Annotated in this window: 51 protein-coding genes (2 of these 51 only partly in view); 13 read left to right on the forward strand and 38 right to left on the reverse strand. The window is 54.5% G+C overall.

The window, feature by feature from the left end; genetic code table 11:
- Both mutS and fdxA read left to right on the forward strand, forming a co-directional pair.
- On the forward strand, positions 1–1,697 hold the 3' portion of the coding sequence (gene mutS, locus ACT3TF_RS09150) for a DNA mismatch repair protein MutS (RefSeq protein WP_444672078.1). 865 nt of this gene lie to the left of the window's left edge; the window shows 1,697 of its 2,562 coding nt (coding positions 866–2,562); its start codon lies off the left edge, out of view; its stop codon occupies positions 1,695–1,697.
- 153 nt (positions 1,698–1,850) lie between these two features.
- Positions 1,851–2,174 carry a ferredoxin FdxA gene (gene fdxA / locus ACT3TF_RS09155; protein ID WP_096281989.1) on the forward strand — a complete coding sequence of 108 codons (324 nt, stop codon included), beginning with the start codon at positions 1,851–1,853 and terminating at the stop codon, positions 2,172–2,174.
- Between the two features lie 523 nt (positions 2,175–2,697).
- On the opposite strand, the gene eno is transcribed toward fdxA, so the two are convergent.
- The 13 genes from eno to pilM all read right to left on the reverse strand — a co-directional run bounded on the left by eno (position 2,698) and on the right by pilM (position 19,730).
- A complete protein-coding gene (eno, locus tag ACT3TF_RS09160; RefSeq protein WP_096281990.1) occupies positions 2,698–3,987 on the reverse strand; it encodes a phosphopyruvate hydratase in 1,290 nt (429 codons plus the stop codon).
- A gap of 66 nt (positions 3,988–4,053) precedes the next feature.
- The gene (gene kdsA, locus ACT3TF_RS09165; RefSeq protein ID WP_096281991.1) at positions 4,054–4,929 is read right to left on the reverse strand and encodes a 3-deoxy-8-phosphooctulonate synthase; all 876 of its coding nucleotides are present in this window, start codon (positions 4,927–4,929) and stop codon (positions 4,054–4,056) included.
- Positions 4,930–4,940: 11 nt separating this feature from the next.
- Positions 4,941–6,596: a CTP synthase gene (locus ACT3TF_RS09170; RefSeq protein ID WP_096281992.1), complete on the reverse strand. Its 1,656-nt coding sequence runs from the start codon at positions 6,594–6,596 to the stop codon at positions 4,941–4,943.
- Between the two features lie 187 nt (positions 6,597–6,783).
- Positions 6,784–8,202, reverse strand: coding sequence for an FAD-dependent oxidoreductase (locus ACT3TF_RS09175; protein WP_441684396.1), 1,419 nt, complete (start codon positions 8,200–8,202; stop codon positions 6,784–6,786).
- 36 nt (positions 8,203–8,238) lie between these two features.
- Entirely contained in the window at positions 8,239–12,681 is a 4,443-nt protein-coding gene (gltB, locus tag ACT3TF_RS09180; protein ID WP_441684395.1) for a glutamate synthase large subunit, read from the reverse strand.
- 10 nt (positions 12,682–12,691) lie between these two features.
- The gene (locus ACT3TF_RS09185) at positions 12,692–12,943 is read right to left on the reverse strand and encodes a hypothetical protein (protein ID WP_441684394.1); all 252 of its coding nucleotides are present in this window, start codon (positions 12,941–12,943) and stop codon (positions 12,692–12,694) included.
- A gap of 245 nt (positions 12,944–13,188) precedes the next feature.
- A complete protein-coding gene (aroB, locus tag ACT3TF_RS09190; protein WP_444672079.1) occupies positions 13,189–14,295 on the reverse strand; it encodes a 3-dehydroquinate synthase in 1,107 nt (368 codons plus the stop codon).
- The gene (gene aroK, locus ACT3TF_RS09195; protein ID WP_096281997.1) at positions 14,292–14,876 is read right to left on the reverse strand and encodes a shikimate kinase AroK; all 585 of its coding nucleotides are present in this window, start codon (positions 14,874–14,876) and stop codon (positions 14,292–14,294) included. Before aroK ends, aroB begins: the two co-directional genes overlap by 4 nt.
- The gene (gene pilQ / locus ACT3TF_RS09200; protein WP_444672080.1) at positions 14,876–16,870 is read right to left on the reverse strand and encodes a type IV pilus secretin PilQ; all 1,995 of its coding nucleotides are present in this window, start codon (positions 16,868–16,870) and stop codon (positions 14,876–14,878) included. The genes aroK and pilQ overlap by 1 nt, the downstream gene beginning before the upstream one ends.
- 116 nt (positions 16,871–16,986) lie before the next feature.
- Positions 16,987–17,550: a pilus assembly protein PilP gene (locus ACT3TF_RS09205; protein WP_193062783.1), complete on the reverse strand. Its 564-nt coding sequence runs from the start codon at positions 17,548–17,550 to the stop codon at positions 16,987–16,989.
- A complete protein-coding gene (locus ACT3TF_RS09210; protein ID WP_444672081.1) occupies positions 17,547–18,206 on the reverse strand; it encodes a type 4a pilus biogenesis protein PilO in 660 nt (219 codons plus the stop codon). Before ACT3TF_RS09210 ends, ACT3TF_RS09205 begins: the two co-directional genes overlap by 4 nt.
- Positions 18,203–18,736 (reverse strand): PilN domain-containing protein, encoded by a 534-nt coding sequence (locus tag ACT3TF_RS09215; RefSeq protein WP_225734354.1) that lies wholly within the window; start codon positions 18,734–18,736, stop codon positions 18,203–18,205. Before ACT3TF_RS09215 ends, ACT3TF_RS09210 begins: the two co-directional genes overlap by 4 nt.
- 16 nt (positions 18,737–18,752) lie before the next feature.
- Positions 18,753–19,730, reverse strand: a complete 978-nt coding sequence (gene pilM / locus ACT3TF_RS09220) for a type IV pilus biogenesis protein PilM (RefSeq protein ID WP_444672082.1) — start codon at positions 19,728–19,730, stop codon at positions 18,753–18,755.
- Between the two features lie 190 nt (positions 19,731–19,920).
- Between pilM and ACT3TF_RS09225 the strand changes: the two genes are divergently transcribed.
- Entirely contained in the window at positions 19,921–22,449 is a 2,529-nt protein-coding gene (locus ACT3TF_RS09225; protein ID WP_193062789.1) for a penicillin-binding protein 1A, read from the forward strand.
- 113 nt (positions 22,450–22,562) lie between these two features.
- Here the strand turns inward: ACT3TF_RS09225 and ACT3TF_RS09230 are convergent, their stop codons facing one another.
- The 3 genes from ACT3TF_RS09230 to ACT3TF_RS09240 are packed head-to-tail and all read right to left on the reverse strand — an operon-like array spanning position 22,563 to position 26,116.
- Positions 22,563–24,581 carry a TRAP transporter permease gene (locus ACT3TF_RS09230; RefSeq protein WP_096282004.1) on the reverse strand — a complete coding sequence of 673 codons (2,019 nt, stop codon included), beginning with the start codon at positions 24,579–24,581 and terminating at the stop codon, positions 22,563–22,565.
- Between the two features lie 32 nt (positions 24,582–24,613).
- On the reverse strand, positions 24,614–25,126 hold the full coding sequence (locus ACT3TF_RS09235) for a DUF1850 domain-containing protein (RefSeq protein WP_193062793.1): 513 nt from the start codon (positions 25,124–25,126) through the stop codon (positions 24,614–24,616).
- 18 nt (positions 25,127–25,144) lie between these two features.
- Complete coding sequence (locus ACT3TF_RS09240) at positions 25,145–26,116, reverse strand: TAXI family TRAP transporter solute-binding subunit (RefSeq protein WP_096282006.1); 972 nt, start codon at positions 26,114–26,116, stop codon at positions 25,145–25,147.
- 342 nt (positions 26,117–26,458) lie between these two features.
- Between ACT3TF_RS09240 and csiR the strand changes: the two genes are divergently transcribed.
- The 5 genes from csiR to gabT all read left to right on the forward strand — a co-directional run bounded on the left by csiR (position 26,459) and on the right by gabT (position 34,160).
- A complete protein-coding gene (gene csiR / locus ACT3TF_RS09245) occupies positions 26,459–27,193 on the forward strand; it encodes a DNA-binding transcriptional regulator CsiR (RefSeq protein ID WP_193062795.1) in 735 nt (244 codons plus the stop codon).
- A gap of 163 nt (positions 27,194–27,356) precedes the next feature.
- On the forward strand, positions 27,357–28,535 hold the full coding sequence (locus tag ACT3TF_RS09250) for an acyl-CoA dehydrogenase (RefSeq protein WP_096282008.1): 1,179 nt from the start codon (positions 27,357–27,359) through the stop codon (positions 28,533–28,535).
- A 67-nt stretch (positions 28,536–28,602) separates the two neighbouring features.
- The gene (locus ACT3TF_RS09255) at positions 28,603–29,832 is read left to right on the forward strand and encodes a CaiB/BaiF CoA transferase family protein (RefSeq protein WP_444672083.1); all 1,230 of its coding nucleotides are present in this window, start codon (positions 28,603–28,605) and stop codon (positions 29,830–29,832) included.
- A gap of 287 nt (positions 29,833–30,119) precedes the next feature.
- The gene (locus ACT3TF_RS09260; RefSeq protein WP_441684388.1) at positions 30,120–32,669 is read left to right on the forward strand and encodes a membrane-bound PQQ-dependent dehydrogenase, glucose/quinate/shikimate family; all 2,550 of its coding nucleotides are present in this window, start codon (positions 30,120–30,122) and stop codon (positions 32,667–32,669) included.
- A 213-nt stretch (positions 32,670–32,882) separates the two neighbouring features.
- Positions 32,883–34,160: a 4-aminobutyrate--2-oxoglutarate transaminase gene (gabT, locus tag ACT3TF_RS09265; RefSeq protein WP_096282011.1), complete on the forward strand. Its 1,278-nt coding sequence runs from the start codon at positions 32,883–32,885 to the stop codon at positions 34,158–34,160.
- Positions 34,161–34,211: 51 nt separating this feature from the next.
- Here the strand turns inward: gabT and ACT3TF_RS09270 are convergent, their stop codons facing one another.
- From ACT3TF_RS09270 to ACT3TF_RS09285, 4 genes are all read right to left on the reverse strand, one after another.
- Positions 34,212–34,460: a YkoF family thiamine/hydroxymethylpyrimidine-binding protein gene (locus ACT3TF_RS09270; protein WP_096282012.1), complete on the reverse strand. Its 249-nt coding sequence runs from the start codon at positions 34,458–34,460 to the stop codon at positions 34,212–34,214.
- A 21-nt stretch (positions 34,461–34,481) separates the two neighbouring features.
- Positions 34,482–35,309, reverse strand: a complete 828-nt coding sequence (locus ACT3TF_RS09275) for an alpha/beta fold hydrolase (RefSeq protein ID WP_444672194.1) — start codon at positions 35,307–35,309, stop codon at positions 34,482–34,484.
- 110 nt (positions 35,310–35,419) lie between these two features.
- The gene (dinB, locus tag ACT3TF_RS09280; protein WP_441684387.1) at positions 35,420–36,466 is read right to left on the reverse strand and encodes a DNA polymerase IV; all 1,047 of its coding nucleotides are present in this window, start codon (positions 36,464–36,466) and stop codon (positions 35,420–35,422) included.
- Positions 36,467–36,518: 52 nt separating this feature from the next.
- Complete coding sequence (locus tag ACT3TF_RS09285; RefSeq protein ID WP_444672084.1) at positions 36,519–37,982, reverse strand: protein adenylyltransferase SelO; 1,464 nt, start codon at positions 37,980–37,982, stop codon at positions 36,519–36,521.
- Between the two features lie 83 nt (positions 37,983–38,065).
- Between ACT3TF_RS09285 and ACT3TF_RS09290 the strand changes: the two genes are divergently transcribed.
- The gene (locus ACT3TF_RS09290; protein WP_444672085.1) at positions 38,066–38,677 is read left to right on the forward strand and encodes a DNA-3-methyladenine glycosylase; all 612 of its coding nucleotides are present in this window, start codon (positions 38,066–38,068) and stop codon (positions 38,675–38,677) included.
- On the opposite strand, the gene ACT3TF_RS09295 is transcribed toward ACT3TF_RS09290, so the two are convergent.
- The gene (locus ACT3TF_RS09295) at positions 38,674–39,549 is read right to left on the reverse strand and encodes an NAD-dependent protein deacetylase (protein WP_444672086.1); all 876 of its coding nucleotides are present in this window, start codon (positions 39,547–39,549) and stop codon (positions 38,674–38,676) included. The two genes, ACT3TF_RS09290 and ACT3TF_RS09295, sit on opposite strands and share 4 nt — an antisense overlap.
- 106 nt (positions 39,550–39,655) lie before the next feature.
- Here ACT3TF_RS09295 and ACT3TF_RS09300 point away from each other — a divergent pair, with 106 nt between their 5' ends.
- Entirely contained in the window at positions 39,656–40,828 is a 1,173-nt protein-coding gene (locus ACT3TF_RS09300) for a UbiH/UbiF/VisC/COQ6 family ubiquinone biosynthesis hydroxylase (protein ID WP_444672087.1), read from the forward strand.
- Between the two features lie 42 nt (positions 40,829–40,870).
- On the opposite strand, the gene ACT3TF_RS09305 is transcribed toward ACT3TF_RS09300, so the two are convergent.
- Together ACT3TF_RS09305 and ACT3TF_RS09310 are read right to left on the reverse strand one after the other, a co-directional pair.
- Complete coding sequence (locus ACT3TF_RS09305) at positions 40,871–41,422, reverse strand: hypothetical protein (RefSeq protein WP_441684383.1); 552 nt, start codon at positions 41,420–41,422, stop codon at positions 40,871–40,873.
- A 194-nt stretch (positions 41,423–41,616) separates the two neighbouring features.
- A complete protein-coding gene (locus ACT3TF_RS09310; RefSeq protein WP_444672088.1) occupies positions 41,617–42,546 on the reverse strand; it encodes an alpha/beta fold hydrolase in 930 nt (309 codons plus the stop codon).
- Positions 42,547–42,638: 92 nt separating this feature from the next.
- Here ACT3TF_RS09310 and ACT3TF_RS09315 point away from each other — a divergent pair, with 92 nt between their 5' ends.
- Positions 42,639–43,223, forward strand: a complete 585-nt coding sequence (locus ACT3TF_RS09315) for a CGNR zinc finger domain-containing protein (RefSeq protein ID WP_441684381.1) — start codon at positions 42,639–42,641, stop codon at positions 43,221–43,223.
- 15 nt (positions 43,224–43,238) lie between these two features.
- Here the strand turns inward: ACT3TF_RS09315 and ACT3TF_RS09320 are convergent, their stop codons facing one another.
- Positions 43,239–43,886, reverse strand: coding sequence for a glutathione S-transferase (locus tag ACT3TF_RS09320; protein ID WP_444672195.1), 648 nt, complete (start codon positions 43,884–43,886; stop codon positions 43,239–43,241).
- 310 nt (positions 43,887–44,196) lie between these two features.
- Between ACT3TF_RS09320 and ACT3TF_RS09325 the strand changes: the two genes are divergently transcribed.
- Positions 44,197–44,619, forward strand: a complete 423-nt coding sequence (locus ACT3TF_RS09325) for a hypothetical protein (protein WP_441684380.1) — start codon at positions 44,197–44,199, stop codon at positions 44,617–44,619.
- A gap of 40 nt (positions 44,620–44,659) precedes the next feature.
- Here the strand turns inward: ACT3TF_RS09325 and ACT3TF_RS09330 are convergent, their stop codons facing one another.
- The gene (locus tag ACT3TF_RS09330) at positions 44,660–45,622 is read right to left on the reverse strand and encodes a ribonuclease Z (RefSeq protein ID WP_444672089.1); all 963 of its coding nucleotides are present in this window, start codon (positions 45,620–45,622) and stop codon (positions 44,660–44,662) included.
- 171 nt (positions 45,623–45,793) lie between these two features.
- Here ACT3TF_RS09330 and ACT3TF_RS09335 point away from each other — a divergent pair, with 171 nt between their 5' ends.
- Positions 45,794–46,921 carry a glycerol dehydrogenase gene (locus ACT3TF_RS09335; protein ID WP_441684378.1) on the forward strand — a complete coding sequence of 376 codons (1,128 nt, stop codon included), beginning with the start codon at positions 45,794–45,796 and terminating at the stop codon, positions 46,919–46,921.
- A 149-nt stretch (positions 46,922–47,070) separates the two neighbouring features.
- Here the strand turns inward: ACT3TF_RS09335 and ACT3TF_RS09340 are convergent, their stop codons facing one another.
- The 13 genes from ACT3TF_RS09340 to ACT3TF_RS09400 form a co-directional block, all read right to left on the reverse strand.
- Positions 47,071–47,487 (reverse strand): lysozyme inhibitor LprI family protein, encoded by a 417-nt coding sequence (locus ACT3TF_RS09340; protein WP_096282025.1) that lies wholly within the window; start codon positions 47,485–47,487, stop codon positions 47,071–47,073.
- Between the two features lie 218 nt (positions 47,488–47,705).
- Positions 47,706–48,110, reverse strand: a complete 405-nt coding sequence (locus ACT3TF_RS09345) for a hypothetical protein (protein WP_444672090.1) — start codon at positions 48,108–48,110, stop codon at positions 47,706–47,708.
- Positions 48,111–48,218: 108 nt separating this feature from the next.
- Positions 48,219–48,584 carry a hypothetical protein gene (locus ACT3TF_RS09350; RefSeq protein WP_441684375.1) on the reverse strand — a complete coding sequence of 122 codons (366 nt, stop codon included), beginning with the start codon at positions 48,582–48,584 and terminating at the stop codon, positions 48,219–48,221.
- A gap of 109 nt (positions 48,585–48,693) precedes the next feature.
- On the reverse strand, positions 48,694–49,515 hold the full coding sequence (locus tag ACT3TF_RS09355; RefSeq protein WP_444672091.1) for a hypothetical protein: 822 nt from the start codon (positions 49,513–49,515) through the stop codon (positions 48,694–48,696).
- 27 nt (positions 49,516–49,542) lie between these two features.
- Positions 49,543–49,899, reverse strand: coding sequence for a hypothetical protein (locus tag ACT3TF_RS09360; RefSeq protein ID WP_444672092.1), 357 nt, complete (start codon positions 49,897–49,899; stop codon positions 49,543–49,545).
- Between the two features lie 118 nt (positions 49,900–50,017).
- The gene (locus tag ACT3TF_RS09365; RefSeq protein WP_444672093.1) at positions 50,018–50,284 is read right to left on the reverse strand and encodes a hypothetical protein; all 267 of its coding nucleotides are present in this window, start codon (positions 50,282–50,284) and stop codon (positions 50,018–50,020) included.
- Between the two features lie 106 nt (positions 50,285–50,390).
- Complete coding sequence (locus ACT3TF_RS09370; RefSeq protein WP_444672094.1) at positions 50,391–51,212, reverse strand: HNH endonuclease; 822 nt, start codon at positions 51,210–51,212, stop codon at positions 50,391–50,393.
- Between the two features lie 118 nt (positions 51,213–51,330).
- Complete coding sequence (locus ACT3TF_RS09375) at positions 51,331–52,032, reverse strand: hypothetical protein (protein WP_444672095.1); 702 nt, start codon at positions 52,030–52,032, stop codon at positions 51,331–51,333.
- Positions 52,033–52,102: 70 nt separating this feature from the next.
- Complete coding sequence (locus tag ACT3TF_RS09380) at positions 52,103–52,489, reverse strand: hypothetical protein (protein WP_444672096.1); 387 nt, start codon at positions 52,487–52,489, stop codon at positions 52,103–52,105.
- A 252-nt stretch (positions 52,490–52,741) separates the two neighbouring features.
- Positions 52,742–53,623, reverse strand: coding sequence for a DUF7281 domain-containing protein (locus ACT3TF_RS09385; protein ID WP_444672097.1), 882 nt, complete (start codon positions 53,621–53,623; stop codon positions 52,742–52,744).
- Positions 53,620–54,855 (reverse strand): hypothetical protein, encoded by a 1,236-nt coding sequence (locus ACT3TF_RS09390; protein ID WP_444672098.1) that lies wholly within the window; start codon positions 54,853–54,855, stop codon positions 53,620–53,622. Before ACT3TF_RS09390 ends, ACT3TF_RS09385 begins: the two co-directional genes overlap by 4 nt.
- Positions 54,852–55,481: a condensin complex protein MksE gene (locus ACT3TF_RS09395; protein ID WP_193062861.1), complete on the reverse strand. Its 630-nt coding sequence runs from the start codon at positions 55,479–55,481 to the stop codon at positions 54,852–54,854. The genes ACT3TF_RS09390 and ACT3TF_RS09395 overlap by 4 nt, the downstream gene beginning before the upstream one ends.
- Positions 55,478–57,671: the 3' portion of an ATP-binding protein gene (locus ACT3TF_RS09400; protein WP_444672099.1), read on the reverse strand. 1,472 nt of this gene lie beyond the right edge of the window; 2,194 of the gene's 3,666 nt are visible here — the last part of the coding sequence; the start codon falls outside the window, past its right edge; its stop codon occupies positions 55,478–55,480. The genes ACT3TF_RS09395 and ACT3TF_RS09400 overlap by 4 nt, the downstream gene beginning before the upstream one ends.

Consider the following 57,671-nt stretch of genomic DNA (forward strand, 5'->3'; position numbering starts at 1 on the left):
TGGCCAGCGTGCTGGATACCTGCACCACTGCCATGGGCTCGCGACTGCTCAAGCGCTGGCTCAACCGTCCCCTGCGCCAGCGCGAGATTGTCCAGGCTCGTCATGCAGGCGTGGCACTGCTCAGCTTAGATGCCGCCTACATGCCGCTTCGCGATACCTTGAGCGCCGTCGGCGACGTCGAGCGTATTCTGGCTCGCGTGGCACTGTATAGCGCCCGCCCACGAGATTTAGCACGCCTTAGAGACGCACTAGTAACGCTGCCCACGCTTGAACAGCAATTGAGTGAGGTAGAGAGCGGCAGTGCGTTGGACACCCTGCGCCCGCATATTCGCCCCTACCCAGAAATGGCCGATATGCTGAGCCGTGCGCTGGTCGAGAACCCGCCCGTGGTCATCCGCGATGGCGGCGTGATTGCTGACGGCTTTGACGCTGAGCTCGACGAGCATCGCGGTATGGCCGAAAACGCTGGCGACTATCTGATCCAGCTCGAACTTCGCGAGCGCGAACGCACTGGCTTGGCGCACCTGAAAGTCGGTTATAACCGAGTGCATGGCTACTTTATTGAGTTACCTCGCTCCCAGGCACAGCAGGCGCCAGCCGACTATATCCGTCGCCAAACGCTGAAAAATGCCGAGCGGTTTATCATTCCTGAACTCAAAGAGTTTGAAGATAAAGCGCTGTCAGCCAAATCGCGCGCGCTGACGCGTGAAAAATGGCTTTATGATCGCCTGCTGGGTGATCTCAATGCCAGCCTGCATGCGCTGCAAAGCACCTCTCAAGCCGTCGCTGAGCTGGATGTACTGTGCGCCTTTGCTGAGCGCGCAGAAGCACTTGGCTGGGTTCGCCCAATGCTCAGCGAGGCCACCGGCATACGAATTGAAGCCGGGCGCCACCCTGTCGTTGAGCACGTCAGTGAAACGCCTTTTGTACCTAACGACGTTACGCTCACGCCTGATCAGCACATGCTGATCATTACCGGCCCCAACATGGGCGGTAAATCGACCTATATGCGCCAGACCGCGCTAATTGCGCTGCTGGCTCACTGCGGCAGCTTCGTGCCCGCCGATGCCGCTGAAATAGGCCCACTGGACCGCATTTTCACCCGCATTGGCTCGTCGGATGATCTTGCGGGCGGGCGCTCTACCTTTATGGTCGAAATGACCGAAACTGCCAATATTCTGCATAATGCTACCCAGCAAAGCCTGATTTTGATGGATGAAATTGGCCGTGGCACCAGCACCTTTGATGGCCTATCACTTGCCTGGGCCAGCGCCGAACATTTGGCTAAAGGGCGTGCGCTAACGCTCTTTGCCACCCATTACTTTGAGATGACCGCCCTTCCGGAGCACATGGACGGCGTGGCCAACATCCATTTAACGGCCACCGAGCATGGCGACAGCATTGTGTTTATGCATCGCATAGAGGCAGGCCCTGCAAGCCAGAGCTATGGTTTGCAGGTGGCTCAGTTAGCCGGCGTTCCTAATCATGTGATTAAACGCGCCCGTGAAAAGCTGGTCAGCTTAGAGCATCGTGATGTGGGCAACAGTACACAGGCGCCGAGCACTGCGCCGCAGCAAAACGACTTATTTGCCGCAACACCTCACCCGGTGATCGAGGCACTTGAAAAGACGGATATGGATGATTTATCGCCGCGAGAAGCCCTCGCGCTGCTTTATCAATGGCGGGACTTGCTCTAATAGCTGCAATAGAAGACCATGCGGCGCTTGCCGCATGGTATGCGCACCTCTAGAATGTCATCAAACTTTTAGCTTATAAAAAACGGCTGATTTATAACCATTCACGATTAATCATGACCGGGACATATCCGGTCCCGCGAGAGGGATAGCAAGATGACGTTTGTCGTTACCGAGAACTGCATCCAGTGCAAATACACCGACTGTGTGGAAGTCTGCCCGGTCGACTGCTTCTATGAAGGCCCGAACTTTCTGGTTATTCATCCGGATGAGTGTATTGATTGCGCACTGTGTGAGCCCGAGTGCCCCGCCGAAGCGATATTCTCAGAAGATGAGTTGCCTGAAGGGCAAGAGGCCTTTATTGAGATTAACGCTGAGCTAGCAGATGTATGGCCGAACATAGCCGAAAGAAAAGATGCGCTACCCGATGCTGAAGAATGGGACGGCAAGCCAGGCAAGATGGAAAAACTAGAGCGCTGAGCGCAGCGTTTTTCTTAACCTAGCATTTGTTAAACCAGCGGCTACGCTGGTTTTTTTATTCTGAGCTGGGGCCCATATAGGCAGTGCAATATAGGCAGGGTCAGGCATAAAAAAAGGCGACCCTTAGGCCGCCCACTCCAAGCACTTCCTCTGACCACTCCCTAGGTCACACCCCTCTCGGAAAACATCCTTGCCAGTAATCACTCCACTAATTACCAGGCGCCTCCGATCTTTCATCCTATTGCATCCTGCCTAAAGCATCCCTGCCTCCCCTTGTCCTGATCGCATTGTGGCAGATCTCGGCGGCTTCTCAACATGACCATAACGCAAAAAGGCGAGTCATATCGACTCGCCTTTCAACGATTATAATTTAAAAAACAATAGCTTAAGTTTTAGCTAGCGGCAAATGTAGTATTTTCTTACCCTAACCAGAGCGATTTTCGTCGGAATTTGTACGACATCTCTTACAAAATTTTGAGACATCTCTTACAAACACCCTAATATTTCGCTCAATTTCAGCGATTTATTGGCCTTTAATCGCTTTTAGGCCAGGGTAGCTAACCTCGCCAAGCTCAGCCTCGATGACCAGCAAGCGATTATATTTAGCCACCCGGTCAGAACGGCATAGCGAACCCGTTTTAATCTGGCCTGCGCAGGTTCCCACCGCCAAATCAGCAATAGTGGTATCTTCCGTTTCACCTGAACGGTGAGAAATGACCGCAGTGAAACCCGCATCCTGCGCCATTTTAATGGCATCCAATGTCTCGGAAAGCGAGCCAATCTGATTAAACTTGATCAGAATCGAGTTGCCAATCTTTTCATCAATGCCGCGTTTGAGGATTTTGGTATTGGTCACAAACAGATCATCGCCCACCAGCTGCACTTTATCGCCCAGCTTATCGGTCAGCGCTTTCCAACCAGCCCAGTCTGATTCATCCATACCGTCTTCAATAGAAACGATCGGATAATCGGCGCACAGGCCGGCCAAATAGTTAGTAAAACCTTCGGCGTCGTAGCTCTTACCTTCCCCAGAAAGGTTGTACTGGCCGTCTTTATAGAACTCAGATGACGCACAGTCCAGCGCCAGCGTAACGTCAGTACCCAAAGAGTAGCCAGCATCCGCCACTGCCTGCTTAATGATAGCCAGCGCATCGGCGTTAGACGCAAGATTAGGCGCAAAGCCACCCTCATCGCCAACGGCTGTGGAAAGCCCTTTCGCCGAGAGCACTTTTTTCAGCGCGTGGAAAATTTCCGCGCCCATGCGCAGCCCTTCACGAAAGTTAGGCGCGCCTACGGGCTGCACCATAAACTCTTGAATATCGACATTATTATCGGCGTGCTCGCCGCCGTTGATAATATTCATCATCGGCACCGGCATGCTGTACTGGCCCGGCTGACCGTAAAGCTCGGCAATGTGGGCATACAGCGGTACGCCCTTGGCGTTAGCTGCCGCTTTAGCGGCTGCCAGCGACACAGCAAGAATCGCGTTAGCACCAAGGTTGGCCTTATTTTCAGTGCCGTCTAAGGCCAGCATGGCGTCATCTAGACCGCGCTGATCGCGTGCGTCCATACCCAGCAACGCATCACCAATTTTGCTATTGACCGCGTCAACTGCTTTCAGCACGCCTTTTCCCAAATAGCGGGATTTATCGCCGTCGCGAAGCTCTAGCGCTTCACGTGATCCGGTGGAGGCACCGCTAGGAGCACAGGCTTCACCGACCGCGCCGCTGGCAAGGCGCACCTGCGCCTGTACGGTCGGATTACCACGCGAATCAAGCACTTCCAACGCACTGATAGCAACAATCTTGGTCATAGCAGTGTCCTTTACTGTAAGTCAGATAAAATGATTAAAACGACGTTCTACCTAGCATAGCGATTGCTAGCGAATCGTTAGCGGCTCAAACCCCTTGACTAGCGCATCTAACTGCGCAAGCTGAGTTAAGAACGGCTCTAGCTGATCCAACGGTAGCGCACAGGGGCCATCGCATTTAGCGTTATCAGGATCAGGGTGTGCTTCCAAAAACAGCCCAGCAAGGCCGACAGCCACGCCTGCCCGAGCTAATTCGGCTACCTGAGCGCGACGACCATCCGCGCTATCGGCACGGCCACCGGGGCGCTGCAACGCGTGAGTCACATCAAAAAACACCGGGTACCCGGTTTGCTTCATATCGCCAAAGCCCAGCATATCAACAACCAGGTTGTTGTAACCAAAGCTTGAGCCACGCTCGCAGAGCATCAGTTGGTCGTTGCCTGCTTCCTGAAATTTACTCAGGATATGGCGCATTTCATGGGGCGCCAGAAACTGCGGCTTTTTAATATTAATCACCGCGCCGGTTTTGGCCATGGCAACCACCAAATCGGTTTGGCGAGCCAAAAATGCGGGAAGCTGGATAATATCGGCCACTTCCGCCGCCGCCTCGGCCTGCCAAGCTTCGTGCACATCGGTGATAATGGGCACGTTATAACGTGCTTTGATATCGGCCAGAATCTGCAGCCCTTTCTCAAGCCCCGGGCCGCGATAAGAGTGAATCGAGCTGCGGTTGGCTTTATCAAAGCTGGCCTTAAAAACGTAGGGCATGCCCAGTTTCCGGGTGACCGTTACGTAGGCTTGGGCCACCTCGTCGGCAAGCTCAGCGGACTCCAGCACGTTCATGCCGCCCAGCAGCATCAGCGGCAATGAATTGCCGGCGGTTAGGCCGGCAACGTTAATATGGCGCTCTTGCAACCCATCGCTAGACAGATTCTGAGAAGACATGCTGCTCTCCCTTATTCCTGAGAATGGGCATGGGCGCGGCTACGCGCTGTTTTATGCTCTAACGCCGCGTTCACAAAACCCGAGAATAGCGGGTGGCCATCGCGCGGGGTAGATGTGAACTCCGGGTGGAACTGACAGGCAACGTACCAAGGGTGATCCGCCAGCTCAATCACTTCAACCAGCGACTGATCCACGCTTCTACCTGAGATCACTAAGCCTGTTTTTTCAAGCTCATCAATAAACTGATTATTCACTTCGAAACGATGGCGGTGGCGTTCAACAATTTCGTCTGAACCGTAGGCTTCGCGTGCTTTCGTGCCAGAAGCCAGGTGGCATATCTGGCCACCCAAACGCATGGTGCCGCCTAAATCAGACGCCGCATCACGCAGCTCGATTTTTCCTTCCGGGGTTAGCCACTCCGTAATCAGCCCCACCACAGGGTGCTGAGTGTCGTGGGTAAACTCGGTGGAGTTAGCGTCTTTCCAGCCGGCCACATTACGCGCGAATTCAATCACGGCCACCTGCATACCCAAACAGATACCCAGGTAAGGAACGTTATTCTCACGCGCAAACTGGGCGGCCAGTATTTTGCCTTCAACGCCGCGCTCGCCAAAGCCACCCGGCACGAGAATGGCATCTTTGCCCGCTAACCGCTCAGTGCCGTGACGCTCGATATCTTCAGAATCTATATAATCGACGTTGACCTTAATGCGCCCCTGGATACCGGCGTGAATCAGCGCTTCGTTGAGCGACTTGTAGGCATCCAGCAACTCCATGTACTTACCTACCATGGCGATGCTGACCGACTTGAGCGGGTTGAGCTTAGCGTCCAGCACCTTCACCCATTCAGACAAATCGGCTTCGGGCGCTTCCAGGCGTAGCTTGTCGCAGACAATCTCATCCAAACCGTGCTCGTGGAGCATCAGCGGAATGCGATAGATCGTATCGGCATCCTGCAGCGGCACTACCGCACGCTCTTCGACGTTGGTGAACAGCGCAATCTTGCGGCGCTCGGTTTCTTCCAACTCGACTTCACTGCGGCAAATCAGGATATCCGGCTGGATACCGATAGAACGCAGCTCTTTAACGCTGTGCTGGGTCGGCTTGGTTTTAGTCTCGCCCGCCGTTTTGATGTAGGGCACCAGCGTTAGGTGCATAAACAGCGCGCGGTTGGCGCCCTGTTCACTACGAATTTGGCGAATCGATTCAAGGAAAGGCAGCGATTCGATATCGCCTACCGTGCCACCGATTTCTACCAGCGCCACATCAAAGCCTTCACCGCCGGCATAAACGCGCGCTTTAATCTCATCGGTAATATGCGGAATCACCTGAACGGTGCCGCCTAAATAATCGCCACGGCGCTCTTTACGCAGCACGTGCTCGTAAACACGCCCCGTGGTGAAGTTGTTGCGCTGGGTCATCTTGGTGCGAATAAAACGCTCATAATGGCCAAGATCAAGGTCGGTTTCGGCGCCATCTTCTGTGACGAACACCTCACCGTGCTGGAACGGGCTCATCGTGCCCGGGTCCACGTTGATGTACGGGTCGAGCTTGAGCATGGTGACCTTAAGGCCGCGGGCCTCTAAAATCGCCGCTAGCGAGGCGGAGGCGATGCCCTTGCCAAGAGAGGACACAACGCCGCCGGTCACGAAGATATATCGTGTCATGGATAACCTGTCGAAACGTGATCAGAAGGCACGGCAGAAAGCCACGCCAGGATGGGTCGACAGACTAGCAGATTACGCCTCCAGGCTCAATTTGAACTGCCGAAGATAGCCAATGGATCGTTGCACATAGCGATGCCGGGATAGTCGCGAGGCCAATATGGCCCCGCTCAGCCTGGATAAAGACGAATTACACGCCCAGGTAATCCAAAATGCCTTCTGCAGCCTGGCGACCTTCATAAATCGCAGTGACCACCAAATCAGAGCCGCGCACCATGTCACCACCTGCGAAGATTTTTTCATTGCTGGTTTGGAAGGCGTACTGACCGTGCTCCGGGGCAGTGACGCGGTCACGCTCGTCGACTTGGATATTAGAGCTATCGAACCACGGCGCGGGGCTTGCCTGGAAACCAAAAGCAATGACGACGGCGTCGGCGGCAATGATTTCCTCAGAACCCGGCACCACTTCAGGGCGCTGACGGCCATTTTCATCCGGCTCGCCCAGTCGCGTGCGCACAACCTTTACGCCCTCGACCTTCTCCTCGCCCACCACAGCCACCGGCTGGCGGTTGAACAAAAATTCCACGCCCTCTTCTCGGGCATTCGCCACTTCACGGCGCGAACCCGGCATGTTGCCTTCGTCACGGCGATAAGCACAGATAACGCTATCAGCGCGCTGGCGAATCGAGGTGCGGTTACAGTCCATCGCCGTATCGCCGCCGCCCAGCACGACCACTCGCTTGCCTTCCATCGAGATATAGTCGCTCGGATCTTTTTCGAACCCTAAGCAGCGGTTAGCGTTAGCAATCAAGAAATCGAGCGCTTTATACACGCCCGGCAGATCTTCACCTGGGAAGCCGCCTTGCATGTACTTATAGGTGCCCATGCCAAGGAAGACCGCATCGTAATCCTGTAGCAGCGTTTCAAACTCGATATCGGTGCCGATTTCGGTATTCAGACGAAACTCAACGCCCATCTCTTCAAATACCGAGCGACGGCGCTCCATGACGCTTTTTTCCAGCTTGAACTCAGGAATACCAAAGGTCAGCAGGCCACCAATTTCGGGATACTTATCAAACACCACCGGCTTAACGCCGTTACGCGCTAAAATATCGGCACAGCCCAAACCGGCAGGGCCAGCACCCACAATAGCGACTTTTTTGTCGGTCCAGGTGACGCTAGACATATCCGGGCGCCAGCCCATGGCGAACGCGGTATCGGTGATGTACTTCTCCACCGAACCAATCGTCACCGCACCGAAACCATCATTCAGCGTGCAGTCGCCTTCACACAAGCGGTCCTGCGGACACACGCGCCCACACACTTCAGGCAGCGAGTTAGTCTTATGCGACAACTCCGCAGCCTCAATAATGTTGCCTTCTACCACCAGCTGTAGCCAGTTGGGAATGTAGTTGTGCACCGGGCACTTCCACTCGCAGTAAGGGTTGCCGCAATGTAGGCAACGGTGCGCCTGGCTGGCCGCATCGGAAGGCTTGAACGGCTCGTAAATCTCCGCGAACTCTTTGGCACGGACGCGCGCGTCTTTCTTCTGCGGGTCTTTACGACCTACATCGATAAACTGAAAATCATTATTTAAACGGTTAGCCATGATCTCTCTCCTGTCAGCATGAGCGGCATAATCGGGTTATTGCGGCTGACGCCGAGACTGATCCAATAAACTGCCCAAACTGGCCGCTTTCGGTTTCACTAACCAGAAGTGGCGCGCGTAGTCACTGAAGTCTTCCAAGATGGCTTCGCCACGTGCGGAACCGGTCGCGGCCACATAGGCTTCAATCGTTTCACGCAGATGGCGGCGATACGCCTCCATGGCCTCTGTGGTGACGCGATGAATTTCGACCAGCTCGTGGTTGTACTTATCGACGAAGGAGCGATCCTCATCGAGCACATAGGCAAACCCACCGGTCATACCGGCACCGAAGTTCACCCCGGTCTCGCCCAGCACACAGACCAAGCCGCCGGTCATGTATTCGCAGCAGTGGTCACCAGCCCCTTCAATGACCGCTGACGCGCCGGAGTTACGTACCGCAAAGCGCTCGCCTGCCGTGCCGGCTGCAAACAGCGTGCCGCCGGTTGCGCCGTACAAGCAGGTATTGCCGATAATGGCCGTCTTATGGCTCTCAAACTGGCTCACTTTCGGCGGGATAATCACGATACTGCCGCCGTTCATGCCTTTACCGACATAATCATTGGCATCGCCTTCGAGGTAGAGATTCAAACCCCGTGCGTTCCACACCCCAAAGCTCTGCCCCGCTACACCGACGAAATTCGCGGTCACCGGCGCGGACTCCAACCCTTCATCGCCGTAGCGCTTGGCAATCGCACCCGATGACAGCGCGCCTACGCTGCGATCACAGTTGGTAATGGTGAAGTTAAAATCACCACCCGAACGGTTCTCAATGGCGTCTTTCAGCGCGGCCAGCACCTCTTGGTTCTTGGCGCCGGGATCATGTGGCACGTTACGGCTTACCCTGCAGAACTGCGGCGCATCTTTAGGCACAAAGTCATTCGCCAACAGCGGGGTAAGATCGAGCTTGCGCTGAGAAGCCGTATTGCCTTCCAGCACTTCGAGCAGGTCAGTGCGCCCAATCAAATCGGTAAGCTGGCGCACGCCTAGCTCGGCCATCAGCTCACGCGCTTCTTCGGCGATAAAGCGGAAATAGTTTTTCACCATATCCACGGTGCCACGGAAGTGCTCGCCACGTAGGAAGTCATCCTGCGTGGCCACACCGGTCGCACAGTTATTTAGGTGACAAATACGCAGGTACTTACAGCCCAGCGCCACCATCGGCGCGGTGCCAAACCCAAAGCTCTCTGCCCCCAGAATGGCCGCTTTAACGACATCCAGCCCCGTTTTTAGGCCGCCATCGGTTTGCAGGCGAATCTTATCCCGCAAGCCGTTGATACGCAGCGCCTGATGCACTTCCGGCAGGCCAAGCTCCCAAGGAGAACCGGCATGCTTGATCGACGTTAAGGGACTCGCGGCAGTGCCACCGTCATAGCCCGATACGGTAATCAGGTCGGCGTAGGCCTTGGCAACGCCGGTGGCGATAGTCCCGATACCCGGCTCAGATACCAGCTTCACCGATACCTGAGCTTCTGGGTTGACCTGCTTAAGATCGAAAATCAGCTGAGCCAAATCTTCAATCGAGTAAATATCGTGGTGCGGCGGCGGTGAAATGAGCGTAACGCCAGGCACCGCGTGGCGCAGGCGAGCGATCAACGCATTGACCTTACCACCGGGCAGCTGGCCGCCTTCACCGGGTTTCGCGCCCTGGGCAACTTTGATCTGCAGTACTTCCGCATTCACAAGATACGCCGGGGTAACGCCAAAACGACCGGAGGCGATCTGCTTGATTTTGGAGCTGCGGATAGTGCCATAGCGCTCAGGGTCTTCACCGCCTTCGCCCGAGTTAGAGCGGCCGCCGGCTTCGTTCATGGCCTGAGCCAGCGCTTCGTGCGCCTCTGGTGAGAGCGCACCCAGCGACATGCCCGCGCTGTCAAAGCGTGGCAGCAAGTCTTCAACGGGCTCTACTTCATCAAGCGCAATCGGCGTTTCTGATGGCTTAAGCTTGAGCAAGTCACGAATAGTCGCTACCGGACGCTCGTTCACCAGCTGGGCAAATTTCTTCCACTTAGCGTAGCTGCCCTCTTGAACCGCCTGCTGCAGCGACATCACGACATCAGGGTTGTAGGCGTGATATTCGTGCCCATGGACATACTTGAACATGCCGCCTTGAGAAATGCCCTTCCGGGGAATCCAAGCGTCTTTCGCCAACAGCGCCTGCTGCAGCTGAAGCTCAGCAAAACCAGCGCCCTGAATGCGCGATGCCATGCCCACAAAGCACAGGTCCATCACTTCGTCAGATAACCCCACTGCTTCAAACAGCATCGAGCCACGGTAGGAAGCCAGCGTCGAGATGCCCATCTTGGAAAGAATTTTAAACAGGCCTTTCTGCAATCCCTTACGATAGTTTTCGCGGCCATCTGCCGGGTTCCCAGTCAGCTCGCCGGTGCGATGCATATCAGCCATCACCTGATACGCCAGCCACGGATACACCGCTGTGGCGCCCACACCAAACAGCACCGCCATCTGGTGAGCATCGCGGGCGTAGCCGGTTTCCACCACAATGTTGGCATTGGGGCGTAGCGCCAAATGACCTAAATGAGAATGCACGGCACCGACCGCCAAAGCGGCCTGGATAGGAATCAACCCTTGCGCCAGCTCCGCATCGGTAAGCACTAAAATCACTTTGCCAGCGCGTACCTGCGCTTCTGCTTCTGCACACAGCGCTTTAACCGCCTGATGAAGGCTCTGCTGCTCGGGGTCATAACCCAGCGAAAGCGTGTGGCTGGCGAAAGCGGGGTCTTCCTGGGTGACCAGCGCGGTAAATTTACGTGGCGACAGCACCGGCGTGGTCAAAATCAAACGATGCGCGTGCTCGGGCGTCGCTTTAAAGACGTTAAGCTCAGCGCCGCAGCAGGTTTCCAGCGACATTACGATCGCTTCGCGCAGCGGGTCGATTGGCGGATTGGTGACCTGGGCAAATTTTTGACGGAAAAAGTCTGTCAGCAGGCGAGGACGGCTCGACAATACCGCCATGGGGGTATCGTCGCCCATTGAACCCACCGCTTCCTGGCCAGTTTCTGCCAGCGGGCGCAGTATCTGATCGCGCTCCTCGAAACTGATCTGGAACAGCTTCTGCTGAACGTTAAGCGCGGCGGTATCCATGGTCTGGAAGCGCGCAAGTTCGGTCAGCGCCGACTCTAGATAGTTAGCTTCTTGTTTAAGCCAACGTTTGTACGGATAGGCCGACTTCAGCCGGTCGTCAATATCCTGCGTATGCAGCACTTCGCCGGTTTGCGTATCCACCGCCAGCATTTGCCCAGGGCCAACGCGGCCCTTGGCGACCACGTCTTCCGGCTTATAGCCGTAGGTGCCAATTTCCGATGCCAGCGTGATATAGCCATTCTTGGTAATCACCCAGCGCGCTGGGCGCAGGCCGTTACGGTCAAGCATGCAGACGGCCTGGCGGCCGTCGGTCATGACCACGCCAGCAGGGCCGTCCCACGGCTCCATGTGCATCGAGTTATATTCGTAGAAGGCGCGCAGCTCGGCGTCCATCGTCTCTACGTTTTGCCAAGCGGGTGGCACCATCATCCGCACCGCGCGGTGCAGCTCCATGCCGCCGGTCAGCAGCACTTCCAACATGTTGTCCATACTGGAGGAGTCAGAGCCGACGGTGTTAACGATTTCATCCAGCTCAGCGATATCAGGAAGGCGCTCGTTAGCGAAATTCGCTTTACGCGAGTTTGCCCAGCCACGGTTGGCTTCAATGGTGTTGATTTCGCCGTTGTGCGCCAACAGGCGAAACGGCTGCGCCAGCGGCCAGCGTGGCGCGGTGTTGGTCGAAAAGCGCTGGTGAAACACGCAAATAGCCGTTTCTAAACGCGGATCATTTAAATCCTGATAAAACGCCGGCAGATCTTCCGGCATCACCAAGCCCTTATAAGAGACAACTTCCGACGAGAGCGAAGCAACATAGAAATCTTCTTCGTCGCGCAGTGCCTGCTCGGCACGGCGGCGAGCCATGAACAGATCAACGTCGAAGTGCTCGCCCTGGCCTGGCTGCACAAATAGCTGACGAATACGCGGCAGGCAGTCGAGCGCCATCGGCCCACAAACGCTGGCGTCCGTAGGCACATCGCGCCAACCCAGTACATTAAGCCCACGCGCTTCAAACTCGCGAGTTAGCGTGTCACGGGCATGCGCTTCACGGGCGTCATCGTTAGGTAGAAAGATCACCCCAACGGCAAATTTTTCGCCCAGCTCAGCATCAAATGCCTCTTTAGCAAGCGCCTGCATAAATGGCGTAGGCATTTTAATGAGCAGACCACAGCCGTCGCCGGTTTTTCCATCGGCCGCGATACCGCCGCGATGGGTCATGCAGGTCAGCGATTCAATGGCCGTTTTCAACAAGTCGTGGCTAGCCTGCCCTTCCATATGGGCAATCAGGCCAAAACCACAGTTATCGCGAAATTCGCCAGGCTGGTGAAGACCTTTATTCATGGGCGCGCCTCTAGTCAGGGTCTTTTTTTAGCAGCTTGCATGTGGTAAAAAGGCAGGTTTTGCTTTTTTTATAATGTTTATTACCCGCCCAAAAAGAGATGCTTCCCACCTTCGCTGCTGAAACAAAATGGTCGGCCAGCATAGCGATTCGCACCCTATTTGCGCAATCGCCACTTGCAGCCGATGCTAGAAAAACTCTTTTCAAATCCTGAGCTTGCATCACCACTTCAGGAAAAAATACATAGACTTCAAATACTTGCAAGTGCGTACAACGGTATTTAAACGATAAATAACCACCATTAGACTTTAGTCTCAAAATGCTTGCTCAGCCCATGCCGATAGCGCATAAGGCATGCCGATTACCTTAAAAACCGTTAATTGACTGGGAAGCGAACACCAAAAAGCCCGCCTTTCATCGCCGCTTAGCTTAGAGAGCGACAATGGAAGGCGGGCTTTACGAGCTTACGTTCTTACTTGTTTACTTACTGATGCACTTACTTTCGCCACCTAACGGCGCGGATAGTCATCCAGCAGTGCTTGTAATACCGACATCGGCGTGGCGTCACTGACGCAGGCATCGCCCAAGCTATTGAGCAGCACCAGGCGCAGCTTGGCATCGATATTTTTCTTATCTAGCCGCATGCGCGTTAAAAAGTCTTCGCTGGACATGTTCGCCGGTGCCGTTAACGGCAGCCCCGCACGTTCAATGACCGCCAGGCTGCGGACAAGCATCGCCTCATCAATCCAACCTAGCTGCTTGGAAAGCGTCGCGGCCATGGCCATACCCGTACCCACTGCCTCACCGTGAAGCCAGTTGCCGTAACCTTGATGCGCCTCAATAGCATGGCCAAAGGTGTGGCCTAGATTCAGTAGTGCACGCACACCCTGCTCGGTTTCGTCTTCGGCAACGATATCCGCTTTGATTTGGCAGCTGCGTGCGATGGCTTCGGCGATGACATCGGGCGTGACATCCAGCAGCGCCGACATATTGGTTTCCAGCCAGCTTAAAAAGGCTTCGTCACGGATAAACCCATATTTAACGACCTCGGCAAGCCCTGCCGACAGCTCACGACGCGGCAAACTCTTCAGCGACTCGATATCTACCAGCACCGCTTTAGGCTGCCAGAAAGCGCCAATCATGTTTTTGCCCAGCGGATGGTTAACGCCCGTTTTGCCTCCCACCGACGAATCCACTTGAGAAAGTAGCGTGGTCGGCACTTGAATAAACGCGACGCCACGCTGATAGGAAGCGGCAGCATAGCCCACCATATCGCCAATCACCCCGCCGCCTAGCGCGACCAGAGTGCAGCGGCGATTAAAGCCTGCCTCCAATAGCGCATCCCAAATCCGGCTGACGTATTCAATGGTTTTGTACTGTTCGCCATCCGGCAGCACCAGCGTGCGCACCTCGACATCATCAGGCAGGCTAGCGCAGAGCTTGTGTAGATACAGCGGTGCGATCGTCTCATTGGTGATAACCATCACCTGCTGACCGGCCAAATAGGGCGTCAAAGCATCGGCGCGCCCAATGAGCCCCGTATCGATATGAATGGGATAGCTGCGTTCACCTAAGTCAACGTGAAGCGTACGCCGTGCATCGACAGTAGCGGTCATGGAAATACCTTATGGTTAAGCGTTTCAGCAGTGTGATTGACGGGTGATGGCTCCAAGGGATCAACCAACCGGTATACCCGTCGCAATATTTCATTCACCACCGCCCGGGGGCTGCGCCGGTCTGTGCGCACGGCAATATCCGAGGTCGCTCGGTAAAGCGGATCACGCTGAGCAAACATATCGATGAGCACCTGCTCACGATTAGCGCACTGCAACAACGGCCGATTGCGATCTTTCGCCGTGCGTTTGAGCTGCTGATCAACGGTCGTGAGTAGATATACGACCGTACCTCGATCACGCAGTGTCCGGCGGTTCTCTTCGCGCAGCACCGCGCCACCGCCAGTGGCGACAACCACGGAAGAAAGCTGGGTCAGCTCATCAATCATATGGATTTCTCGCAGGCGAAAGCCCTGTTCGCCCTCGACATCAAAAATCCACGGGATATCCGCCCCGCACCGATCCTGTATAGCGTGGTCACTGTCATAAAATTGGCGCGACAATTCGGCCGCCAGCAGGCGACCAATAGTGCTTTTGCCAGCCCCCATGGGGCCAATAAGAAATAGATTAGGTAAATCCTGCATCAGCGAACCGTCAAGCCATCGTCAAGGAGTCGTGGAGTAATAAAGACTAACAACTCTACCTTTTCATTGCTCTCTTCGGTATAGCGAAACAGTCTACCCAGCAAAGGAATGTCGCCCAAGAGCGGGGTCTTGGCAATTTGGCGAAGCTCTTCTGTCGTTAAAATACCGCCTAACACCACCGTTTGGCCGTTATCTACCAATACTTGGGTTTCAATTTGATTGGTATCAATCGGCGGCTCACCGCCAAATTCTGATTCACGAAAGCTATCATTTTTGATCACCAGATCCATAATAATGCGATTATCCGGCGTGATTTGCGGGGTGACTTCCAGTGAAAGCTCGGCTTCTTTGAACTCAGTGTCCAGATTGTCATTGCCATCTACGCGCTGGAAAGCGCGTTCCTCACCCTGGCTGATCCTGGCAGTACGCTGATTGGCGGTAATAATTCTAGGCTGCGAAATAGTCTGGCTTTTACCTTCACTTTCCAGGGCGCGTAGCTCCAGATCCAACAAAATATCGCCCGACAAATAGCCAAAGCTAAAGCCGGTGCCACGCCCTGATGCCGTCCCTAAGTCAACGGCCAGACCGCCCTGCGCCCGGTTAATGTTATTGGGATTAATATTTCGCCGCCGAAATGCGCCATCATCGCCTTGTTGAAAGCCTCGCGTACTCGACATACCCCAGTTAATACCAAGTTCACGCGACGCGGTGTCCCGCGCGATAACAATGCGCGCTTCTATTTGCACCTGACGAACGGCGACGTCCAAGCGATCAATCGTGCGGGCAATATCGCGCACCTGCGCTGCGGTATCCTGCACTAACAGCGTATTGGTTCGATGATCAACGCTCACCCGACCACGCTCAGTCAGCAGCCCGAAGCCGTCGCTTCCGCCCCCGCTTAACAGCTGAGCCAAATCGTCGGCCAGCGCATATTTAATTTCGATAAACTCGGTCACCAGTGGCAACAGCGTTTCACGCTGATGGCGAGCTTCCAGCGCCTGGCGCTCTAAGTCAGCCAGCTCATGAGCGGGCGCTACCAATATCACATTGCCCTGCTCACGGCTCGACAACCCTTGGGTTTGTAAAATCAGCGCCAGCGCCTGATCCCAAGGCACATCATTTAAATTAAGCGTCACGCGTCCGGCCACGCTATCACTGGTGACCAGATTAAGGCCGGTAAACTGGGCCAGCGTCGCTAACACTGAGCGAACCTCAACATCTTGAAAATTAAGACTCAGCAGTTCGCCGTCAAAGCTCTTCTCTTGCGTTTGAGCAGAAGGCGGCGCTTGGCTGCCCGGCTGTACATCGACCGTCAACGTGCGCCCCTTTTGCGAGGAGATCATCGCAAAAGCCCCCTCCGTTGCGATCACTAGCTGGGTACTGCGCGGCTCTGATCGAGGCGTAATGCGCGTGACTGGAGTGGTAAAATCAGTGACATCGTAGATATGATTCAGTGCGTCAGGGAGGGAGACACCGGGCAGCTCAACGAGCACGGCCTGTGCGCTATTTTCAACCACGCTGGCGTCAACATCTTCACGATCAAAGGTAACAATGAGCCGACCGGCACCGTCCTGGCCGCGTCGAAAATCAATGTTTTCTATATGCGGCCCCTCGTCGGTTTCAAGCGCCGCGGCAGCTTCGCTATTAGCGCCATGAGGGTCAGCCTCAAAGCGAATACGTAGACGACCTTCCAGCACGCTCGAAGTGAAACTCTGCGCCTCGCGCAGATTAACGACCAGACGCGTTCGCCCATTGCCTTCCAGGGCGACGATCCGCTCAATGCCAGCGCGATTCACGTCAACACGCCGATGGGCGAGTCCATTTTGCGTAGCGGCCAAATCAAGCGTGACCCGAGGTGGCGCCGTTAAACGATAGCTGCGCAGCTCGGGCACGCCGCCGGAGAAATAAAGATCAACGTTAATCCCTTCGCTTTGCGCAGGCAGCACGTCGATATCGGTCAACACCGACCCAGCGGCCCATGAAGGCAACGCCATCGATACGGATGCGCCTATTGCTATACATAATGAAGCCAATAGCGGAGGCAAGCGTGCGGCTATCTTCGCAAAGAATCTTCGTCGCCAAGCGGTCACTGTCATAAGCTATTATCCAGTTACAAGTCGTCTTCGATAATGACGAGCGATACCTGTCGCTCCTGCCAACCTTCCTGCTGAGTAAGCACCTGTTCGGTGAGATACAGTGCTTGCGCGTCTATTTGTGCAATTCGCCCATCGTTAGTGCCCATGTAGTCGCCTTCTTTAACACTGGTCACGGCGCCATCGGGCGATGCAATTAACGCTACTCGGCGCCCCGCCATTGCCATCGTGCCCACCAGATGAAGCTCTTGCAGAGGAAATTGCTCTAATGGCTGCGAGGCACGCTGTGGGTTCGGCGCTTGCACACGGCCGCTGCGCTGATTGCCATCCTCAGCTGTCGCCTGTGGCACCAAAAAGGGGCTGCGCTGATTGCTATATAAGTAGTCTAACGAAGCGCTTTCAGGCTCTAGCACGCTTATTGATGGCGGCTCGCCTACCGGCGACTGTCGGATATCAGACAGCGTCTGGGCCAATGGGTCTAAATCAGGCTCCACACACCCCATCAGCAAGGCCGCTGAACTCAACAACATCACCATCGGCGCGGCATGCTTCACAAGTCGCTGCTGTTGCCTTGGCGTCATAGCACTTCGGCCCCCTCATCCAGTGGCTGAACACTGTTTTCGGGATAGCGATAGGTGCGGGCAAGGAGCGACAGCTGCAGCATATCGCCGTGCCCCTCAACGGGCGCCAAGGTGAAGTCATGCTGGGTTACCATGCGTGGCAGTAACGCGATATCGGCGATAAAACGCGCCAGCTGGTGATAGCCGCCGCGCACCTGAATATCCAGCGGCTGCTCTATATAGTGCGGCTGCTCCAACGCAGGGCGCAGCCAGATAGTGTCAATTATCAGGCGGCTATCCGCCGCGGCATCACTGATACTATCGAGCAGTGAGGGGATTTCCGCATCGCGGGGAAGCATCGTGTGAAAGTGCGCCACCTGCGCTTCTAAGACGGCCAACTGGTCACGCCGTTCCGGCAAGAAGGCGGCTTCAGACACTCGGCTGCGGTATTCACTTAACAGCCGGACTTCCTGGCGCTGCGCGGCCATGAAGGCATCGCGCTGTTCACTCACCGTTAGCCATAGCATCACGCCCAACGCCACTAGCAGCGTTACACCGCAGCTCAAAACCTTTAATAGCCACGGCCAGTTACCGGCTTCTTTGACGTCTAACCCTCGCCAGTCAATCTCGCGCAAGCGTTGCCATTCAATGGCCCAGTGGTTGCGCTGAAAACTCATAGCGCCGCCTGTTCAACGTCGAAATGAAACACGCGGCCCGCGCCGTCCTGCTCACTCTCCAGCGCCGAAAGCACTGGCACGCCCAAGCCCGATAGTGCGGCAATACGACGAAGCTGCTCGGACACCTGCCGGGCGCTGCCCGCAACCGCCGTTGCGCTGATGCTATTATCGCTTCTCGAGAGCCGCTGATAGACCACGCCGCTCACGACGCTATTCGCCACGTTATTAAACAGGTGCACGGTATCGGTGCGCGTAGACTGCAGCGCTTGAAAAACGGCTATTTGCTCGTTTAGCCGCGCAGCATCGCGCTCCACGCGCGATACGCTGTCAATATCCGCATGCAGACGCTCAATGTGGCTGCTAATAAGCGCGTTGCGCTGCTGCTGAGCGGCCAGCTTAAGCTGATAAAATTGAGAAATGAGCAGCCCAATCACCACGCCTACTAGCAGCATGACCGCCACAGCGACATAGTATTGTCGCGTTCGCCGCTCACGCTGTGCCTGCCGCCAAGGCAGCAGATTAATAGCCATCTTCACAGGCAGACTCTCATTGATTCACCCTCATCGCTAAGCCACCGGCGGTTAGCATCGTCGGCGCATCATTCATCAGGGCTTGAAGATTTAAACGTTTATTGACCTGCATGTGCTGAAAGGGATTAGCGATGGTGACCGGCGTACCGCTATGGTTAGCAATACGTTCAGCCAGGCCAGGCATGACGCTTGATACACCGGCCAAAACGATATGTTGTATTGGCTGCTGATGCGCCTTTATGTGGTAGCGCTGTAAGGCGCGCATAACCTGCTGAGCAATGGCTTCGAGTAAAGGGCTAGTTAGCGGCCTATCGTCAAACGCCGTACTGCGGCTATAGACAACATGCTGGCCATGCAAGACGTGAAAAACATGCGTTGCAGCGTCAATATCGACGACGCCAATACAGGCCACACCAACATCGCCAGCTGAATCACCTGCGTGCGTTTGGCCACGCAATTCACCCAGCGAGCGCGCCAAAGCAAAGGTGTCAACGTCCACAACCGCAGGCTCAAGACCTGCGCACTCTAACGTCTCAGCAAGCTGGATAACGTCGCGGTGGCGACAGGCCACCAGGCCCACCTGCTGCTGCCCTTCATCAAGCGGCGCAGGGCCCTGGCATTTAAAATCAAAAGCAACGTCATTGAACGGAAAAGGAACATGGCGGTCGTATTCGGCCATAATGCGTTCTTCTATCTCGTCTTCACGCAGCTCGATAGGAAAACTCAGCGTTTTAGTGATGGCCGCACTCGCAGGAATGGCGACGGCGGCTTGACGCGTATGGGGTTGCGCATGGTCTAAAGCGCGTTTCAGCGTACTGGTAACGTCATTAATGTCACGAATACGACGTTCAATTATCGTACTTTCGCGCAGCGGTTTAACGGCATAACTGACTACTTGGTAACTACCGCGGCACTGCGCTAGCTCCAGCAGTTTTACACTCGCCGACGTAATGTCTATACCGATCAACCCTTTATCGGATTTCATAAAGCGCATAGTAGGTCAAGCTCCACCTGCTGATCACGTGAATCGAGGTTACCTTATTTTTAATTAAGACTCACGCGAACGAACTTACAACATATCAACACTGGTGGCCGCCGCCTCAGCTTCCTATAATGGCAGCCAATTACATGATGCGGCCGTTCAAACGCCGATCTTTTTATTCTCTCCAGGGTGCTCTTTGTTCATGACGTTTCTTCGAACCCTTATTGTGTCGCTATTTTTTCTCATCGTGTCATTGGTCGGCGCCACCGTGCTGGCCGTGGTGGCTGCGGCTATTTATTTTGCGCCGGGCTTACCCGACGTTCGTCAACTGCAGGACTTTGAGCTGCACACTCCGCTGAGAATCTTTACGCAAGACGGTAAGCTGATTGGCGAATTTGGTGAGGAGCGGCGCGTGGCGGTCGACTTCGATGAAATTCCGCAGGATATGGTCAATGCCTTGGTCGCTGCCGAAGACACCAACTATTTTGATCATGCCGGCGTCGACCCTCGTGGCTTAGCCCGGGCCGCAGTGGAGCTAGTTAGCAGTGGTGGGTCTATCCAGTCAGGCGGCTCGACCATCACCATGCAGGTCGCCCGTAACTACATGCTGACACTGGATCAAACCTTTACACGTAAGATTCGTGAAATTCTGCTGGCGCTGCAAATGGAGCAAGTGCTCAGCAAAGAAGAAATTTTCGAGCTTTACGTTAACAAGATTTTCTTGGGCAACCGTGCCTATGGCATCGCAGCTGCCTCTGAAACCTACTACGACAAGCCACTGGCTGAATTGACTCTCGCGCAAACGGCGATGATTGCGGGGTTACCCAAAGCGCCCTCCGCGTTCAACCCTCTGGCGAATTCAGAACGCTCGCTTATTCGACGCAACTGGATTCTCTTTCGCATGCGCGAGTTAGGCTATATCGACGAGAGCACCTATCAATCGTCGGTTCAGGATCCGGTGACTGCCCGCCGTCACTACACGCAAACCGAAGTTGATGCTGACTACGTTTCAGAAATGGCGCGTCAGTACGCGGTTGAGCGCTTTGGCGATGACGCCTATACCGGCGGCTACCGCATCTACACCACTATTAATAGCGAGCTACAGCCCTTTGCTCAAAAAGCACTCGCCGATGGTCTGACCGCCTATGACCTGCGCCATGGCTGGCGCGGGCCAGAGCAGCGTGAAATTGCTGCCAGCTTAGTCGAAGCGCAAGAGCAAACCGCAACTCAAGGCCTTGAAGAGGAGCTTTCTGAGTCACCCGAAATTCGTCAAACCGCCCGCCAGGCCGCCCAGCGTAGCCAAACGGAAGTCGAAGGGATTGATGGCGACGTCAGTAACTGGGTTCAAGTACTTGAACGCACGCCCAACTACGGCCTGCTGAAACCCGCCATCGTAGTAGAAAGCAGCGGCCGGGAAATGAAAGTACTTACCCGCAACGACGGGCTACAAACGATCCCATGGGCGGGTTTAAGCTGGGCACAAAAGTACCTTAGCCCACGCGGCCGTGGGGCAGAACCCAGCTCGGCGGATCAAATTGCCGTCCGTGGCGACATGATTCGCGTGATTAAGAATGAAGATGGCTCACTGCGCCTTTCTCAACGCCCGGATGCCGAAGGCTCGCTGGTCGCCCAAGACCCGCGCACCGGCGCGATTCTCGCGCTTCAAGGTGGCTTTGACTTTAACGCCAGCAAGTTCAATCGCGCGGTACAGGCTCAGCGCCAGTCAGGCTCTATCTTCAAGCCATTCATTTATTTGGCGGCCCTTGAAGATGGCGAGATGAATGCCGCAAGCGTGGTCAATGACGCGCCGGTAGTACTCGACGACGGCAGCAACTCTTTATGGCGCCCGGTGAACTCTAGCCGAGACTTCCAAGGGCCGATGCGATTACGCCCTGCGCTGGCTCGTTCACGCAACCTAGTGACTATCCGCGTCCTGCAGACGATGGGCTTAGATCACACGATTAACTACTTGGAAGGCTTCGGTTTTGCGCCAGGCCGGTTGCCACATGGATTGGCTTTAGCGCTAGGCAGCGCGAGCTTAACGCCCATGGAGATGACCAACGCCTACGCCGTTCTTGCCAATGGCGGCTTCCAAGTGGCGCCCTGGTTTATTGAACGCGTTACCCGCAACGATGATCGCGAATTGATTGATGAAGCGACGCCTCAAGTGGCTTGCCCAAGCTGTGCAGAGGATCAGGAAACGGTAGAAATTGATGGCCGCGAATACCCCATCGCCAAACGGGTAGCCGACCCGGCCGCCGTTTATATTCTGCGCGACATGCTGCGTGACGTTATCACCTCGGGCACTGGCCGCGGTGCACTAAGCCTGAACCGTGAAGACATCGTGGGCAAAACGGGCAGCACGAACAGCCTGCGCGACGCATGGTTCGCGGGCTTTAACAGCGATCTCGTCACCACGGTGTGGGTCGGTAAAGACAGCAACGAAACCCTCGCTGAGTATGGTGCCGGTGCCGCCTTACCGATTTGGGTAGAGTTCATGGGTGATGCGCTGGAAGGCACGCCGCTTGCCGTGCCAGAACGCCCTGATACGATTGTGACTGCGCGCGTTGATCCGGATACTGGCCGTCGCTTAACTGACGACCAGCCAGGCGGCCTCACCGAGCTGTTCCATCGTGATCACTTGCCGGACTACCAGCAGCGCCGCATCAGTCGCGAGCTGGAAGAAGCCAGTGGCTCGCAAGGCTCAGGCACAGCAGAGTCAATCTTCTAACGCTAGCGGATAATCCCTACGCCACGGCGCAATAGCGAAAAGGCCCGGAGAGAATATCTCCGGGCCTTTTTTTATTACTTACTCAGCGTCTTTGCGGCTATCGCCATTAGTTATTAGCCATTAACGACAGGCGCTTGCGGCTGGCGCTTACTGGCCAGCCAGTTAGCGCCAATGACCACAATCATCACCACAACACCGGCAATCTCGGTCATCAGGTTAGGATAGAACACCCCAATAATCGCCGCCGTAATCGCCAGGCGAGGTAGCCACGACATACGCGTAAACAGATACCCTTCCAAGGCCGCTGCAAAAGCACCTAATGCCAGGATGGCTATGATGCCGTTCCAGATGACAACGGGCACAGGCCCACCCATGATGATTTCCGGGTTGAACACCATAAACAGCGGAATCAGGTACAGCCCTTTGGCAAACTTCCACGCCTGGAAGCTCGTTTCCATCGGTTTACTGCCGGCTATCGCCGCCCCGGCAAAACCTGCCAAGGCGATGGGCGGCGTCACGTTAGAGTCCTGGGAGTACCAGAACACCACCAGGTGAGCGACCAGCAGCGGGATCCCAAACTCCTGGGTAAGCGCCGGGCCAACTAACACAATCAGCACGATATAGCTCGCCGTTACCGGCAGGCCCATGCCTAGTACTAAGCTTGCCAAGAGCACCATCAGCAGCGCGAGCAGGATATTGCCGCCAGAGAAGGCCAGCATCATCGACGAGAATTTCAGGCCTAAACCGGTTAAACCCACAACGCCAACGATAATACCGGCAACCGCGCAGGCCATTGAGACGGACACCGCGTTGCGCGCACCGAGTTCTAAACCTTCAATAAGCTTGGCAAATCCCGCGCGGATAACGTTTTTAATCGACGTCGACGTTACCGGCTGACCCTGGCTCGGCGCCACAAAGAAAAACCACAGCGCATAGCGCAGTACCGCCACGGCTACCATGGTGACCACCGCATAGTAGCCCACGCGCATAGGCGACATACTCAGCGCCAGCAGCCAGACCAGCACGGCTAGCGGCAGCAAGAAGTGCCAGCCATCTTTCAGAACTTGGCGCATCTGCGGCAGCTCTTCTTTCGGCAGCCCCTGCATGCCTTGCTTAAGAGCAATGATGTGGACAAACAGATAGACCGTCGAGAAATACATAATCGCCGGCAAAATACTGACTTTCACAATGTCCAAGTACGGCGTATTGGTGTACTCGGCAATCAAGAAAGCACCCGCCCCCATCAACGGCGGCATAATCTGCCCACCGGTTGAGGCCGCAGCTTCAATCCCCCCCGCCTGTTTGGCTTTGTAGCCCAGTTTTTTCATTAGCGGAATAGTAAACGCGCCGGTGGTAACAACGTTGGCAATCGCGCTGCCGGAAATAGATCCCATGCCCGCGGAGGCTAGCACCGCAGCCTTGGCCGGCCCGCCGCGCTGGCGACCGGTGGCGGCATACGCCATGTCTATAAAGAACTTACCCGCACCAGTACATTCCAAAAAAGCGCCAAACAGTACAAAGATAAAGATATAGGTGGCCGCCACGCCGAGCGGCAGGCCGAAGATACCCTCTTGGCCCAAGTAAAGCTGGCCAGCCACGCGGTCAATGCTATAGCCGCGATGTTCCAGGATGCCCGGCATCCACTCGCCCAACCACGGCAGCTCGCCCCGCGGCCCGGCAAAGGCATACACAATGGCAATCAAGCCGATCACGGTCATGCCGAAACCCACCGCGCGACGGCTCGCTTCTAGCACCGTCACGGTCGCAATACAGGCGACCAGAATATCGGTACTGCTCCAAAAACCTGCTCGGCTGAAAATCTCATCCAGGTTGAACACTAAATAGCCGCCGGTGACGATCGCCCCGGCTAGAAATACGAGATCAACTCCCCACCCAACGACGCCACGTTTACTGGTGGGGCCAAAGGCTGGAAACATTAAAAATGCCAGCATCATGATCAATGCCAGGTGAATACTGCGCTGATAAAACAACCCTAACGGCTGGATACCTGCGGAATACAGCTGAAAAAGGGAAAGTCCCACCGCCACAATGGTGATCAACCACAGCACCATGCGGGGTTGAATCACATTACCGCCTGGTATTACGGTCGGCGGTTGATTGGATTCGTTCATGAAGTCCTCGGAAGCGTTAACTAATGTCGTTTTTATTCACGCGGGGAGGCGTGAGGAGCGGCTAGCTGAATGGTCACGCGCTGCCCAGCGGCGAGGGCGCTCAAGCTTACCTGAGGATGCTCGCCGTCTGGCCACACCACTCGATGATTGACGGCAGGCGAGCCGACTCTTAGTAGATAGCGATTATTGGCGACAGGCTCGTCAATCGCATTAATCCAGTAACCACCTTCACCGTCTGAGACCTGCTCTCCACGGCCAAAGATATGCCCAAGCCCTGCAGCGAAGTCAGGTTGATGGCTACGCTCTAACTGCATCACGCCTGCCGCATTTCGATAGCAGTCAAGTACGGTGAAGTGCTCCACAGAGTGCTGCCACTTAATACACCAGCGGCCGCCAAGAGGGACCGTTTCATCCACCAAGACGTCGCCTTGCTCGGTTGTCACTGCTAATCGCATAAACGGCGTCGCCGAAGCGGGGGAAGCCCCCGCTTCGGCGAATGGTAAACATGCAATCAGTAGCGCCACCAGTCGATGTTGCCACTGCATGGTGGTGTCCTTTAGCCGTTACGGACGCAAGCGATCCGGGATGTCAGCGCCAACTTCTTCGAAATAACGCAGCGCACCTGGGTGTAACGGCACCGGCGTAGAGTCCATAGTGAACTGAACGGTGGTGTCATTAGCAGCAGGGTGAACAGCAATTAGCTCGTCGGTGTTTTCAAACAGCAGCTGGGTAAGCTGATACGCCAACTCTTCGTCCATATCGGCGTTAACCACCAATACGTTAGGAATACCAATCGTCTGAACCGCTTCATCCATGCCGTCATACATACCGGCGGCTAGCTCATACGGTGCAAACACCTCTTCTTCTGCCTGCGCGTTAGCAATCTCTTCGTCAGAGAAGCCAATAAGACGAATATCACGCGTGGCGGCTAGGTTAAGAATTGAACTGGTGGGCGGCCCTACGCTCCAGAAACCAGCGTCGATATCGCCATCGCGAATCGCATCGGCGGTTTCATTGAAGTTAAGGCGCTGAGGCGTAAAGTCTTCGTAGTCAACGCCATTGGATTCAAGCAACGCACGCACATTAAGCTCAGTGCCGCTGCCCGGTGCGCCCACAGAAACGCGCTTACCGGCCAAATCTGCAATCGATTTAATATCCGACTCTGCTAGCGTAACCAGCTGCACGGCATTGGGATACACAGAGGCCAGCGCACGGGTATTTTCGACCTGACGCCCGTCAAAGTCACCGGTACCGGTGTACGCCTGATAGACCGTATCAGCCAGCGCCAGCGCTAAATCCGCGTCGCCGCGCATGATCAGCCCCATATTCTCAACCGACGCACCAGTAACTTCCGCCGTCGCCTGAGCCCCTTCGATATGGTTATTGATCATTTCAGCGAAACCACCGCCGATAGGGTAATACACGCCGCCGGTGCCACCGGTCGCAATTGAAAGTTGTTGGGCGCTAGCGGGTAGCGCGACCGCGAGCAACGATGCGGCAGCTGCTGTGGTGTATAGAGAGCGTAGAGTTCGCATGAGCATTTCCTCCGTCCTGCTTGGACTTATAGGTATGGTTGACGATAAAGGAGGTTTTGGAGCCCCAGCGCCTGCCGGGCAATCAAACGGCTAAGCAAACGCGGTGGAGGAGAAGTTAGCACGGCTTAAGCGTTAGATGCTAATTGGCCATTATTAACGTTTAACAACATCACAACGCCCACAACCGCGAGCAATGTCAGCATGGTCATCAGAAATAATCCGCCGACAACAATGCTGAAATACGTTAGTAATCTCTTAACCTCTGCCAAATAGTTAATATTTATTGATAATAGCTGACAATCTTTCACAATGTACCGCTACTCGCTCAGGAGCCATACTGAAATGGAACCCGATAGTCAAACGCCAACCTTTAAGGAAAAAAACATTAGCGCGCCAAGCGGCCCCCGTCAAAATTTAGCCATCAGCGCTTATCGTCAGCTTAAGCATGACATTATTCGCGGCTGCTATGCGCCGGGACAAAAGCTGCTAATGACGCACCTTAAAGAACATTACGGCGCGAGCACCGGGCCGCTGCGCGAAGCGCTTTCCCAACTGGTGGCAGACCGCTTAGTGGTGGCGATCAGCCAACGCGGCTATCGCGTGGCCCCGATGTCGCTGGCCGAGCTCAACGATATTTACGATGCCCGTGCCCAGCTTGAAGGGCTGATTCTGCGCCTAGCCATAGAGCGCGGCGACGACGACTGGGAAGCCACGGTGCTGGCTACCGCTCACCTATTAGCGAAAGTCACCGACATCAACACGCCCGATGACCTTCTCGAAATCTGGGACCAGCGCCATAAAGCCTTTCACACCGCGATTGCCAGCGGCTGCAACTCCCCTCACCTGCTGCAGATGCGCAACACGCTGTTTGATCAGGTAGAGCGCTACCGCCACCTGTGGCTGCAAGAAACCGTGATGTCGCCCCAGGCGCTAGAACTTAAGCGCCAAGAGCACTCAGCGCTGGTGGATGTCATCTTAGCCCGCGACACCGCTCAGGCCGGCACCCTGATGCGCGACCACCTGATGACACCGGTTCCGATTATTACCCGCGTTCTCAAAGCGCGCGGCATCGAATAAGCATGTCGGTTTAAGCGTGTCACTTCCAAAATAAATTCTGCGTTTTAAAAAAATGTAGATATTTTAAATTAACGGCGATACATTGGCCTTATGCTACTTTGCAGCCAATCCATTGCTGTGGGCGATTTATAGCGCCTGCATAACGAATCGAGGAATTTACGCCATGACGCATTTTAACTGGGACGACCCGCTGCTACTGGAACAACAGCTGACGGACGAAGAGCGCCAGATTCGTGATGCAGCCTATGATTACTGCCAAGAAAATCTTCAGCCCCGCGTGCTAACTGCCTTCCGCGAAGAGCGCTTTGATCGTGAAATCATGAGCGAGATGGGCGAACTTGGCCTGCTTGGTGCCACCGTTTCCCCAGAGTACGGCGGCGCGGGCGTTAACCACGTCGCGTATGGTTTGATTGCTCGTGAAGTTGAGCGCGTTGACTCTGGCTACCGCTCAGCCATGAGCGTGCAGTCTTCGCTGGTGATGTACCCCATCGAAACCTACGGCTCTGAAGAACAGAAGCAAAAATTCCTGCCCAAGCTTGCCAGCGGCGAGATGATTGGCTGCTTTGGCCTGACCGAACCCGATCACGGCTCAGACCCGGGCGGCATGATTACGCGCGCAGAGAAAGTCGACGGCGGCTATCGCCTAACCGGCGCCAAAATGTGGATCACCAACAGCCCTATTGCCGATATCGCGGTGGTATGGGCCAAGTCAGCGGCTCACGACAACCAGATTAAAGGCTTTATCGTTGAGCGCGGCACTGAAGGCTTCAGTACGCCCAAAATTGAAGGCAAAGTATCGCTGCGCGCCTCGATTACCGGTGAGATCGTACTAGACAACGCCTTCGTTCCTGAAGAGAACCTGCTGCCTAACGTCAGCGGTCTGAAAGGCCCGTTTGGCTGTTTGAACAAAGCCCGCTACGGCATCGCTTGGGGCGTCATGGGCACCGCTGAGTTCTGCTGGCACGCCGCGCGTCAATACACGCTGGACCGCAAGCAGTTTGGCCGCCCGCTAGCTGCTAATCAGCTCATCCAGAAAAAACTGGCCGATATGCAGACCGAAATTACCCTGGGCCTGCAGGCAGCGCTGCAGGTTGGCCGCCTGATGGACAGCGGCAACTGGGCGCCGGAAATGGTCTCGCTGATCAAGCGTAACAACTGCGGCAAAGCGCTGGATATCGCTCGCCAGTCCCGTGACATGCACGGCGGCAACGGTGTTTCCGACGAGTACGGCGTCATTCGGCATATGGTCAACTTAGAGTCGGTGAATACGTACGAAGGTACTCACGACGTGCATGCCTTGATTCTAGGCCGTGCGCAGACGGGCATTCAGTCGTTCTTTTAATAGACTTAGGCTTAATAGAACTCTGAACAATAGCCTTTAATCGTCATTAGCCAAGGAAGCAGCTGTTATGAGCAAGCCTCTATTAAGCGAGCCAACCAAGCCTCTGGCCGGGATTAAAGTACTCGATATCTCTCGGGTGCTGGCCGGGCCATGGTGTGGACAAATGCTCGCGGACATGGGGGCGGATGTGATTAAGATTGAGCGCCCGGGCAGTGGTGATGATACCCGCCATTGGGGCCCTCCTTGGCTGGCTGGCACAGAAGAGTCGGCGTATTACCTGTGCGCTAACCGTGGCAAGCGCTCAGTAACCGTCGATATGGCCAAGCCCGAAGGCCAAGCGGTGATTAAGCAACTTGTCGCTCAATCGGATGTGCTGATAGAAAACTTTAAAGTGGGCGGTTTAAAGCGTTACGGCCTGGATTACGCGAGCCTGCAGGCGCTAAACCCCAAACTGATTTACTGCTCAATTACCGGTTTTGGTCAGGAAAGCCCCTACGCCCACCGCGCGGGCTACGACTTTATGATCCAAGCGATGGGCGGCATCATGAGCCTGACGGGTAAGCCAGACGATGAACCCGGCGGCGGCCCGGTCAAAAGCGGCGTAGCATTTACCGACATTTTTACCGGGCTTTATGCCGCCAACGCGGTGCTTGCGGCGCTTTATCAACGCCGTGATAGCGGCGTTGGCTGCCACATTGATATGGCGCTCATGGATGTGCAGGTCGGCGTGCTCGCCAATCAGGCGCTTAACTATCTAACCTCGGGCAATGTGCCTCAGCGACTAGGTAACGCTCATCCTAATATCGTGCCCTATCAAGCCTTTGCCACCCAGGACGGCCATATTATTGTCGCTGTTGGCAATGACGAACAGTTCAAGCGCTTTTGTACCGTGCTGTCACTGCCAAGCTTGGCTGAAGGCCCGCGCTTCGCGACTAACGGCGCACGGGTTAACCAGCGCGCATTGCTGGTTCCACAGCTGGAAGCGGCACTGGCTCAACGCGGCACCGATGAATGGCTCGCTGCCTTTGAAGCGGTAGGCGTACCCTGCGGCCCGATTAATACGCTAGACCGAGTATTTGACGACCCCCACGTCAAAACTCGCGGGCTTAAGCAAACCCTGCCCCACGCCCAGGCAGGCCACGTAGATTTGGTAGCCAACCCCATTCGCTTCAACGGTAAGCAAATGAGTGCCTCAACGGCGCCACCGCACCTGGGTGAACATACCGAAAACGTATTGGATGAGCTCGGCATTACACCAGAGCAGCGCACCGCTCTTCGTGAGGCGGGCATTATTTAGCCCGCACTGATGAAATATCTTCCCCTTTGTGGCGCCTCACCAGGCGCCTTTTTTGTGTCTATTTGGGCACGCAACCATTATCGGTAAAAAAATTAATTATACTTTAATAAAAAATATATACATAGCGCATGAGTGGTGTGATTTATTGTCATGAAGTGGCTGCGTAAGATAGATTTACCGTCAATTTGCGCTACCCTATTAGTGTTGTAATGTGCTTATCAATCTATCCGTGACGAACCTATTTTTGGGCGGCGGAAAACAAGTAATATCATGCAAGGGAGAAAACATTGGCTCATTCCAATCCCTCTCGCGGTTCTGGCGGATTTTTCGCCAAATTCGTGGGGGTTATAGTTGCACTTGTCGGTCTCGCTCTTGGCGGCGGCGGGCTCTATCTGGCAATACTCGGCGGCTCCTGGTATTACCTAATCGCCGGTGCGGCAACGCTCGTAGCTGGGACTCAGCTGATCCGAGGGCACGTGTCCGGCGCTTACATTTTCGCGCTTGTCTTTATTGGCACTTTCCTTTGGGCCGCGTGGGAATCGGGACTTAACTACTGGCGCTGGATTCCCCGCCTGGATGTTGTATTGATCCTGGCCATTCTAGTTGCCTTAGTGGCCCCTTGCCTAAGAGGTGGTCCCGGGCGCAAATCCAGCTTCTCCGTTGCGGGCGTGATGGTATTGGGACTGATCATAGCCGGCGCGTTGGCATTCCTACCCGGCCGTGGTTATCAGCACTTTGCCGATGTACCCGCAATGGCAGAAGGCTCGCTGGCGACTGACATGGGCGATGCCCAACCTGCAGATGCCCCCGCTGACGAGGACTGGGTTGCCTACGGCCGTGATTCCGCTGCGACGCGCTACTCTCCGCTCGAGCAGATCAACCCTGATAACGTAGGCGATCTCGAAGTGGCCTGGGAATATCGCACTGGCGACTTACTCGACCACCGGTGGGGTGCTGAGACAACACCACTAAAAATCGGTGATAACGTCTTTCTGTGTACTTCGCGCAACATTTTGATTTCTCTTGATGCAGCCACTGGTGAAGAGAACTGGCGCTACGATCCGGTGGTTTCTGAAGACTCCATCCCCTACACCGCCGCTTGCCGGGGTGTGACCTACTACGAAGTGCCCGAAAACTACGCTGCTCCGGAGAGCGATGATAACGCTGCCAGCCAGGGTGAGCAGATCGCGGCCAGTGGCGAACAGGAAGATGGCGAAGACAACGCGCCACAGGACGAAACGCCGACTCCCGTCGCCACCAATGACGATCAGGCCTGCCGCACGCGCATTATCTCCGGCACCCTAGACGGTCGCCTGATTCAGGTCGATGCCGCTAACGGCGAGCCCTGTACAGATTTCGGTGACAACGGCCAGGTCGATATAAAGCACAATATGGGCGAGACGCCACCAGGCTACGTTGCCATAAACTCGCCGCCTGTCGTCGTCAACGATGTCCTTGTGACAGGACACCAGGTGCTCGATGGCCAGCGTCGCTACCCACCCTCCGGCGTGATTCAGGGCTATGACGTGGTGACCGGCGAGCAGCGCTGGGCCTGGGATGCAGGTCGCCCCGACCAGAGCGAACCGCTGACCGGTGATGAAATCTATACGCGCGGTTCCCCCAACATGTGGACGATCGCCGCCGGTGATAGCAGCCTAGGGTTGGTCTATCTGCCGATGGCCAATGCTGCCGGCGACTACTGGAGCAGCTCGCGCACCGAAGAAGAAAACGAGTGGGCAGCGTCCATGGTCGCTCTTGACGTAGAAACAGGCCTGCCTGCATGGCATTTCCAAACGTCTCACGTTGATGTCTGGGATTATGACCCTGGCTCCCAGCCTACAATGATCGACTTCCCCACCGGCAATGGTAATGTGCCAGCGCTGGTGATGCCGACCAAGCAAGGCGAGATCTACGTCTTCAACCGCGAGACTGGTGAGCTGCTGGGCGGCGGTGCGGAAGAGCGCCCGGTACCGCAAGGTGGTGCCGAGCCCGAAATGCGCAGCGAAACGCAGCCCTTCTCGCTCTACGCTACGTTGCGTCAGCCGGATATCACCGAGAAGGACATGTGGGGCATGTCCCCCTTTGATCAGCTTTTCTGCCGCATTCAGTATCGCCAGGCAAGCTGGGAAGGTATGTACACCCCGCCGACTGCTGACCAGCCTTGGGTTCAGTACACCGGCTATAACGGTGGCTCCGACTGGGGTAGCGTTGCGATCGACCCGCGCCGGGGCGTGATCATTGCTAACTACAACGACATGCCCAACTATAACGAGCTGGTGCCGCGTGACGTTGCCAATGAGCGTGGCTGGGTTCCGCGTGAAGAGCTGGATGAAGATACCGGCGGCGCCGAAGGTGCGGGTGATCCGCAGGCCAACACGCCCTATGCGATCAACGTGAACGCTGGCTGGCGCGTGCCCTTTACGGGGATGTTGTGTAAGCAACCTCCTTATGGTCATATCCGCGCTATAGAACTTGCGACCGGTGACACGCTGTGGGATCGACCGTTCGGTACCGCGCGTGCCAACGGCCCCTGGGGCATCCGCTCCGGGCTACCGATCGATATCGGCACGCCTAACAACGGTGGCTCCGTGGTTACGGCCGGCGGTTTGATCTTCATCGCTGCGGCAACGGATGATCTTATCCGGGCAATCGATATCGAAACGGGTGAAACCGTGTGGCAAGCTGCGCTACCTGCGGGCGGCCAGGCCAACCCGATGGTTTATGAAGCCAACGGACGCCAGTATCTGGTGATCGTGGCGACGGGCCACCACTTCATGGAAACCCCCACCGGCGACTACGTGATCGCCTACGCTCTGCCGGAGAAAAGCGATTCCTGATCGCTCACTTCGCTAGCGGTAACACGAGATCGCCCCGGCCAAATGGCTGGGGCGATCTCTTTCATGGCAAACCTTTTTCGCCGAAAAGCGTGAACGACTACTCAACCGTGCTCAACGGCGAACAAAGAGCAAGCCTGTCGCTTTTGCATACTATATACGTGCTCTATTACCTACTATGCTGAAAGAACAACCCTCATCAACAGGAAATGAGCTATGAGCAGTAATGCCGAACTCAACGAGCTAAAACATAAATACGTTGCCGCGGGCGCCGCGAGCCCGGCGACGGCCTTTGCCGATCGTGCTGAAAATGCTGAAATCTGGGACGCTGACGGCAACCGTTTTATCGACTTTGCAGGCGGCATTGGCGTGCTCAACGTAGGCCACCGCCACCCTAAAGTGGTCGCCGCGGTTAAAGCCCAGCTTGATAAGCTAATGCACACCTGCCAGACGGTTATGCCTTATGAAGGCTACGTCAAAGTCGCCGAAAAGCTCAGCCACCTCGTTCCGGTACGTGGCCATGCCAAAGTAATGCTGGCTAACTCCGGCGCCGAAGCGCTGGAAAATGCCGTTAAAATCGCGCGCGCCGCTACCGGTCGCTCCAACGTGATTTGTTTTGACGGCGGCTACCATGGTCGCACCTTCTTCACGATGGCGATGAACGGCAAGGTGGCGCCGTATCAGAGCGACTTCGGCCCAATGCCGGGCACCGTTTTCCGCGCACCCTACCCAGTGCCTTACCACGGCGTTAGCGAAGACGAAGCCATTCGCGGCTTAAAGATGACGCTAAAAACGGACGCCAACCCCAAAGACACTGCGGCGATTGTGCTTGAACCGGTACTCGGTGAAGGCGGCTTTTATCCGGCATCCACCAGCTTTTTGACCAAGATCCGTGAAATCTGCGATGAGCACGGCATTTTAATGATCATCGATGAAGTGCAATCGGGCTTTGGCCGCACCGGTAAGATGTTTGCTATCGAACACAGCGGCGTTGAGCCAGACATCATGACCATGGCCAAGAGTATGGCCGACGGCATGCCGATCTCTGCCATCGTGGGTACCGATAAAGTGATGGATGCTTCTGGCCCTAACTCCCTAGGCGGCACTTACACCGGCAGCCCGACTGCCTGCGCAGCCGCGCTGGCGGTGATGGAAGTGTTTGAAGAAGAGAACATTCTTGAGAAGAGCCAAGCCTTGGGCGAAAAGCTTTCAAAGCGCTTCACCGAGTGGGCAGGCAAGTTTGAATGCATCGACCACGTGCGCAACATGGGCTCAATGGCGGCGTTCGAACTGGTATCGAATAAAACAGACCACACGCCGAATGCCGAGCTGGCCGCAGCGCTGTGTAAGAAAGCCCGCGAAGAAGGCTTGATTCTGCTTTCCTGCGGCATGTACGGCAACACTATCCGCTTTTTGATGCCGGTCACTATTGAAGACGACGTACTCAACGAAGGGCTGGATATTATCGAGTCCTGCTTGGAGTCGCTGACCTAAGCGCTATTAGCGTACAAGCAAATGCCGCCCAAATCTGGCGGCATTTATTTTTTAACGCGGCCGGCGATCGCCTTCAATAAAATTCGCCGTAAATACCGCTTTACCGTGGGTCTCAAACGACCACTTCATCACCTCACCCAACGCCGTCATCACAGCATCGAACTCCCCAAATACCTGAGTGCTCATACGGTTCAGGTGTACTTCTAATCCAGTCGCTTCCAAGCGTTTGACGACTTCTTTTACTACCGGCTTAAAATCATCGGCCAGTGGGTAATAGCTAAGCTGTACGGAAAGATACATAACGCCTCCTTACGTGGCTCTTTACATAGTATGTGACGTTTTCCCGACGCTGGATAAACGCTGCCAGGCCGCCAAAATGGCGGCACGGGTTTCATCCGGATGCTCCATCGGAAACATGTGCGTACCCGAAACCTCGCTGACCGCTAGGCCCTTGCGCTTTAAACGCTTGATGCGCGACGCCGTTAACAAGTGCGACTCTGTGCCCGCCACTAATTCTATCGGCACGCCCAGCCGCTTGGGCAGCCGCGAAAGGTGGTCAGGCAGGTGGCGAAAAATTTCCACCTCAATCTCCGGATTAAACGTCAGCTCCGCGCTGCCGTCATCTAACAACCGCGTCCCTGCTTCAATGTAGTCGTTGAGCGCTTCCGGGGTAAAGCGGCGAAACAAGCCTCGGCGACCGAGTGAGCTGGCCATTATCTCGCGGCTGGGCCACGCGGTGCGCCGCCCCAGGGTTTTACCGGCAGGCGTGACTCGATCAATAAATCCAAACCGCTTGGCGGCTTTCATGGCCCAAGCATCCGTTCCGAGCATCAACGGCGGGTCGAGCATGATCACACCGCAAAAGCGCTCAGGCTGCTTATCCGCAGCCATGGCCATCAAGGTACCGCCCAGCGAATGGCCCACGCCTAGCAGCGGCGTATCGCCTTCCGGCAGGTAGCTAAGCAGCTCATCCACCAAATTACCCCAGTTATGATTAACGGGGTAATCCGGATGGTGGCCCAGGCGGTCTACGGGATGAAGATCAAACGTTTCTGCCAGCGGGTCTAGCAGGCTGCGATAACTTAGCCCTGGAAAACCATTGGCATGGGCAAACACTAAACGTGGGCGTGAAGTCGTCTCAGCAGGCATGGCATGGCTCGTCGATAAGAGTAAATCAGCAATGGCTTGGCCATCTATCATATGTCTGTTTTATCCTGCCCCTCACAGAGCGTCAATCCACATAAGTGTTAACGTGCTAATTAAAATAGCGGCAGCTGATGCTCTTGACTGCTTTCCGCCAGCCGATACCCCACGCCCAGCAGGCGTACCGGGCGTTCACCGCGGGCCCAGCCAATCTTCAGTAAGGTTTCAAACTGGTCAAGATTAGGCGCTGGGTCGGCATGTTCGACGGTGGTTTGAGTGAAATCGCTAAATTTTACTTTAACGATCAGTCCTCGCACCGCCAACGGCGGGTCAAGACGTGCATAGCGCCGCTCTAAATCCTCGATCAGCGCGGGCAGCTCACGACGGCAGGCGTCGAGATTAGGCAAGTCTTGTGCGTAGGTTTGCTCGGTACTGACCGATTTACGCTCACGGTGCGTTTTCACCGGCCGCTCATCTCGCCCCCAGCTTAGCTCATGCAGGCGCCGGCCAAAGCGGCCAAAGTGTTCGACAAGTTCGGTCAGTGAGCGCGTGCGTAAATCGGTACAGGTTTGAATACCAAGCCCGGATAGCTTTTCTGCCGTGCGAGGGCCAACGCCGTGAATTTTCTTGACCGACAGCTGCTGCACAAAGCTATCAACTTCATCCGGCGTGATCACACATAGTCCGTTGGGCTTGTTCCAATCGCTGGCGATTTTAGCCAGAAACTTATTGGGCGCCACCCCTGCCGAGACCGTAATGCCTACTTCGCGGCTAACCCGCTCGCGGATCGCTTCTGCCATGAGCGTTGCGCTACCGTGATGCAAGGTGATGTCTGAAACATCCAAAAATGCCTCATCCAAAGACAGCGGCTCAATCAGCTCAGTGACGTCGCGATAAATCGCGAAAACTTGGCGGGCAACCTCTTTATATTTGGCCATATCGCCGCGAATTACGGTCAGATGCGGGCAGCGCTTGAGCGCCTGCCCCATCGGCATGGCCGAATGGATACCAAACACGCGAGCGGGATAGTTACAGGTAGCGACCACGCCGCGCTGCTCAACGCTGCCGCCAATGGCAATCGGAATGTCTCGCAGCGCGGGGTTATCGCGCATTTCCACCGCTGCATAAAAGCAGTCACAGTCGCAGTGAATAATTTTGCGCACCGGCTACCCTTCCAACTGTAAAAAAACACAGTTTACCACAAGAAACACCAGCTCAGGTGCCGCAAAATGTCCTGAGAACCTGCTCGTTTTCTGTGGCAGGCGCCGCTAAACGGCGGGCTTCAACCGACCCATCAAACGGCTTCGTTACCACCGCCAACAGGGTGTGGAACGGTGCAAAGTCACCGTCGTAAGCAGCATTGATCACTTCCTGAACTCGGTGGTTACGAGGAATAATGACAGGATTGGCACGCCGCATCGCGGCAAGGCGCTGGCTATCTTGGCTGGCGCTCTGCTCGGCCTGCCATGTCTCTAGCCAAGCGGTTAACTCGTTAGGCTGAGTCGTTAGCGCCAGCAGCGCCTCACGGTTCTCATTACTCAAAGAGCAAGCGTAGCGAGTAAGCGCATCAAAAGTCGCGGTCATATCCATGCGCCCCTGATGCATATGGCTTTCGAGGTCTTCCATCAGCGGCACTGCCTGCTCGCTTTCTGGTGAGAGGCCCAGTTTGTCAGCGTGCAAACGGCGCTGCTCTTGTTGAAATAGCGTATCGAAATGGCGAAGTGCGGCAGTGGCCTGCTCTATCAGCGCATCGCCCTGCGCATTCATGAGCGGCAGCAGCGTTTCAGCAAAGCGAGCCAAGTTCCACTGCGCAATCGCGGGCTGATTGGCAAACGCATAGCGGCGCCCTTGGTCGATCGAGCTATACACTTTTTGCGGATCAAACTGCTCCATAAACGCACAGGGGCCGTAGTCGATGGTTTCACCGGCAATGCTGCAGTTATCGGTATTCATCACGCCGTGGATAAAGCCGACGCTCATCCAGCGCGCAATCAGCAGCGCCTGGCGAGCGACTACCGCTTCCAGTAGTGCCAGATAGGGGTCTGCTGCGTTGGCGGCTTCCGGGTAGTGGCGGGCAATGACATGATCCGCCAGCGCTTTTATTACGGCATCGTCTCGACGAGAGGCGGCAAACTGAAACGTGCCCACGCGAATATGGCTGCTCGCCACGCGAGTAAATACCGCCCCAGGTTCAGACATCTGCCGCGCCACTCGCTCGCCGCTGGCTACCGCTGCCAGTGCACGTGTGGTTGGTACGCCCACCGCAGCCATAAACTCGCTGACCAGGTATTCACGCAGCACGGGGCCTAGCGGCGAACGGCCGTCGCCACCGCGGGAAAACGGCGTACGGCCGCTGCCTTTTAGCTGCACATCACGGCGGGTGCCGTTCTGATCAACCACTTCCCCCAACAACAGCGCACGGCCATCGCCCAGCTGCGGCACAAAGTTGCCGAACTGATGGCCCGCATAGCCCAACGCACCCGGCTTAGCACCGGGCATGGGCTGATTGCCGCTGAACCATTGGGCTAACGTGGCAGGGTCAGGCACTTCTTTAGCGCCCAGCATCTGGGCAAGTGGGGCGTTAAAAGCAATCAGTTCAGGGCGAGCCACGGGCGTTGCCTGGCTTTCAATCCACAAGGGTTCAGGTAACGTGGAATAGAAATGTTCAAATGACAGCACGATAGGCTCCGCTTTTAGTGGCTGTGGTTAGCTAATACCCTAGCACTCTACTCAAGTTAACGCCGACATGAAGTTGTTAGAAAATGCCTAATGCTAAACAGAACGTGCTAACGCCGCTCACACGGGATTTTTATAACCGCGACACGCTAGAGGTCGCAAGAGACCTGCTCGGCTGCTGGCTGGTGCGTGAGATTAACGGCGAACAGATGGCCGCGAGGATTGTTGAAACCGAGGCCTATTGTGGGGCTGAAGACTCCGCCTGCCATGCCCACCGCCGCCGCTCACCGCGCACGGAAGCGATGTTCGGGCCACCCGGCCACGCCTATGTGTATCTTGTGTATGGCATGCACTGGCTCCTGAACGTAGTGACGGAGCCGGAAGATTCGCCCTGCGCGGTATTGATTCGCGCGGTGGAACCCACCGCTAACGAGAACGCCATGCGCGCTATCCGCCAGGCAACCGGTAAACAGCTGAGCAATGGCCCTGGCAAGCTCACTCGCGCGCTCAGCATTAATAAAGCGCTGTATGGCCATGATATGACCCAGCGCGACCAGCTCTGGATTAGCGCCGCGTCGCATCACGAGCCCGTTGCTACCGGCCCACGGGTGGGTATTGATTACGCCAAGCCCGAGCACCGCGATGCCCCCTGGCGCCTCTGGCTGGCAGATAATCCGTGGGTATCGAAAGCGCGCTAATGCTCTCCAACTGACAAAGCGGGCTGCAAACGACGCACCGCCTGTTCAAGTACCGGCGTTAATGGCGCACGCCACTGATGCGTTAATAGCGCATCTGCACGAGTGACCCCCAGTGACAGCGACGCCAGCGGGATGCCCTGCTCATAGGCAGCGCGGCAGAAACGATAGCCGGAAAACACCATCAACGAGGTGCCCACCGCCAGCACGGCATCGGCCTTGGCCATAGCCGCCTGTGCCGCTAACCGCCGCGACGCGGGTACCACATCGCCATAAAACACCACGTCAGGCTTTAAGATGCCACGACAGCGCGGGCAGTCGAAAACACGAAAGGCGCTGAAGTCCGTTTCTAGATCGGCGTCGCCATCCGGCGCGTGACCGGCCTGTAAATCGGCAAACGTTGGATTCATGCGCGCCATTTCAGCATGCATCGCATGACGCATCATTTGATAATCACACGCCATGCACTTCACCATATCCGCGCGGCCATGCAGGTCGATGACGCGGCGCGAGCCTGCACGCTGATGCAAGCGGTCAACGTTTTGCGTCACCAGCTGCTGGATGTACCCTTGCGCTTCCAGCGCGGCTAGCGCCCGGTGTGCACCGCTGGTTTGCGCTTCACGTAGCGCCCTGAACCCGATCAGCGCACGCGCCCAATAGCGCTGACGCACGCCGTGAAACGTCATAAAGTCACCGTGCTGTACCGGCGGCGGTCGCTTCCACTGCCCCAGCGCATCGCGATAGTCCGGAATGCCGCTGTCAGTACTCACGCCGGCACCGGTAATCACCCACAGCTTGGGGTGCTGCTGTATAAAGTCAGCTAGCTCTTTGCCCGACTGGGCAACGTTTTCTGCAATGTCCACGGCCTGCGTCAATCGTTCACCTCTAGGCAATGTTGCTCAAATTCAACGATACTGTATAGCAACAGCGGGCCACGCAACTCGCCCTTGAACAGTTATTGTGCACCCAGGAGAGACTCTTATGCAGCACGATCATGACATTATTATTGTCGGCGGCGGCATGGTGGGCGCGGCATTAGCAGCACGCTTAGGCCATACGGGACTAAGCGTTGGGCTTGTGGAGCAAGGCGATGCGCCCACCGCGCCCAGCGGCGACTATGACCTGCGCATCTCATCACTCAATGCGCGCTCGCTGGCCTTTATCAAGGCAAGCGGCACCGCTCTGCCGCAAGAGCGCAGCTGCCCTTTTCGCCATATTGATGTCGCCAATCAGGACGGCACCGGCCATTCGCTGTTTTCCGCTGAAGATAGCGGCATGGAAGACTTCGGCATCTTTATCGAAAACCAAACGCTGCAGTACGCGCTATGGCAGCGGCTGGAACAGCTGCCTAGCGTTAGCTGCTACACCCACTGCGCGCCGATTAGCACAGGAACGGCCAGCAATGCCCGCATGCTGGAGCTAGATAACGGCACAACCCTTAGCGCGCGCTTAATTGTCGGTGCTGACGGTGCGAATTCTACGCTGCGTGCGCTGGCAGGCATTAGCGTGACAAGCTACGACTATCATCAGCGCGCGATGATCATTAACGTAGAAACCGAGCTACCCCAGCAAGACGTAAGCTGGCAAGTTTTCACCCCCACCGGCCCGCTCGCGATGCTGCCCTTACCCGGCCAGCGCGCCTCGTTGGTGTGGTACGACAGAGACGAAACTACCAAAGCCCGCGAACAGCTAGACGATGACGCGCTAAAAACGGCGATTGAAACGGCCTTTCCCAAACGGCTAGGCGGAATTACTCGCATCGTGGCACGGGCAAGCTTCCCCATTAAGCGCCAACACGCGCAGCGCTATATTGGCACACGCTTAGCGCTGATTGGCGATGCGGCGCACGTGGTGCATCCACTAGCGGGGCAAGGTTTAAACATCGGCCTGCACGACGCCGACACGCTGGCCGAGATCATCATCAAAGGCCGCGACGCTGGCGACTCGATCAACCTGCTCCGCTTTGAGTGCCAGCGCCGCGTGGCCAATCAAGCCATGATCGCTGCTACTGACAGCTTTCATCACCTGTTTACCGGCGCCAAGCCCCTGCGCCAACTAGGTGATTTAAGCCTGCAGATTGCCGAACGTTTCCCGCTGGCCAAGCGCATGATGATGCAGCAAGCCAACGGGCTGAATCCGTTTAAAATGCGCTAAATAGCATGGTGGAAGATTAAGAGTGCAGCCATCAATGCCTGCCTATTTCACATCGTAGGAAAAAGTCTCTATGCCACTCGAATAGCCGTCGAAGTTGGAGTGGCATGCCGCAAAGTAAAGCTCAGCGGCGCTTTCCATGGCACCGGGCACGGCGGTCTCGGAATTTAAGGTTAATGCTTCACTTGAGACTGACGGTGCCGTGTATGAGCACGTCACATTGATAACCTCGGGTTCTACGTTCCAATTGATCGCGACGCCATCGGGTGACGTGGGGGAATCCTCTCCGTCCTTAAGCCTTGAGTCACCGTTAAGCAGCGTTACTTCCAGTGTTTGCTCTGTCTCTGAAGTACTAATGGACTTAACGGAAAGCCATTTATTCCAAGCGCAGCCGCCCATTCGACAACTACTCAGCGTGACCTTTCCCTTGGGTTTAAGAAGTGGGGAATAGAGTTCGTTGACGTTGGCTGGCGAAGAGGATTCAGCCCCAGCTTGAGCACCTTCAGCCGGTGCGGAGACTTGCTGGTTGGGAGTCGATTGATTACAGCCAGCAAGTAAAACGATCAAAGCGAATGCAGCAGTTCGGATAGGGAACATATTTTTCTCTATATATAAAAGACGCTAACAATGATTATACGCAAGGCAACATAATCTCAATCAGCGTATCAGCATGCGCATTAATTGAGCTGCTGATAGGACTCTATCTCATTGTTTTAGTTCTAGGAAAATAACGTTCCGACGGCTTCGTGCGGGCACCGCCTTGGCCATTGCCGCCCAGTGGGGAACAGTGATTACTTGTCATCTGATGATATTTGCAGATGATCATCTAAAAACGCACAAATCACCGGGATAATGACATTGCCATGGGTTTCCAAGGCAAAATGCCCCGTGTCGTAAAAGCGAATGTCCGCCTGAGGAATATCTCGCTTCCAGGCTTGTGCCCCCGGCGGTAGAAAGAAGGGATCATGCTTTCCCCATACCGCGAGCAAGGGCGGCTGATACTCGCGGAAGTAGGCCTGAAATTCAGGATACTTGGCAACATTGGTGGCGTAGTCCAACAATAAGTCGAGCTGAATATCCGCCATCCCCGGCTGGGATATCTGAGCCCCTTCCAGCGTATAGGCATCCGGTGCTACAGCACTTGTATCGCTAACGCCCTCCACGTACTGCCATTTGATTGACGCCGGCGTCGGAAAGTCGCTAAGGGCATCACGATTCGCCTTAGAAGGATCGTTCCAATACGTCAGGATAGGCTCCCACCCTTCTGAAAGTCCCTCCTCATAAGCATTGCCGTTTTGCGAAATGATGGCAGTGATTTTTGACGGATGAGCCACCGCCAGACGCCAGCCCACAGGTGCACCATAATCGTGAACGGCAATAGCGTAGCGATCGATCTTCAACTGCTCGGTAAATTGATCAATCGTCTTGGTTAGGTTGGCAAAGGTGTACTCGTACTGTCCCCTTGGTGGTGATTGAGTGAAGCCAAAGGCGGGTAAATCCGGTGCCACTACGTGATATCGATGGGCAAGCGCCTCAATCACATCGCGCCACATATACGAGGACGCAGCGAATCCGTGCAGCAACAACACTGTCGGTGCCGCCCGATCACCCGCTTCACGATAGAAGATGTCGACATCACCCACTTTCTCGAAACGATAGTGAACCTGCCCAGCCTTGGCTGTGAGTGCTTCCTGCGTATTAGTCATATTTTCAGATGTCATGGACAACCCCCTAGATAACCATTAATAACTATTTTTGCAGGTTATCCAAAATAATAGTAACCTGTCAACATAGAAATTAAAGGTTACTAGACATGCCATCAGAAATTGCGCCACCGTTTATCGCAAGCAATCTCGCCCTCGACTTTATGAACACGCAATTTGGCGTAGCAGACGAGCGCCAAGAATGCCTGGACGATGACAGCAGTGTCGTTGCGTGGCTTCAACAGGCGGGCGTGTTGGCCGAATACCGTGAAAGCCCACCATCGGGGATAGCGCAACTCGCTAGAGAATTACGCAACAACATGCGGGACCTTCTTACCTCTGCCCAGCAGGGCCGAGCCGCGGACCCCGCCGTGGTAAATCATGTACTGGAGCGGGGCTACCCCGTTGAGAAGATCGAATGGCAGTCAACAGCATCGGTATTTCAAAAAAAAACCTATCAGCGCAACATGGAAAGCGAGAGCCTGTTGCAGCCTGTCGCACGGGCGTTGGTTCAGCTGCTTACCGAGGCTGACTTGCAGCTCGTTAAACAGTGCGAAGCCTCGGACTGCGTTCTTCTGTTCCACGATCAAACAAAATCTCACCGGCGCCGCTGGTGCAGCATGGCGTCTTGCGGAAACAGAATGAAAGCGGCCGTGCATCGCGCTAGAAAGAGAGAGAAAGCCGACAAGAAGTAACAGATGGCACTTTGTTTAAGAAGGGAAAACCACCACGTCATCCTCCTCTTGCCATGGCTGAAACTTGGTCATGGCCTGCAGAAAGAATGCGTGCTCCAACCAGTTTTCTAACCACCGCTGTAGGTGCGGGTAAGGTAGGCTGTAAAAAACATCGCGATCCACATGGGCGAATTGGCGGACAAAAGGCATGATGCCAATATCGGCAATGGTCGCGTTATCCCCCAGAAGATAAGGCTTTTGAGTCAGCAACGTCTCTAGCACCTGTAAAAAAGCCTCACCCCGTTGCCGGTACTCCGTCTGGATCATTTCGAGATGACGGTCGGCATATTTATAACGATCCAACCAATGTTTAAATTCATTATCGTTTTGCTCGATCAAAGCGTTGGCCTGAGTCAAAACCTCTGCGTCTAACAGCCCTTGCGGATCTTGTTGCTCAAGCGCCCACACCATTATTTCTCGGCTTTCCTCGATTACAGCACCATCAAAAAGCTGTAAAACAGGCACAGTGCCTTTCGGACTAATCGCTAGCATCTGGGCCGGTTTGTTTTTCAATATTATTTCCCGCAGCTCCACCTGCAACTCAGCAAACAATAAGCCGAGACGGGCACGCATGGCATAGGGGCAGCGACGAAAAGAGTACAGGCGATGAAGTGAGGGCGTCATGGGTATTTTTCGCAATTGAATCGGGATCAGTAGACTCAGCATCTCTGCTCATTCTAAACATGATGATCAGCTTTGGATAACACTCAAGGCAAGCGCTAAGCTTTGCGGTAACGTAGGAGTCACGAAGCAGTGAAGAGACGGTCCGACAGCGGCGACTAGTTAAATTGCGATCGTTCATATTCCAGACCATGTCATATCCGGAGAATGATTATGGTAACCAATAACCTTGGTGAGTTTATTCGTGTACCAGGGCTTAGAGTAGAAAATTGAATTTAAGACGGCCATTCAACCACAGCAGGTACCACTACCCATGATCAAAACAGCGTTAGCCCTAAGCACAATCATACTCATCAGCGGGTGCAGCAGTGAGAGCGAACCCCCTGCATCAAGTGCCTCTACTTCAGATACTGCAACCGAGCAAAGCCAGCCCGATTATGAGACTACCGATCAATGGGTCGGCCGTTGGACTGGGGTCGAAGGGCTATTTCTGGAAATCAGCAAGGACGAGCCTGCAGGCCCCGGCCATTATCTACTTGAGATGCAGTACGGCCTGGATGCCGAGCAAAGCGGAACGTTTGAAGGCCAAGCTACAGACGAAGGCATTAGCTTTAGCCGCGATGACGGTCAACAGCTGCTCCGCGCGGGGGATGGCGAAGCCACCGGCATGAAGTGGCTAGCGGAAAAAGAAGACTGCCTGGTAGTAGCAACAGGTGAAGGCTATTGCCGCGACTGATCTGTCGGCGATTCTTCAAGGGGCGGTGCGATGAAATCGATTATTCGCCCGCCACTTCAGAAAAGTGACCCGATTTATCGAGCGTGTACTCGCCAAAATCCTGCGCTAGATAAAGCGAGCCCGAATAGACGCTCTGAGCCTCCGCTCTGATGTCCTCAATGGAAGGCGACGCATGGGGGCTGGGCTGATAACGGGGGCTGAAGTGCGTCAGCACTAGGTTGGGAAGCTGTACCGTTTCAGCAAACGCGGCGACAAGCTTGGCGTAACTATGCCCGACATCACCGGCCTTCTGGGCCATCTCTTCGGTGTAGGTGGCTTCGTGTACCAGCACCTGGGCATCTTCGCAGGCATCTACAAGCAGTTCAGGCCGGTCGTTGTCCCCAGCGATCACCACCTTCCTTGGCTTGTTCTTGAAGATTAAGTAGTCATGGCTTTTAAGCCGTTCACCCGCGAACTCAACATCAAACCCTTGCTTCAACTGCCCCCACAACGGCCCTCTTGGAATCCCCTTTTGCGCTAATTTATCAATATCCAAATCAGCGTCGACGTTCTTCTCCGTAAACCCATAGGCATAGGACGCCACCCTGTGTGAAAGCGCGAACGTAGCCACCGCCATGTTCTCAAACTCAACGCTGGGCAGGTCATCCGAGGCGATAAACTCCACGGCGAAGGGCAAGCAAAGCTGCGTGACCTCACAGGTAGCCTCCAACCAGGCTTTGATGCCTGCGGGCGCCACAATGGTAAGCGGTTCTTCCCGGCCACCCATGGCCGCACTCGCCAGTATGCCCGGCAGCCCATAGCAGTGGTCGCCGTGCACATGAGTAATCAAGATGGCTTTCAATGAATGGAACGATAGTTTCGTGTGCAACACTTGATGCTGGGTGCCTTCGCCACAATCAATTAAGTACCAGCCCTTCCCTTTACTCTCTCGCAAAGCGACGCCGGAGACGTTTCGGGCTTTAGTGGGTACACCGGCGGAGGTTCCCAGAAACAGTATGTTCATATCTTGTTTATACTCTGTTATTCGTAATCGCTTGTGCACACGCGTGGGGCCAAGGCGCTGGGCCAGTTAGCTAAGTTAACATGCACAGGCGTCAAATCATCGCAGTCGCCTCAGTGGCATAAGTGACTACACTGATCATGCAACTCATTCTATGTATAGGAAATATCTGCCATGGAAGCCACGAACGAGAAAGTCTTTATCAGCCCTGCCCGCTATGTTCAGGGTGAAGGTGTAACCGCACGCGCCGGTCACTATATCTCGGCACTCGGGAAAACGGCGCTGCTTATTGCCGACGACGTTGTCTGGAAAATTGCGGGCAAGGAGCTCAGCGCTAGCCTGGAAGGCGAAGGCGTGAGTTTCGAGCGCGCGGTGTTCGAAGGTGAGGCTTCTAACCGCGAAATCGACCGTCTCGTTGAGCTTGGCCGCAAGCAGCAGGCGAAAGTCATCATTGGCTTTGGTGGCGGTAAAACAATCGACACCGCTAAAGGCGTGGCCGAAAAGCTAGGCGCGGCCTGTGCCATACTGCCCACGACCGCCTCCACCGATGCGCCCACCAGCGCCCTATCGGTCATCTACAGCGACGATGGCGAGTTCGAATCCTATCGCTTCTACAGCAAGAACCCCGACCTGGTGCTGGTAGATACCGGCATCATCTGTAAGGCGCCGCCGCGCTTTTTGGCCTCTGGCATTGCCGATGCGATGGCCACCTGGGTCGAGGCGCGCGCCGCCATTCGCGCCAACGCCAACAACATGGCGGGCGGCAAAGCCACCCTGCTGGGCGCGACCATTGGCCAGAAGTGCGAAGAGATTCTATTCGAGCACGCCATGCTGGCCTATCAGGCCAACCAAGCACAAATCGTCACGCCCTCGTTCGAGGCGGTGGTGGAAGCCAATACCCTGCTCAGCGGTTTAGGCTTTGAAAGCGGCGGCTTGGCCGCAGCACACGCTATCCATAACGGCTTTACCGCCCTGCACGGCGAGATTCACAACCTAACCCACGGCGAAAAAGTGGCGTACGGCACGCTCGCGCAGCTGATTCTCGACCAAACGCCACAGGCGGAGCTTGAAGAGTATCTGGATCTCTACCTCGCGCTGGGCCTGCCGGTGACCTTGAAAGCACTCAAACTTGACCAGGCAAGCGAAGAAGATCTTTATCGTGTAGCCGAGGCGGCACTGAAGGAAGGCGAATCAAGCCATAATCTGGCGTATGAGCTGACGCCGCGGCAGATCGTCCACGCTATTAAAGCGGTGGATGTGCATGCGCGAGCGTTTATGGAAAAAGTTGGTCTGAGCGAGTAAGGCCTGAAAGGCGGAGTGCTTCGGCGCTCCGCCCTGGTTGTACTTTCCCAGCCGCCACAAGCCACCTCAAACACATAAACCAGCGCATAGTAAAAATGCCATGCGCTTTGAATCCCTCTTAAAAGATTGTTATGTACATGATCAAAGCTTTACTCAACATCTGGTTCCGGTAAAACAGGGGGCGTACTGTCCATATACGTTAGGAAGTCTTCCCAGATGTCATGCGTTCGCTGTTTCGTTAACCGGGTACGGCACGTAATTCCCATGACGCCTCGAATAGTCCCATCGCGCCATTGCGTATAGACAGAGCCGCAATGAGCAGCGGCATACGCCTGCCACTGCTTTTGAGCCACTTTGATAGCATCGACTAACACAGGATCAACCGCGTTATGTTCAACGCTCGTTTCCAGATAGTGGGTGAGGTCATCCTCGGCGACCTCTAACTCGATAGCCGCGCACCGATTGGTCTCAAGCGTATTCATTATATTATTGCAATCAAGCTCCTCGTCGTCAGCAACGGCTGATAACGACATGGCAGCAAGAACTAATAGTAAACACTTTTTCATTTTTTCCCCGAAAGCACATAACGTACTGGCTAAGCTGCCGCAGCATAGCGCTACGAGAAGAACTTGTTGGGCTAATTTTTCACGTTTCCGTAGCAGTAGTCACTGTGCACATGGGTAATCAAGATGAATTTCGCCACATTTTCGACTGGTTTGGAGCCCAGCGAAAAACCAGTCCGGCAACATGTGCTTTTCACAACCAAAGGCTAATTATAATTTAATTATTCTGGACATGGCGTGCTTTCCCCTGGATTAAGAATGACTTCGTATTGAGTCTGAAAGTCATTGCCGCTATTCCACATTGTAGTGTGTGTTTCAAAACCTTCTTTTACGACGCACCAATTCCAAAAAAACACCTGCGAACCGTGAATCATAAGAGATTCAGCGCGCCACTCCTTAATTTTTGGAAAGCTTGCCTCACCTCTATAACTGGTTTTATCCATCATTCTGCTTTGTTCAAAACCATAAGGATAATAGCTCGATATTAAATATACCCAAGCATCCTGAATCGGCTTTCCTTCCCCATCTGTTACGAGAATTTCAGCCTCCGGCTGAAGAGTTTTGTTTATTGGGTAAACAACACAGCCTGATAGCAGTAGAGTAATCGCTAGTATTAGTAGCTTCATATTTGATTAGCTATAACGTTTTACTTAAGAGGCGACCGGAGCCGCAGGCGGAGGGAACCACAAGCGCAGCTTGTGGTTCCCTCTCGACGAAATTATTAGGCGAATGGGTTACCACTTATTGAACTCAGCGTTAGGTATTTGCAATGCGGACAAGGATGGCACTGACGACTGAACCAACGCAATACACTCCTTAAGCGACAAGATTGCTTGAAGTGAGCCGCGCTTGTCTCTGACAATAAAGTCGATGAGAACAGAGCCATCCCCATTGACGTAGAACTGCAAGGTTTCATCAAACTGATCAATGAGCCCGAGATGATTTCCGGGGTGGTTCAACACTCCATTCATTAACGCCTTTATCTCAGGAAGATCGTGATATGACTGATCTTCCGGCATTCCGAGACCGAAACCTTCGGGGCGCGTATCTTCAAAAAACAACACAAACCCGGGGCGATTTTTTTCAGGCCATTCCGCCATTGCTGATGTTCCTTTCTGTCACCTAACGCCCGCATTTGCGGCTGATTTGGAGCGCAGCGGAAAACAGTCCGACAACATGCGCTTGTCAGGTGATTTGCCACGCTCATAGCTACAGATATTTCCCAAAATATTCACCTACAGCCTTATGACAATATTTGTCTTCACCTCGCCAATATTCAACAAAAACCCAGTCATTCCTACCTTTAACGGGTCGATCGTAGCTGCCAGGCTTTAACACACCAATACTGGCTAAAATTTCAATTAATACCTGTCTTTCCGCCTTGCTAGACTTTATGACACCAGCCAATCTTTTTTCCAGGGCACTAGGATAATCTGATGGCTCCGAGAACTCGATGGTTTTCAATATTTCCTTGAAACAATAAATATCTTCATCATCAGGTTCAGGGATATCTGTATTTGCAAATTGGTTTAAGTCAAAGTACGTGTACAAGATATCACCATGGCGGACACCACCCCATTTAATACGCTCAAAATTCAATACGTTTATATCAGTGTCATCATAGTTCTGACGACCCACTACCCCGTATTGGCAATCCCTGCACACCCCGCAGGTATAAGAGTGTGAAGTGGGCTTCCCATCAGTATATGAAGTGCCGGAGATAACTGGTTTATATTTATGCACTGGTATTTTTTTGGCAATTGAATACGAAGATAAAGAAGACCTCCAGTCCAAACGGCGAGATGTCAGGCTACTTAAAAAACCTTTAGCAATTTTCTCTCGTGATATTTCACTAACCAAATTTTCAATAACTTCTATGCACGCATCATGAGAAATTGAAATCGGATCAAACATTAAACCTTGTGACTTAGCGTACTCAAAGTTGTCACCAGATAGGACTCTATCTTTGGAGTCAATCCATCCATTCTTCCAGTAGGTGGAGAATAATATTTTCTTCGCTTTCTTATCCATACTCGATTTTTTTCACCTAATGCCAAGCTAAGTGGCGCCGCTTGTGGCGTCCTTGCTTGAGCTTTTTGTTAAGGTTTTGTACGGCCAATATCGCTTAGATGATAGAAAACTAAGTACGATCGACCAGAAAATTATTGCAAGCAACAAAATGCTACCAAAAACGCCTGAAGCACCACCGCTAGGGAAAATAAGATGCATTGGCAAATAGTCGATTAGCCCCATCCCAAGAAGCCCCGGAGCGATAATTATGTACCCCGGTATTGCTAATACCATACCTATAGCATTTGCTTCATACGCTGATGAAAAAAATGAACCAGCTAGAACAAACAGGCAGCCAATCATTACCAACACTATGCCGGAAGCAATTCCGATTAGAATTCGCATTTCTTCCTCGATAAATCTTACGCCTCGTTAAGAGGCAAAAAATTGTTGGCTAAAATTAGCGACGAAGGAGCAAAAGCCAACTGCTTTTGTCCTTTTAAACGACTTGTTAGTAGTAACTTTACTTGCGCCAAACCTTTTTTAAAAGATAGTAACCGCACCAGAATATAATGGAATATGCTACAGCAGCAAGGATATGACCATAAAGCGTTGGATAATACCAACCAGTATCTGATGAATACTTAAAGAATGGTTCACCTAAAGACCAAAAAGGAATGTAATAGCCCCAATAACCAGCTAAGCCAATTAACCCAAGTAAGAACATGGAAAGATAAAGAGGCATTGGCAGTAAAACTATAGCTAGCCAAATTTTAACAGATTTAATCATGACATCCTTTTACTACTAACGCCTCACTAAGAGGCAAATAACAGTTGGTTAAAATAAGCGAAGAAGGAGCAAAAACCAACTGTTATTTGTCCTTTTAAGTGACTTGTTAGGCGACGCTTGCCTCTATGACTTTCGCTTTACGCGTTAATTCATTATTAAAGATTACGCTATCAACAGCATAGTGGGCTCTGCGATGACAAGTTGGACATAAAGCTATAACATTTTCTGGGCAATCAGCTCCGCCGTCCGATAAGCGAGTAAGGTGATGAACTTCTAAATAAGGACCTGACTTTGTTTCAAAAGGAGCTTTGTCCCCGCAACCTTCACAATTACCTTTGGCGCGTTTTTTAGCATAAAGTTTTATTGCATCACTACGATATTTAACGTGAATTAGTTTTTCTTTTTCGTCTGCATGGGTCGGCGTATTGCTTAGTGCAATTTCACGCAGTTGTTTTAATGATTTACTTTTAGTTGGATTTGTAAGGTATGGCGCTTTAGGGGATTCAATTCCATCACTTTTAGTTTCAGGAATTATATCCAAATGAAATATATAAGTCGCTCTTTGTTTTCCATTTTTGTCAGGCCTTTCTTCGATATGGTGAGTTATATAATTGCAGTTACCAACAAACCGAATCATACCTTGAGACGCAGCTTCAAAAAGAAGAATCTGTTTTTTATTTTTTTGATGATCGCGAATGGCTAAATTACCTTTAGCCATGATCATATCGCCTTCTTGCCCTTCACCTGTATATCTAAATGTACCGTCAGGATTGAAACCATCAGAATAACCAAATTCTTCACCAGCTTCGCTGGTGAAAATAAATACATAAGGGTGTTGTGATGGAGTCGCAATGCCACCGTATTGTTGGCCTTTGTACACTCCATGTATTTCAGTTCTGCGTTTATATATTTTTCCAACTTCGAACACTGGACTCCCTCAGTCGCCTAACGCTTTGCTAAGCGGCAATAAAATAGCTAGCTAAAATTAGCGAGGAACGAGCAAAAGCCAGCTGTTTTTGTCCGTTTAAGCAACTTGTTAGCGGGATTTAATCAATACGGACAATATCTAATTCGTCATTTTCATTAATAGGCATATCTGAAAAACTTACATTTTTACTAGTAATAAACCTATTTTCGATAGTCTTTTTATTTGTTCTATTAACTAAAACCCAACGTTTCCCATAATTATTAAGTGTGACATCTTCCCCTGCTAGGCTAATAGCTAACCTCAATAATTCTACCCACTCATCTGTTGGTTTGGTTGCTTGGACTGAAGCACCTGATGAAGAATTAATACGAACACCTTTTGATGTTTTTCTTAATTTATCTTTTGACAAACTTTTAGCTACATTGATCTCCGAACTCTTAATATCGTTGGATACTTTTACAAGTTCAGATTTAAGCTTAGTTATATCGTTTTCACTACCAAGTGATTTTATCTTTTCATCTAAGCTTTCAAGCTTTTCTAAAATATCATTATTTGAATTGGTGGAATCCTTGTTTTCACTACCGTTGAGGACGTATCTCCTCATTGAGTCACCGTAAGCTTTTAACTCAGGCATTGCGACTTGAGAAATAGCTTTAGCATCTGTTTTTATTTCGATTAATACTTCGGAAATTTTTTCATTAACTCTATCTGTTTCACTTTTTGTATAAAAAGCAATCCATATTGCAACTACAGCTAAGACCAACGAGCTTATACTTGCGATAAAAGAAACAATTGAAAACCAATCTGTAATATTTTCCACGAACCTTCCTTAATTCAGCTAACGCCTGAGTTAAGCCGAACCGCGAAGCGGGTTCGGCTTGAACGAATTGTTAGGCATCTTCATACGGAAGGTCCTCTGGATCAACGCCGATATAGTCTGGCTCAGGCATGGCATCAAGGCGCACTGCCGTGATCTCTGAGTGACCAAGTAGAAGAGCCTTGGCTATGCGATGCATCCCATCCATAACTTGACCGTCCGGCGAAAGGATGATTGGGTAAGTCAGGTCTGTAGCTTCAACTAGTCGCATGTGGCCCACCAAGTCACGGCAGGTAGGAGGCGGATCGTCCGAGTCGTACCAATACGCCTCATCGATTTCTTGGATTTCGGATAGCTGGACGGTCGAAGGCTTGGCTGTGCGAGCCAGGTCGATCAAGCGATGCACGTCCCAAGCAAGCAATCCTTCTTTGCTTTCTCGAAAGTGATATTGCTTACGCATAAGTGATACCTAACAGTGATTATACGGAAGGCTACATAACCTCAATAAACGCGACGGCACATTGATTGAGGTTATGCTGCCCCAAGAATCGACTCTACCCCATTGTTTCTGCTCAGAGCAAAGCAAAATTTGGCAGTATATCCAAAATTCGCGTGCCTGCTCGTTTTGCCGGTTTCAATCATACTGATGCATGCAATGCGCATGCGGTCGAAGGGCACAATAGCGCGGGTCTCGCGGTAAAGTGAGTTGCCATTACACCAACCCCACACACACCATCTCCCCACCAAACCACTGCTGCCTTAGCCCCCGCTGTTTTTCCAGCAGCAGCGTTAGATATTCGCGCAACGGATGAGCTGAGGGCAGCGCGGCAAGGTGCTTGCGAAGCCTGCGCTGAAAAGGAAACTGCTCAGCAGGCACATGCAACGGCGTGGCGTTTTGAGTAAGCCATTCGATGTCGGGCAACAGCAAATGTGTAGCGCCGCTGTCTAGCGCGAGCGTAACGCCTTTTACATCGAAGTCACCGGCGTAGATATGCGTTCGGCGGGTTTTGTGCCACGCCTCGGCCAGCAGGGCAAAGCCGCCGCCGTAGTGGCTGTCGCCGCGGTAAACTATTAGCGGATTAACGTATTCGCTTAGCGCTGGGCTATCGGCTGAAAACTCATAGAAGCTGTCGAGGTTTTCGACCTGAATTAAGGCGCTGAACGCGCTTAGTTTTAGCGCCTGAATATCCACATCGCGAATGGTGCGCGGCGGTTGTGCAAGCCCGTGCACAAACAACGGCGAAGCTTCCGGCGGTAGGCTGATTAATACTCGCCGTGCGCGGGGGCTTTCGCGGTTGGTTTTGTCTTCTTCTACGCCTTCTTTTGCCTGGGCGCCACTGGTCAGGCCGCTGAGCGAGCGGCCCAGTGGCGCTATTTTGGCGCTTTCGAGTACGTCATTAATCTGTGCCAACAGCGCGGCATCAAAGCGCAGCGTTTTACCGCTTAGCCGCGCGGCTAGATCAATATCATGTTGATGGCACCAGGCCACCATGTCGTCTACCCACTGGCGGCGCGGCCGCACTACCGTGGGCTGCTGGCAGAGCAAGCGGGCGACTTCATTAAGCCCGGTGCGCGCACGGCTGGGCAGGTTCATACCGGCACAGCCAGCTGCAGTTCAACGTCGTGAATCAGGCGCAGGTGATTGAAGGTGCTCGCCTGGCTTTCCTGCTGTTTGAGCCGAAATGCGCGCTGGTCGTTGCGCGGCAGGCCCTGGTATTCGGCAATCACCTGGAACAGCCAAATCTCATCCGGCCACTCCAGCGGGCTTTCGTGCAGGTACTCCAGGGCGCTAACCGGTTCCGCCTGAGGCTGATCGATCACGCTTAAATAGAAGTGCTCGACATCCTGTTTGAGCGCCTGCTGGCGGGCGGCGGCCATGCTAGTTTGCTGGGCTTGAGCAGGGGCCGCGGCTTCTACTGACTGGGTGGTATGGCGCGGCTGGGGTAGCTGGTGCAGCAGCTCAGCCAGGGCTTGGCTGTCGAGGTTGCGGTCCAGCGCCGGGGCGGCGGCGGCGCTTAGCGGTGCGGCTTGATTCACCAGCGTGGGCACCTCGCTGCGGCGGGCATAGTTGCCCGGTACAAAGCCGGGATGCTCGCGCATAAACGCCGCCATGCCGCTAATTAGGCGGCTGCGCGCCTGCTGCTTGCGAAAGCGCGCCATTAGCTCGATCAAGCGCCGCTGTACTTCGCGCAGGCCGGTGTAGTGGTTACTTAACTGCTGCTGCAACTGGCTGATTAAAAGCTTGCGCAGGCCGCCGTCGCTGCCTACGAGCTCAATCAGCTCGTCGAAGTCGATCAGCGCGAGGCCATCCAACAGGCGGGCGATCTGCTTTTGGGCGCGGTCGTTTTCACGGATTTTATCGTTGAGCTGGCTGACGAAACCGAAATCACTGTTCAGCCGCTGCCACAGGCTATCAATGGCATCGGCGAAGCGCCCGTTCAGGTCGTCGACTTCCTGGCGCAGTCGCATCAATTGCTGCTCCAACCGCCAGTGCTCGCCACGGCTGCGCGCCTCGCGATAGCTGTGTACCAATGAGCGAATCAGCTCCAAGGTTTCCGCTACGTCTGCGTTGACGTGGCGGCGGGTCTCGTCGGCTAGCATTTCAGCGATCAGTTCGCGCACCTTGGGCGCTAGCTTCACGCCGCTCTGCTCATCCGGCCGCCATAGAATGCGCGCCGCCAGCAGCTTACGCAGCGCGCTATCGCTGAGCGATTCCAGCGGCACCTCATCGCGGGTATAGGCCTGCATCAACGCTTCAGAATGCTTGCCCAGCAGCGCCAGCCGTTCACTGCCGGTTTTTAGCAGGCGGCTCTCTAGCTCACTCAAAGCAGCGCCTCCTGCTTGCCCTCTTCACCTTCGGCATCAATCGGCAGGTTCTCTTCATCGCGGATAAAGCGCACCAAGTCCACCAGGTAGTCGATCTTGCCGGTGACCACAAACACCTGCCGCTCGGAGTGCGGTTGGAGCAGGTAGCCGTGCTCTTTCAAGCGCTTGAAGACCTGCTTTACCTGGGCATCTAACTGGTCACTTTGGGAACCAAAAAAGCTGTCGGTGGCCAGGCGTTCCAGGCGCTCGCGCAGGCTTTGGTTATCTTCACACTTGGCGCTGAATTCGGCGGGTTTAAGCACATCGCCGGGGGCGGCCAGCGTGTCACGGCCTAGCGCTTCTTGAACCAACTGCAGCCATTCCAACAGCGGCAGCAGGCTATTAAGCGTATCGCCCAGCTGGCGCGAAAGCTGGTCACGGGCGCTGTCGTTCAACTGCCGCCAGGCCAGAAAATAGACGCTGCCGTCTTCATTACTGGCCAAGCGGCGGTTGAGGGGCCGCAGGTAGGTATCGATCTCCTCACGGGTCTCTTCATTGGTGAGATGGCGGTAGCCGCTCTCATCGCTGATCGGGCAGATAAACTCGCCGGCCAGCAGGCGCTCAAGCAGTGGGCCATGTTCGATCATAAAGTCACCTCCTGCTGACGCTCCTGAAGCCGCTCAGCCAAGCGGCTTAACCGTGGCTCAATGCGCTTTAGCACCCGCTTGTTGGGCTGAGTGTCATCGCGGTCAATCAAGTAACGGTTGGCGAACAGCAGCAGCACGTCCGATTCAGGGTTGGGGAACGCACCCACAATGTGAATGCGGTTGCTGTCGCAAGCATCAAACAGCTTTTCGACGTTGTGGTACGCCAGCGTGCCAATCTCATCAATCGGCCAGTGGATGGCGATTTCCGCATCGCCGCGCAGCAAGCGGGTAAAGGCGAGCAGAAATTTACACAGAATCAGATACGCCATGCCGTGGCTAGAGGATTCCAACAGCTGGCGGTCGTTTTTGATCACCAGATCCGTGCCGCCTTCGTTGAGATGCAGCTCCAGGCGCAGCAGGCTTTCAAAGCTGTACTGCTGGTCGCTACGCAGCAGATCGACCACGTCCGCCAGGGTGTTTAAGTAGTCGTCGCTAGGCAGCGTTTGGCCGGATTCGCGCCATTCTTTATAGCGCTGGGCAAACAGCTTCAGCGGCTCCCAGAAGCCCAGCTCATCGATAGTCGACTGGATGCGCACTTCGGCCTTGCTGATGCCTTCCAGGCGCAGGTCATCGGCGACTTCTTCAGACAGCCGACGGCTCTGGGCGCTGATGCGGCGGTTCAAATCGCGGAACACGGTAAAGAACTTATCCAGGTCGTCGCTGAGATTGCGCCCTTCCTGAATCAGTTGCTGCTGTTGGTCTTCGAGCAGTTTGAGCATGTCGCGCAGTAGCGGTAGCTGTAGGCGCGGGTTGTCGCTTTGCAGCTTGCTGCGCTCACTTTCCAACGCTTCGGCAAAGCCGCTGCTGGCGTCTTTAATCAGCTGGCTTTCGACGTCTAAACAGCCACGGCGCAGCTGCTCAATCTGCTGGTGGCGGCTGCCTAATGCCTGTCGGGCGCGCTCAATGCGTTCATCCACATCACCCAGCGCTTGGGTTGGCACTTGGCCGTCAGGTTCAATAGCCAGGCTTTCTAGCTGCGAGAGCAGTGGCTTCAACGCTTCCAGGCAGGCATGTTCGCTTTCACGCTGGGTTTTAAGCCCGCTTACAGCACTCTGGTGAGTTTTACGCGCGGCCTGAAAGTCGTTTTTGAGATGCTCTTTATCGCGTGCCAACTGCTGGTCGGCCTGCGCAAGTTCGGCTTCTTGGGCGACAAGCTGCGGCTTGTGCTGCCCCCACTCGACGCGCATAAAGCGGGTGTAGTCGGTGAGCTCATCCTGCCGCGCGGCGGTCGTGCGGATGCGCTCGTCCTGGCTCGCCAGGCGCTCTTTGGTGGCTTTTAGCTGGGCCGGGTCGACGCCCTGCTCGGCCAGTTCTTGGCTAAATGCGTCTTCAAGCTCTGCGCGCTGGCGCTGATGTTCGGCGTTGGCATCGCTAAGCTGCTGTTTATACTGGCGCAGCTGGGCATCCAGGCTGTCTACCTGGCTTTGGCCGTCGGCTTTTAGCTCCAACAGCTGGCTTTGCTGCGTTTCGCCAAGCGCCGCGAGCGCCTGCTGCTTCTCTTCACGCAGTGCGGCTTGCGCCTGCTCTTGGTTGGCTAACGCGGACTGATGGGCGGCGCGGCGCTCTTGCTGATGCTTGGTTTGTCGCTCCTGCTGCTGGCGGCGCGCCTCTAGCGCAAACTCGACTTCCTGCTCGGCGCGCCGATGCGCCATGCGGGCCTGATCCTGAGCTTCATCGGCCTGCTGTACGCGCTCGTTGTGCTGTTTAAGCGCTTTTTCGGTTGCTTGACACTCTGACTGCACGCGCCGCTTGGCGGTATCCGCCGCTTCAATCGCGGCCAGCAGGCTGGCTTCATCCTGGGCGTAGCTCGGCAGGGCAATGGCAGAAAGATCTAATACCAATCCAAACAGGTCGTCGCTAGCGCCTTCGGCAAGCCGTGGGGCTAAATCGCGCCGCTCTAATAGCTCTGGGGCAACGACCTTGCCTAGCTGCTGCTCCCAGCCGGGGCGATGGTAGCGCAGAAAGTGGCGCAGGCTGCCCTGCTCGGGGTCACGCTGCTGATAAAGCGCAAAGCTGCGCTGCTCGGCGCGTTCCAGCTGTTGGCGAAGCTGCACCAGCTGCTGCTCAGCGGCGTCGCGTTCGCGCTTGCGGGTTTCAAACTCACGGCGCAGCCCGTCTAGGGTTGCGGCC

The sequence above is a fragment of the Halomonas sp. AOP25-F1-15 genome (assembly GCF_052378675.1).
Classification (GTDB): domain Bacteria; phylum Pseudomonadota; class Gammaproteobacteria; order Pseudomonadales; family Halomonadaceae; genus Vreelandella; species Vreelandella casei.

Coding starts and splice junctions, on each gene's coding strand:
- fdxA (WP_096281989.1), top strand. CDS start 1,851: ATGACGTTTGTCGTTACCGAGAACTGCATCCAGTGCAAATACACCGAC.
- eno (WP_096281990.1), bottom strand. CDS start 3,987: ATGACCAAGATTGTTGCTATCAGTGCGTTGGAAGTGCTTGATTCGCGT.
- kdsA (WP_096281991.1), bottom strand. CDS start 4,929: ATGTCTTCTCAGAATCTGTCTAGCGATGGGTTGCAAGAGCGCCATATT.
- ACT3TF_RS09170 (WP_096281992.1), bottom strand. CDS start 6,596: ATGACACGATATATCTTCGTGACCGGCGGCGTTGTGTCCTCTCTTGGC.
- ACT3TF_RS09175 (WP_441684396.1), bottom strand. CDS start 8,202: ATGGCTAACCGTTTAAATAATGATTTTCAGTTTATCGATGTAGGTCGT.
- gltB (WP_441684395.1), bottom strand. CDS start 12,681: ATGAATAAAGGTCTTCACCAGCCTGGCGAATTTCGCGATAACTGTGGT.
- aroB (WP_444672079.1), bottom strand. CDS start 14,295: ATGACCGCTACTGTCGATGCACGGCGTACGCTTCACGTTGACTTAGGT.
- aroK (WP_096281997.1), bottom strand. CDS start 14,876: ATGCAGGATTTACCTAATCTATTTCTTATTGGCCCCATGGGGGCTGGC.
- pilQ (WP_444672080.1), bottom strand. CDS start 16,870: ATGGCGTTGCCTTCATGGGCCGCTGGGTCGGTGTTGACCGATATCGAC.
- ACT3TF_RS09205 (WP_193062783.1), bottom strand. CDS start 17,550: ATGACGCCAAGGCAACAGCAGCGACTTGTGAAGCATGCCGCGCCGATG.
- ACT3TF_RS09210 (WP_444672081.1), bottom strand. CDS start 18,206: ATGAGTTTTCAGCGCAACCACTGGGCCATTGAATGGCAACGCTTGCGC.
- ACT3TF_RS09215 (WP_225734354.1), bottom strand. CDS start 18,736: ATGGCTATTAATCTGCTGCCTTGGCGGCAGGCACAGCGTGAGCGGCGA.
- pilM (WP_444672082.1), bottom strand. CDS start 19,730: ATGCGCTTTATGAAATCCGATAAAGGGTTGATCGGTATAGACATTACG.
- ACT3TF_RS09225 (WP_193062789.1), top strand. CDS start 19,921: ATGACGTTTCTTCGAACCCTTATTGTGTCGCTATTTTTTCTCATCGTG.
- ACT3TF_RS09230 (WP_096282004.1), bottom strand. CDS start 24,581: ATGAACGAATCCAATCAACCGCCGACCGTAATACCAGGCGGTAATGTG.
- ACT3TF_RS09235 (WP_193062793.1), bottom strand. CDS start 25,126: ATGCAGTGGCAACATCGACTGGTGGCGCTACTGATTGCATGTTTACCA.
- ACT3TF_RS09240 (WP_096282006.1), bottom strand. CDS start 26,116: ATGCGAACTCTACGCTCTCTATACACCACAGCAGCTGCCGCATCGTTG.
- csiR (WP_193062795.1), top strand. CDS start 26,459: ATGGAACCCGATAGTCAAACGCCAACCTTTAAGGAAAAAAACATTAGC.
- ACT3TF_RS09250 (WP_096282008.1), top strand. CDS start 27,357: ATGACGCATTTTAACTGGGACGACCCGCTGCTACTGGAACAACAGCTG.
- ACT3TF_RS09255 (WP_444672083.1), top strand. CDS start 28,603: ATGAGCAAGCCTCTATTAAGCGAGCCAACCAAGCCTCTGGCCGGGATT.
- gabT (WP_096282011.1), top strand. CDS start 32,883: ATGAGCAGTAATGCCGAACTCAACGAGCTAAAACATAAATACGTTGCC.
- ACT3TF_RS09270 (WP_096282012.1), bottom strand. CDS start 34,460: ATGTATCTTTCCGTACAGCTTAGCTATTACCCACTGGCCGATGATTTT.
- ACT3TF_RS09275 (WP_444672194.1), bottom strand. CDS start 35,309: ATGCCTGCTGAGACGACTTCACGCCCACGTTTAGTGTTTGCCCATGCC.
- ACT3TF_RS09290 (WP_444672085.1), top strand. CDS start 38,066: ATGCCTAATGCTAAACAGAACGTGCTAACGCCGCTCACACGGGATTTT.
- ACT3TF_RS09300 (WP_444672087.1), top strand. CDS start 39,656: ATGCAGCACGATCATGACATTATTATTGTCGGCGGCGGCATGGTGGGC.
- ACT3TF_RS09305 (WP_441684383.1), bottom strand. CDS start 41,422: ATGTTCCCTATCCGAACTGCTGCATTCGCTTTGATCGTTTTACTTGCT.
- ACT3TF_RS09310 (WP_444672088.1), bottom strand. CDS start 42,546: ATGACATCTGAAAATATGACTAATACGCAGGAAGCACTCACAGCCAAG.
- ACT3TF_RS09315 (WP_441684381.1), top strand. CDS start 42,639: ATGCCATCAGAAATTGCGCCACCGTTTATCGCAAGCAATCTCGCCCTC.
- ACT3TF_RS09320 (WP_444672195.1), bottom strand. CDS start 43,886: ATGACGCCCTCACTTCATCGCCTGTACTCTTTTCGTCGCTGCCCCTAT.
- ACT3TF_RS09325 (WP_441684380.1), top strand. CDS start 44,197: ATGATCAAAACAGCGTTAGCCCTAAGCACAATCATACTCATCAGCGGG.
- ACT3TF_RS09330 (WP_444672089.1), bottom strand. CDS start 45,622: ATGAACATACTGTTTCTGGGAACCTCCGCCGGTGTACCCACTAAAGCC.
- ACT3TF_RS09335 (WP_441684378.1), top strand. CDS start 45,794: ATGGAAGCCACGAACGAGAAAGTCTTTATCAGCCCTGCCCGCTATGTT.
- ACT3TF_RS09340 (WP_096282025.1), bottom strand. CDS start 47,487: ATGAAAAAGTGTTTACTATTAGTTCTTGCTGCCATGTCGTTATCAGCC.
- ACT3TF_RS09345 (WP_444672090.1), bottom strand. CDS start 48,110: ATGAAGCTACTAATACTAGCGATTACTCTACTGCTATCAGGCTGTGTT.
- ACT3TF_RS09350 (WP_441684375.1), bottom strand. CDS start 48,584: ATGGCGGAATGGCCTGAAAAAAATCGCCCCGGGTTTGTGTTGTTTTTT.
- ACT3TF_RS09355 (WP_444672091.1), bottom strand. CDS start 49,515: ATGGATAAGAAAGCGAAGAAAATATTATTCTCCACCTACTGGAAGAAT.
- ACT3TF_RS09360 (WP_444672092.1), bottom strand. CDS start 49,899: ATGCGAATTCTAATCGGAATTGCTTCCGGCATAGTGTTGGTAATGATT.
- ACT3TF_RS09365 (WP_444672093.1), bottom strand. CDS start 50,284: ATGATTAAATCTGTTAAAATTTGGCTAGCTATAGTTTTACTGCCAATG.
- ACT3TF_RS09380 (WP_444672096.1), bottom strand. CDS start 52,489: ATGCGTAAGCAATATCACTTTCGAGAAAGCAAAGAAGGATTGCTTGCT.
- ACT3TF_RS09385 (WP_444672097.1), bottom strand. CDS start 53,623: ATGAACCTGCCCAGCCGTGCGCGCACCGGGCTTAATGAAGTCGCCCGC.
- ACT3TF_RS09395 (WP_193062861.1), bottom strand. CDS start 55,481: ATGATCGAACATGGCCCACTGCTTGAGCGCCTGCTGGCCGGCGAGTTT.